This window comes from Streptomyces sp. NPDC059567, from assembly GCF_042735655.1.
Taxonomy (GTDB): Bacteria; Actinomycetota; Actinomycetes; order Streptomycetales; family Streptomycetaceae; genus Streptomyces.
On the sequence record NZ_JBHWBS010000067.1, the window covers coordinates 1 to 41,657 of the forward strand.

General features: G+C 72.4%; 39 protein-coding genes and 1 pseudogene. 8 read left to right on the forward strand and 32 right to left on the reverse strand.

Features of this window, described 5'->3' with window-relative positions; translation table 11 throughout:
- Nucleotides 1-44 precede the first annotated feature (44 nt).
- The 6 genes from der to ACFVZW_RS25480 form a co-directional block, all read right to left on the reverse strand.
- A complete protein-coding gene (gene der / locus ACFVZW_RS25455) occupies nucleotides 45-1,493 on the reverse strand; it encodes a ribosome biogenesis GTPase Der (protein ID WP_352191646.1) in 1,449 nt (482 codons plus the stop codon).
- A 60-nt stretch (nucleotides 1,494-1,553) separates the two neighbouring features.
- Nucleotides 1,554-2,141, reverse strand: coding sequence for a lysophospholipid acyltransferase family protein (locus ACFVZW_RS25460; protein WP_384525540.1), 588 nt, complete (start codon nucleotides 2,139-2,141; stop codon nucleotides 1,554-1,556).
- 53 nt (nucleotides 2,142-2,194) lie between these two features.
- Complete coding sequence (gene cmk / locus ACFVZW_RS25465) at nucleotides 2,195-2,881, reverse strand: (d)CMP kinase (RefSeq protein WP_384525445.1); 687 nt, start codon at nucleotides 2,879-2,881, stop codon at nucleotides 2,195-2,197.
- A gap of 359 nt (nucleotides 2,882-3,240) precedes the next feature.
- Nucleotides 3,241-4,329, reverse strand: a complete 1,089-nt coding sequence (locus ACFVZW_RS25470; protein WP_384525448.1) for a prephenate dehydrogenase — start codon at nucleotides 4,327-4,329, stop codon at nucleotides 3,241-3,243.
- On the reverse strand, nucleotides 4,326-4,463 hold the full coding sequence (locus ACFVZW_RS25475) for a hypothetical protein (RefSeq protein ID WP_384525451.1): 138 nt from the start codon (nucleotides 4,461-4,463) through the stop codon (nucleotides 4,326-4,328). The genes ACFVZW_RS25470 and ACFVZW_RS25475 overlap by 4 nt, the downstream gene beginning before the upstream one ends.
- 129 nt (nucleotides 4,464-4,592) lie before the next feature.
- Complete coding sequence (locus tag ACFVZW_RS25480) at nucleotides 4,593-5,021, reverse strand: YidB family protein (RefSeq protein ID WP_384525454.1); 429 nt, start codon at nucleotides 5,019-5,021, stop codon at nucleotides 4,593-4,595.
- Between the two features lie 113 nt (nucleotides 5,022-5,134).
- Here ACFVZW_RS25480 and ACFVZW_RS25485 point away from each other — a divergent pair, with 113 nt between their 5' ends.
- The 3 genes from ACFVZW_RS25485 to ACFVZW_RS25495 are packed head-to-tail and all read left to right on the forward strand — an operon-like array spanning nucleotide 5,135 to nucleotide 6,699.
- Nucleotides 5,135-5,470 (forward strand): DUF952 domain-containing protein, encoded by a 336-nt coding sequence (locus ACFVZW_RS25485; protein WP_384525457.1) that lies wholly within the window; start codon nucleotides 5,135-5,137, stop codon nucleotides 5,468-5,470.
- A gap of 46 nt (nucleotides 5,471-5,516) precedes the next feature.
- Nucleotides 5,517-5,999 (forward strand): Rieske (2Fe-2S) protein, encoded by a 483-nt coding sequence (locus ACFVZW_RS25490; protein ID WP_384525460.1) that lies wholly within the window; start codon nucleotides 5,517-5,519, stop codon nucleotides 5,997-5,999.
- A gap of 10 nt (nucleotides 6,000-6,009) precedes the next feature.
- The gene (locus ACFVZW_RS25495; RefSeq protein ID WP_384525463.1) at nucleotides 6,010-6,699 is read left to right on the forward strand and encodes a DNA polymerase beta superfamily protein; all 690 of its coding nucleotides are present in this window, start codon (nucleotides 6,010-6,012) and stop codon (nucleotides 6,697-6,699) included.
- Here ACFVZW_RS25495 and ACFVZW_RS25500 read toward each other — a convergent pair.
- The 14 genes from ACFVZW_RS25500 to ACFVZW_RS25565 form a co-directional block, all read right to left on the reverse strand.
- A complete protein-coding gene (locus ACFVZW_RS25500) occupies nucleotides 6,679-7,446 on the reverse strand; it encodes a DNA polymerase beta superfamily protein (protein WP_384525465.1) in 768 nt (255 codons plus the stop codon). The two genes, ACFVZW_RS25495 and ACFVZW_RS25500, sit on opposite strands and share 21 nt — an antisense overlap.
- A gap of 23 nt (nucleotides 7,447-7,469) precedes the next feature.
- Nucleotides 7,470-8,489 (reverse strand): ADP-ribosylglycohydrolase family protein, encoded by a 1,020-nt coding sequence (locus ACFVZW_RS25505; RefSeq protein ID WP_384525468.1) that lies wholly within the window; start codon nucleotides 8,487-8,489, stop codon nucleotides 7,470-7,472.
- Complete coding sequence (locus ACFVZW_RS25510) at nucleotides 8,486-9,235, reverse strand: NUDIX domain-containing protein (protein WP_384525471.1); 750 nt, start codon at nucleotides 9,233-9,235, stop codon at nucleotides 8,486-8,488. The genes ACFVZW_RS25505 and ACFVZW_RS25510 overlap by 4 nt, the downstream gene beginning before the upstream one ends.
- A complete protein-coding gene (locus ACFVZW_RS25515; protein WP_384525473.1) occupies nucleotides 9,232-10,311 on the reverse strand; it encodes an AAA family ATPase in 1,080 nt (359 codons plus the stop codon). Before ACFVZW_RS25515 ends, ACFVZW_RS25510 begins: the two co-directional genes overlap by 4 nt.
- Entirely contained in the window at nucleotides 10,308-10,961 is a 654-nt protein-coding gene (gene pnuC / locus ACFVZW_RS25520) for a nicotinamide riboside transporter PnuC (protein WP_384525476.1), read from the reverse strand. The genes ACFVZW_RS25515 and pnuC overlap by 4 nt, the downstream gene beginning before the upstream one ends.
- Nucleotides 10,962-11,120: 159 nt before the next feature.
- Complete coding sequence (locus ACFVZW_RS25525) at nucleotides 11,121-12,236, reverse strand: pseudouridine synthase (RefSeq protein WP_384525479.1); 1,116 nt, start codon at nucleotides 12,234-12,236, stop codon at nucleotides 11,121-11,123.
- The gene (scpB, locus tag ACFVZW_RS25530; RefSeq protein WP_383560090.1) at nucleotides 12,236-12,844 is read right to left on the reverse strand and encodes an SMC-Scp complex subunit ScpB; all 609 of its coding nucleotides are present in this window, start codon (nucleotides 12,842-12,844) and stop codon (nucleotides 12,236-12,238) included. Before scpB ends, ACFVZW_RS25525 begins: the two co-directional genes overlap by 1 nt.
- Entirely contained in the window at nucleotides 12,841-14,148 is a 1,308-nt protein-coding gene (locus ACFVZW_RS25535) for a segregation/condensation protein A (RefSeq protein ID WP_384525483.1), read from the reverse strand. Before ACFVZW_RS25535 ends, scpB begins: the two co-directional genes overlap by 4 nt.
- Before the next feature lie 45 nt (nucleotides 14,149-14,193).
- A complete protein-coding gene (locus ACFVZW_RS25540; RefSeq protein ID WP_384525487.1) occupies nucleotides 14,194-14,703 on the reverse strand; it encodes a hypothetical protein in 510 nt (169 codons plus the stop codon).
- A complete protein-coding gene (locus ACFVZW_RS25545) occupies nucleotides 14,688-15,731 on the reverse strand; it encodes a ParA family protein (protein ID WP_229818740.1) in 1,044 nt (347 codons plus the stop codon). The genes ACFVZW_RS25540 and ACFVZW_RS25545 overlap by 16 nt, the downstream gene beginning before the upstream one ends.
- 399 nt (nucleotides 15,732-16,130) lie before the next feature.
- Nucleotides 16,131-17,246 carry an alanine dehydrogenase gene (ald, locus tag ACFVZW_RS25550; RefSeq protein ID WP_384525490.1) on the reverse strand — a complete coding sequence of 372 codons (1,116 nt, stop codon included), beginning with the start codon at nucleotides 17,244-17,246 and terminating at the stop codon, nucleotides 16,131-16,133.
- Nucleotides 17,247-17,392: 146 nt separating this feature from the next.
- Nucleotides 17,393-19,402, reverse strand: coding sequence for a tetratricopeptide repeat protein (locus ACFVZW_RS25555; protein ID WP_384525493.1), 2,010 nt, complete (start codon nucleotides 19,400-19,402; stop codon nucleotides 17,393-17,395).
- Between the two features lie 352 nt (nucleotides 19,403-19,754).
- A complete protein-coding gene (locus ACFVZW_RS25560; protein ID WP_384525496.1) occupies nucleotides 19,755-20,381 on the reverse strand; it encodes an NUDIX domain-containing protein in 627 nt (208 codons plus the stop codon).
- 87 nt (nucleotides 20,382-20,468) lie between these two features.
- Nucleotides 20,469-22,118 carry a CTP synthase gene (locus ACFVZW_RS25565; RefSeq protein WP_329122247.1) on the reverse strand — a complete coding sequence of 550 codons (1,650 nt, stop codon included), beginning with the start codon at nucleotides 22,116-22,118 and terminating at the stop codon, nucleotides 20,469-20,471.
- 401 nt (nucleotides 22,119-22,519) lie between these two features.
- Between ACFVZW_RS25565 and ACFVZW_RS25570 the strand changes: the two genes are divergently transcribed.
- From ACFVZW_RS25570 to ACFVZW_RS25580, 3 genes are all read left to right on the forward strand, one after another.
- Nucleotides 22,520-24,322, forward strand: coding sequence for a glycoside hydrolase family 15 protein (locus ACFVZW_RS25570; protein ID WP_329122246.1), 1,803 nt, complete (start codon nucleotides 22,520-22,522; stop codon nucleotides 24,320-24,322).
- A gap of 69 nt (nucleotides 24,323-24,391) precedes the next feature.
- Nucleotides 24,392-25,780: an FAD-binding oxidoreductase gene (locus ACFVZW_RS25575; RefSeq protein ID WP_384525500.1), complete on the forward strand. Its 1,389-nt coding sequence runs from the start codon at nucleotides 24,392-24,394 to the stop codon at nucleotides 25,778-25,780.
- 166 nt (nucleotides 25,781-25,946) lie between these two features.
- Entirely contained in the window at nucleotides 25,947-27,569 is a 1,623-nt protein-coding gene (locus tag ACFVZW_RS25580) for a PucR family transcriptional regulator (protein ID WP_384525503.1), read from the forward strand.
- 23 nt (nucleotides 27,570-27,592) lie between these two features.
- On the opposite strand, the gene ACFVZW_RS25585 is transcribed toward ACFVZW_RS25580, so the two are convergent.
- The 6 genes from ACFVZW_RS25585 to ACFVZW_RS25610 all read right to left on the reverse strand — a co-directional run bounded on the left by ACFVZW_RS25585 (nucleotide 27,593) and on the right by ACFVZW_RS25610 (nucleotide 33,749).
- Nucleotides 27,593-28,678 (reverse strand): glycosyltransferase family 4 protein, encoded by a 1,086-nt coding sequence (locus ACFVZW_RS25585; RefSeq protein WP_384525506.1) that lies wholly within the window; start codon nucleotides 28,676-28,678, stop codon nucleotides 27,593-27,595.
- Between the two features lie 90 nt (nucleotides 28,679-28,768).
- Nucleotides 28,769-29,533, reverse strand: a complete 765-nt coding sequence (locus ACFVZW_RS25590; protein WP_384525509.1) for a hypothetical protein — start codon at nucleotides 29,531-29,533, stop codon at nucleotides 28,769-28,771.
- A 246-nt stretch (nucleotides 29,534-29,779) separates the two neighbouring features.
- Complete coding sequence (gene recN, locus ACFVZW_RS25595; RefSeq protein ID WP_384525542.1) at nucleotides 29,780-31,507, reverse strand: DNA repair protein RecN; 1,728 nt, start codon at nucleotides 31,505-31,507, stop codon at nucleotides 29,780-29,782.
- Nucleotides 31,508-31,643: 136 nt separating this feature from the next.
- Entirely contained in the window at nucleotides 31,644-32,555 is a 912-nt protein-coding gene (locus ACFVZW_RS25600) for an NAD kinase (protein ID WP_384525512.1), read from the reverse strand.
- On the reverse strand, nucleotides 32,552-33,367 hold the full coding sequence (locus ACFVZW_RS25605; RefSeq protein ID WP_384525515.1) for a TlyA family RNA methyltransferase: 816 nt from the start codon (nucleotides 33,365-33,367) through the stop codon (nucleotides 32,552-32,554). Before ACFVZW_RS25605 ends, ACFVZW_RS25600 begins: the two co-directional genes overlap by 4 nt.
- A 7-nt stretch (nucleotides 33,368-33,374) precedes the next feature.
- The gene (locus ACFVZW_RS25610; protein ID WP_384525518.1) at nucleotides 33,375-33,749 is read right to left on the reverse strand and encodes a hypothetical protein; all 375 of its coding nucleotides are present in this window, start codon (nucleotides 33,747-33,749) and stop codon (nucleotides 33,375-33,377) included.
- 42 nt (nucleotides 33,750-33,791) lie between these two features.
- Here ACFVZW_RS25610 and ACFVZW_RS25615 point away from each other — a divergent pair, with 42 nt between their 5' ends.
- Entirely contained in the window at nucleotides 33,792-34,139 is a 348-nt protein-coding gene (locus ACFVZW_RS25615) for an SCP2 sterol-binding domain-containing protein (RefSeq protein ID WP_329122222.1), read from the forward strand.
- On the opposite strand, the gene ACFVZW_RS25620 is transcribed toward ACFVZW_RS25615, so the two are convergent.
- From ACFVZW_RS25620 to ACFVZW_RS25635, 4 genes are all read right to left on the reverse strand, one after another.
- On the reverse strand, nucleotides 34,128-34,988 hold the full coding sequence (locus tag ACFVZW_RS25620; RefSeq protein ID WP_384525521.1) for an ABC transporter ATP-binding protein: 861 nt from the start codon (nucleotides 34,986-34,988) through the stop codon (nucleotides 34,128-34,130). The genes ACFVZW_RS25615 and ACFVZW_RS25620 overlap by 12 nt on opposite strands.
- Nucleotides 34,985-36,019, reverse strand: a complete 1,035-nt coding sequence (locus ACFVZW_RS25625; RefSeq protein WP_384525524.1) for a FecCD family ABC transporter permease — start codon at nucleotides 36,017-36,019, stop codon at nucleotides 34,985-34,987. Before ACFVZW_RS25625 ends, ACFVZW_RS25620 begins: the two co-directional genes overlap by 4 nt.
- Nucleotides 36,016-37,071: an iron chelate uptake ABC transporter family permease subunit gene (locus tag ACFVZW_RS25630; protein WP_384525527.1), complete on the reverse strand. Its 1,056-nt coding sequence runs from the start codon at nucleotides 37,069-37,071 to the stop codon at nucleotides 36,016-36,018. Before ACFVZW_RS25630 ends, ACFVZW_RS25625 begins: the two co-directional genes overlap by 4 nt.
- 74 nt (nucleotides 37,072-37,145) lie before the next feature.
- On the reverse strand, nucleotides 37,146-38,198 hold the full coding sequence (locus ACFVZW_RS25635; RefSeq protein ID WP_384525530.1) for an HAD hydrolase-like protein: 1,053 nt from the start codon (nucleotides 38,196-38,198) through the stop codon (nucleotides 37,146-37,148).
- 95 nt (nucleotides 38,199-38,293) lie between these two features.
- Here ACFVZW_RS25635 and ACFVZW_RS25640 point away from each other — a divergent pair, with 95 nt between their 5' ends.
- Entirely contained in the window at nucleotides 38,294-39,580 is a 1,287-nt protein-coding gene (locus ACFVZW_RS25640) for a DUF1015 domain-containing protein (RefSeq protein ID WP_384525533.1), read from the forward strand.
- A 60-nt stretch (nucleotides 39,581-39,640) separates the two neighbouring features.
- On the opposite strand, the gene ACFVZW_RS25645 is transcribed toward ACFVZW_RS25640, so the two are convergent.
- The gene (locus ACFVZW_RS25645; RefSeq protein ID WP_384525537.1) at nucleotides 39,641-40,390 is read right to left on the reverse strand and encodes a hypothetical protein; all 750 of its coding nucleotides are present in this window, start codon (nucleotides 40,388-40,390) and stop codon (nucleotides 39,641-39,643) included.
- A gap of 198 nt (nucleotides 40,391-40,588) precedes the next feature.
- A pseudogene (locus ACFVZW_RS25650) lies at nucleotides 40,589-41,503 on the reverse strand (hypothetical protein); the annotation flags it as partial.
- Nucleotides 41,504-41,657: the final 154 nt, after the last annotated feature.

The window sequence follows — 41,657 nt, forward strand, 5'->3', positions numbered from 1 at the left end:
GGGCCGGGGCATCGCCCCGGCCCTCCGCCGTACTCACGCCACGACTACTTCTTGCGGCCGCGCTTCTCGCGGACGCGGACGGAGATGTGGATCGGGGTGCCCTCGAAGCCGAACTCCTCGCGCAGCCGGCGCTCGACGAAGCGGCGGTAGCCGGCCTCCAGGAAGCCCGAGGCGAAGAGCACGAACCGGGGCGGCTTGGTGCCCGCCTGCGTACCGAAGAGAATGCGGGGCTGCTTGCCGCCGCGGATCGGGTGCGGGTGGGCGGCGACCAGCTCGCCGAGGAAGGCGTTCAGCCGGCCGGTGGGGACGCGGGTCTCCCAGCCGGCGAGCGCGGTCTCGATCGCCGGGACGAGCTTGTCCATGTGGCGGCCGGTCTTGGCGGACACGTTGACCCGGGGCGCCCAGGAGACCTGCTGCATCTCGGTCTCGATCTCGCGCTCCAGGTAGTAGCGCCGCTCCTCGTCGAGCTCGTCCCACTTGTTGTAGGCGATGACGAGCGCGCGGCCCGACTCGACCGCCATGGTGATGATGCGCTGGTCCTGGACCGAGATGTTGTCGGTGGTGTCGATCAGGACGACCGCGACCTCGGCCTTCTCGACCGCGGCGGCGGTGCGCAGGGAGGCGTAGTAGTCCGCGCCCTCCTGGAGGTGGACCTTCTTGCGGATGCCGGCGGTGTCCACGAACTTCCAGGTCTTGCCACCGAGCTCGATCAGCTCGTCGACCGGGTCGCGGGTGGTGCCCGCCAGCTCGTTGACGACGACACGGTCCTCGTTGGCGACCTTGTTCAGGAGCGAGGACTTGCCGACGTTCGGGCGGCCGATGAGGGCGATGCGGCGCGGGCCGCCGATCGCGTTGCCGAAGGTCTGCGCGGGGGCCTCGGGCAGGGCCTCCAGGACGGCGTCGAGCATGTCGCCCGTACCGCGGCCGTGCAGCGAGGAGACCGGGTAGGGCTCGCCGAGGCCCAGCGACCACAGGGCGGTGGCGTCGGCCTCGCCGGAGGGGCCGTCGACCTTGTTGGCGCAGAGCACGACGGGCTTGCCGGCGCGGCGCAGCAGCTTGACGACGGCCTCGTCGGTGTCGGTGGCGCCGACGGTGGCGTCCACGACGAAGACACAGGCGTCGGCCGCCTCGATGGCGTACTCGGCCTGGGCGGCGACGGAGGCGTCGATGCCGAGGACGTCCTGCTCCCAGCCGCCGGTGTCGACGACCTTGAAGCGGCGGCCGGCCCACTCGGCCTCGTAGGTGACGCGGTCGCGGGTGACGCCGGGCTTGTCCTCGACGACGGCCTCACGGCGGCCGATGATCCGGTTCACCAGGGTCGACTTGCCGACATTGGGGCGGCCGACGACGGCGAGGACGGGGAGCGGGCCGTGCCCTGCCTCCTCGATCGCGCCTTCGACCTCCTCGATGTCGAAGCCCTCTCCCGCGGCGAGCTCCATGAACTCCGCGTACTCGGCGTCGCCAAGTGCCCCGTGGTCGTGCTGGTCGTTCATGAAGTCCGTTCCTTGATCATTCGTGGTCGGTGGGTGCGAACCCACTACTCAGAGTCTCACTCAGCGCCCGGTGAGGCGCCTGGCGTTCTTCAGGTGGGCGGTCAGCCGCTCCTGAATGCGTACGGTGGCGTCGTCCAGCGCCTTGCGGGTGCGCCGGCCGCTGCCGTCGCCGGCCTCGAAGGCGTCGCCGAAGACGACGTCGACGCGGGCGCGCAGCGGGGGCAGCGCCTTGATCAACCGTCCGGGGCGGTCGGAACTTCCCAGGACGGCCACCGGGACGATCGGCGCGCCGCTGCGGACGGCGAAGTAGGCGAGGCCGGCCCGCAGCGAGGCGAAGTCGCCTTCGCCGCGGGTGCCCTCGGGGAAGATCCCGAGGACGCCGCCGTGCTCCAGGACCGCGAGGGCGTTGCCTATGGCGTTCCGGTCCGTGCTGTGGCGGTCCACCTTGAGCTGCCCGATGCCCTCCAGGAAGGGCCCGAGGGGCCCCACGAACGCTTCCTTCTTGATCAGGAAGTGCACGGGACGGGGGGCGGTGCCCATGAGCATGGGGCCGTCGATGTTGTGCGCGTGGTTGACGGCGAGGATGACGGGGCCGGAGGCCGGCACCCGCCACGCGCCGAGGACGCGCGGCTTCCACAGGCCGTACATCAGCCCGATGCCGATGCCGCGCCCGACGGCGGCACCCCGCTCGGAGGGCTGGGTCACTTCGCGGCCGTCCTCTTCTCCTCCACCAGGGTCACGACGCACTCGATGACCTGGTCCAGGGTGAGGTCCGTGGTGTCGACCTCGACGGCGTCGCCGGCCTTGGCGAGCGGGGAGGTCTTACGGCTGGAGTCGGCCGCGTCCCGCTTGACGAGGGCCTGCTGGGTGGCGGCCACGTCGGCGCCCTTGAGCTCGCCGGAGCGGCGGGCCGCGCGGGCCTCGGGGGACGCGGTGAGGAAGATCTTGAGGTCGGCGTCCGGCAGGACCGTGGTGCCGATGTCACGGCCCTCGACCACGATGCCGCCCTCGGCGTTCTTGGCGATGGTCCGCTGGAGCTCGGTGATCAGGGCCCGGACCTCGGGGACGGCGCTGACGGCGCTGACCTTGGAGGTGACCTCTTCGGTACGGATGGGTCCGGCGGCGTCGGCCCCGTCGACGGTGATCGTCGGGCGGGCCGGGTCGGTGCCGGAGACGATGACGGGCTTGGCGGAGGCGTTGGCGACGGCCTCGGCGTCGTTGACGTCGACGCCGTTGCTGATCATCCACCAGGTGATCGCCCGGTACTGCGCGCCGGTGTCCAGGTAGCTCAGCCCCAGCTTGGCGGCAACCGCCTTCGAGGTGCTCGACTTGCCCGTGCCGGAGGGCCCGTCGATGGCGACGATCACGGTTTCCACGGTGGGGAACACCTTCCTGGGGTGAGCGGTGCAGGCCTCGCGGGATGCGGGGGGCCACCACAAGGTTACCGACTGGCGACCACCCGTTCGGCCCCCACCGTCGCGGGCAGCCGATTCCGCGGGCCGGTGACCCCCGGACGGGAGTCCCCTGAAGCCCGCCCGACGGGGCCCGGCCCAGGCGCCGAGGCCGAGCGGCCGGCCCGAGGGGGCGTCCCGAGCGCCGAGCCCGAGCAGCCCGTCCGAGGGGCCCGACTCGTACGCCGAGGCCGAGCGGCCCCTCCGAGGGGCCCGGCCCGCACGATCGGCGCGGCCCGAGCAGCCCGGCCCGCACGACCGGCGCGGCCCGACGGCCGGCGTGTGCGCCTGCGGCGCTAGCTCGTCCTGAGCGCCCAGCCCCGTTCCTTCAGTGCCTCGCCGAGGACCGGCGCCGCCGAGGGGGTCACCATCAGCTGGACCAGACCCGCCTGCTGACCGGTCGCGTGCTCGATGCGGACGTCCTCGACGTTGACGCCCGCCCGGCCCGCGTCCGCGAAGATGCGGGCGAGCTCGCCGGGCTGGTCGCTGATGAGGACGGCGACGGTCTCGTACTGCGCCGGTGCCGCGCCGTGCTTGCCCGGGACCCGGGCGCGCCCCGCGTTGCCGCGGCGCAGGACGTCCTCGACGCCGCTCGTGCCCTCCCGGCGCTTCTCCTCGTCCGTGGACTCGAGGGAGCGGAGCGCCCGGACCGTCTCGTCCAGGTCGGCGGCGACGCCCGCGAGGACGTCCGCGACCGGCCCGGGGTTGGCCGACAGGATCTCGACCCACATGCGCGGGTCGGAGGCGGCGATCCGGGTGACGTCACGGATGCCCTGCCCACACAGCCGTACCGCCGTCTCGTCCGCCTCCTCCAGGCGCGCGGCGACCATCGACGACACCAGCTGCGGGGTGTGGGAGACGAGCGCGACCGCGCGGTCGTGGGCGTCCGCGTCCATGACGACCGGGACGGCGCGGCAGAGCGCGACCAGCTCCAGGGCCAGGTTCAGGACCTCGGTGTCGGTGTCACGGCCGGGCGTGAGGACCCACGGCCGCCCCTCGAAGAGGTCCGCCGTCGCGGCCAGCGGGCCCGAGCGCTCCTTCCCGGACATCGGATGCGTCCCGATGTACGCGGTGAGGTCGAGCCCCAGCTGCTCCAGCTCGCGCTTCGGCCCGCCCTTGACGCTCGCCACGTCCAGGTAGCCGCGCGCGAGGCCGGCCCGCATCGCCTCGGCGAGCGTGGTCGCCACGTGCGCCGGGGGTACGGCGATGATCGCGAGGTCGACGGGGCCCTCGGGCGGGTCGTCCGTACCGGCGCCGAGCGCCGCCGCCGTACGGGCGCTGGCCGGGTCGTGGTCGCGCAGGTGCACGGCGATGCCCCGCCCGGCGAGGGCGAGCGCCGCCGAGGTGCCGATCAGGCCGGTTCCGATGACGAGTGCGGTTCTCACCGGGCGACGTCCTCGCCCGGGGCGGCCGGGGCACCGAGGGAACCCGCGCACGTCGGCCCCTCGACCCGCCCGTACGTGTGTCCGGCCTCGTCCTTCGCCGGCTGGACGGCGCCTCGGACCGCTCGTACCGCCACCTGATGCTCCTTACCCGACCTACGAAACCTTGCGAGAGTGCTCCGATCAGCCTAGTCAGCAGGGCGGACACACCGTCACCGGCGACCACCCTCCGAGACGCGGGGGGCCGCCGGTGCGCCGGGCCGGTGTCAGAGGCTCTGCTTGCGGATGATCTCCTCCAGCGACTCACCGCTCTGCGGCAGCGAGCCGCTCGGGGTGAGCTTGTCCACGACCTGCGGCAGGGACGTGGCGATCTCGTCGGCGGCCTCCTGGGGGCTGACACCGGCGTCCTGCGCGACCTTCTGCAGGGTGTCGTCCGGCAGGGCCTGCGCGATCTCCGGACCGCTGACCGGCTGGTTCTGGCCGGTGCCGACCCAGGACTGCGCCTGGTCGACGAGGCCCGACTTCGTCAGCATGTCCATCAGGCCGCCGAGCGGGTTGCCGCCGTCGGTGCCGCCCTTGCCGGCCATCAGGGCGCCGAGCAGGGAGCCGAGGATGTTGCCGCCGCCGGGGCTCTGCCCGGAGCCGCTGCCTCCGAGGAGGCCCCCGAGAAGACTGCCGAGATCGTTTCCCGCCATCGTGATCGCTCTGCCTTTCATCCGGTACGGAACACGGACAATGTCACGCAAACCAGAACGTGCCGCCACTCGGGGTATCCGGGGTGCGCGGCGGCCGCGATACAACTGTCGGCATGTTGCTGCACGTCGTACCGCTGGACGAATGGTCCGCCGATCCCGAACTCCCCTATGCGCCGCCGTCGCTGGCCTCGGAGGGCTTCGTCCACTGCTCGCCGGACGAGACGGCCGCGCTGACCGTCGCCGACGCGCACTACCGCGGCGTCCACGGCCCGCTCCTGGTCCTCGTCCTGGACGAGTCCCGGCTGAGCGCGGAGATCCGCTGGGAGGGGTCGGAGGACGTGCTCTTCCCGCATGTGTACGGGCCGATCGAGCGGGCGGCCGTCACGGCCGTCCTGGAGGTGCGCCGGGACACGGACGGCCGTGCGAGGGAGCTGACGCCCTGGATCTAGGCGTGTTTGCGGGCCACCGGAGAGATGCGCGACCAAGCTGTACGGCATGAATCCAGAAGCCACGCCCCGCCGTACCGTGCTGCTGGCCGGTGCGGGTTCCGCCGCCGCCCTGGCCACCGGCTGCGGCTCGGACGGAGACGGCGACGCGACCGCCTCGCCGACGCCCCCGGACACCACGGCACCCACCGCGTCGGAGCCCGGGACCGCCTCGCCCACGACGGAGCCGACCTCCGAGCCCGCCGGGGAGGCACTCACCGAGACATCCGACATCCCGGTCGGCGGGGGCACGATCTTCAAGGAGGAGAAGATCGTCGTCACCCAGCCCACGGACGGGGACTTCAAGGCGTTCTCGGCGATCTGCACCCATCAGGGCTGCATCGTCGCCAAGGTCGAGAACGGCACGATCGACTGCGCCTGCCACGGCTCCAAGTTCCGCATCACGGACGGCTCGGTGGCCAACGGCCCGGCCACGCGCCCGCTCCCGGCCGAGGAGATCACCGTGTCGGGGGACTCGATCAGCCTCGCGTAGCGTGTCGCGCATGACTCCGACGGACCTGGTGCGCGACCACACGATCTACTCCTGCGTCATGGGGTCGCGCGCTTTCGGTCTGGACACCGAGGGAAGCGACACCGACCGCCGGGGTGTCTACCTCGCCCCCACCCCGCTCTTCTGGCGCTTCGACAAGCCGCCGGCGCATGTCGAGGGGCCGGGCGAGGAGCAGTTCAGCTGGGAGCTGGAACGCTTCTGCGAGCTGGCCCTGCGCGCCAACCCCAATGTGCTGGAGTGCCTGCACTCCCCCGTGGTCGAGGACATCGACGACACCGGCCGCGAACTGGTCGCGCTGCGCGAGGCGTTCCTCTCCCGTCAGGCGCACCAGACCTTCGTGCGGTACGCGGGCGGGCAGCGCAGGAAGCTCGACGCGGACGTCCGCCAGTACGGCGAGCCGCGCTGGAAGCACGCCATGCATCTGCTGCGTCTGCTGATGAGCTGCCGCGACCTGCTGCGGACCGGCGAGCTGACGATCCACGTCGGAGACGAGCGCGAAAGGCTCCTCGCGGTGAAGCGCGGCGAGGTCCCCTGGCCCGAGGTCGAGTCCTGGATGGCCGCCCTCACGGAGGAGGCCGACAAGGCCTCCTCCACGAGCCCCCTCCCGGTGGCCCCGGACCACGCCCGCGTCCAGGACTTCCTGATCCGCGCCCGCCGCGCCTCAGCGCTGAGCGTGCTCTAGCCGGGTCCGTACGACGAAGTCGTGCAGCACGTCGTGGGCCACCGGGGCGTCCCCGAGCCCCGAGGCGGCCTGCGCCGCGTCCAGGACCCCGTGCAGCGCCTCCACGTCCGCGCGGACGCGCGCCGGGTCCACCTCGGCCGGTCCGTGCTCGGCGGCCGCCTTCGCCGCGATCAGCTCGGGGACGTACACGGGGGCCTCCGCCACCTCCCCCACCAGCGTGGGCAGATGGGCCTGGAGCTCGCCGGACCGCATCAGATGGATGCCGGTGAGCAGCGCCCGGAGGGTGTAGAGCAGCGGCTTCAGCTCCTCCGTCTTCTCGAAGAGGCGCCACTGTGTCGCGGCGAATCCACGGTAGTGATGGGCGTGGTGGGTGGTGAGGACATCCGGCACCAGGGCGATCAGCTCGGCGTGGGCCTCCGAGGTGTGGACCACCAACGGGGAGAGCAGCTGCTCCAGTACATAGCCGTTGCGCCGTAGCATGAGCCGGACGAACTTCCGCAGATCGTGCGTGACGAGGTCCATCTCGACGCCGTCCCGGTCCCACATCCGGGACCGGGTCTCCTCCGGCTCACGCAGCCCTATGAGTCCCTCCACCGGCAGCAGATGGACACCCCGCAGGTCCACGTCCGAGTCACGGGACGGGAATCCGTACAGATGCGCGCCGGAGACGGTGGCGAAGACCAGGGGATCGGGCTGTTCCGCCACGACGGCGGAGAGGTCGACTTCGGGTACGAGAGCTACGGTCATGGCCCAAGCTTCCCAGGGCGTCGTCAGACGTCCCAGAGGGCACCCAGCGCCACCAGCTCACTGCGGTACTCGATCCGCTCCTCCCACTCCTTCGGCCACGCGCCGGCGCCCAGGTGGGCGCCCGCGAACGCGCCCGCGAGGCAGGCGATCGAGTCGGAGTCGCCGCGCGTGCAGGCGGCGCGGCGCAGCGCGGTGACGGGGTCCTCGGGGAAGAGCAGGAAGCAGAGGAGGCCGGTGGCCAGGGCCTCTTCGGCGATCCAGCCGTCGCCCGTGTAGGTGCAGGGGTCGAGCTCCGGGTCCGCCGTGCGCTGGACGCCGTCCAGCTTCTCCAGGACCGCCAGGCACTCGTCCCAGCCGCGCTCGATGAACTGCCGGGCCGACGGGTCCTGGGAGCGGGTCCACAGGTCGCCGAGCCAGGTCTCGCGGTAGACGGAGCGGTTCTCGTAGCCGTACGAGCGCAGGTGGCCCACCAGGCCCGTCGGCTCGACGCCCTGGGCGAGCAGGTACACGGCGCGGGCCGTCAGGTCGGAGGCGGCGAGCGCGGTGGGGTGGCCGTGGGTGAGCGCCGACTGCAACTGGGCGGCGCCGGACCGCTGCTCGTCGCTCAGTCCGGGCACGAGGCCGATGGGCGCGACCCGCATGTTGGCGCCGCAGCCCTTGGAGTGGATCTGGCTGGCGTCCTGCCAGGCACGGTCGCCGTCGAGGAGCGCACAGGCGCGCAGACACGTGTTGCCCGGCGCCCGGTTGTTCTCCGGGGAGTGGTACCAGTCGACGAACTCCTCTCGGACCGGCCGGGCGAGGCGCAGCGGGGCGAGCACGCCCCGGTCCATCGCCGTGCGGATGCCGCGGGCGAAGGCGAGGGTCATCTGCGTGTCGTCGGTGACGTACGCCTTGCCCTGCTTCTCGCCGGGCAGTTCCATCTCCCGCCACGGTCCGAACTTCGCCAGGATCGCCGGCACGTCGTTGAACTCGGTCGGGAAGCCGAGCGCGTCGCCGAGCGCCAGTCCGATCAGGGAGCCGGTGGCGGCCTGCTTGGTGGTCATGGGGTGGATCGTCCTTCCGGTCGCAGCAGTGGCGGGTGCAGGGCCGTGGCCTCGCCCGCCCGGTAGAGAGCGGCCGGTTTCCCCCGTCCGCCGGTGAGGCGTGGTGGTCCTTCGACGGCCTGGACGAATCCGGGCGTGGCGAGGACCTTGCGCCTGAAGTTGGGGCGGTCGAGTTCGACGCCCCAGACCGTCTCGTACACCTGGCGCAGCTCGCCGAGCGTGAACTCGGGCGGGCAGAAGGCGGTGGCGAGACAGGTGTACTCGAGTTTGGCGCCGACCCGTTCGTGCGCGTCGGCGAGGATCCGGTCGTGGTCGAAGGCGAGCGGCCCGTACGTCGTCTGTGTCCCGTACGGCATCCACTGTGCCCGTGCCGCGTCGCCGCCGCCGCGCGGCTCGGGGGCGTCCGGGACGAGGGCGGCGAAGGCGACCGAGACGACCCGCATCCTCGGGTCGCGGTCCGGTTCGCTGTACGTCCGGAGCTGTTCGAGGTGGAGTCCGGAGACGGTGTCCACGGACAGGCCGGTCTCCTCGGCCAGTTCACGGCGCGCCGCGACCTCGGCGGACTCCCTGGGCAGTACGAACCCGCCGGGCAGCGCCCATGCCCCGGCGTACGGCTCCTGGCCGCGCTCGACGAGCAGGACGTACAGCCGGTCCTCGCGGAGGGTGAAGACGGCGAGGTCGACGGTGACGGCGAAGGGCTCGAAGGCGTACCGGTCGTAGCCCTCGGGGGCCTGGGGCGGGGTCATCGGCGCTCCGGAAGGGGGTCGGCGAGGTCCCAGCCCTCGGTGAGCAGCGCGTCCACGGCTGCGACGGCCGCCGCGAGTCGCTCCTCGTGCGGTCCGCTGAGGACGGCGGTCCTGCGGCCCGTGTGGGCGAGCTGGGTGAGGAAGCGGGCGGTCATCCAGGGCCGCAGGTGCTCCCCGTCGCGCAGTCCGTCGTCCTCGAAGTCGACGCCCCGGTGGTCGGTGAGGAGCCAGAGGTGCTGTCGGCCGTGGGCGGCGATCTCGCCGACGGCCGGGCTGGTGGTGCCCATGTACCGCTCGTGCCAGATGGTGGTGGCGAAGGCGTCGGTGTCGCAGAAGAGCACGGGCGATCCGGCGCGTGCGGCCTCCTCCTCCAGCTCGGCCTGGCGCAGCGCGATCAGCGGGAAGTCCTCGGAGTGGAAGGAGACGTCCTCCCAGGTGGCATCGGGGCGCGCGGCGCGCAGTTCGGCGAGCTTGAGTTCGCTGAACTCGCGGCCGTACTCCGGTACGTAGCGGGTGCGGGCCCAGACGCCGCCTCGGTTGCGGTAGTGCTCGGCCAGGGCGCGGGCCATGGTGGTGGTGCCGGTGGACTCGGCGCCGAGGACGACGACGCGGCGGGTGAGCGCGGCCCGTACCGGCGGTTCCAGGTAGTCCCAGCAGCCGACGGGGTCCTTGCGGACGGCGGTGCCGGAGACGGGGAAGAGCGTGCGGTCGGGGTCGACGCAGACGGCTTCGGCGCCGAAGCGGCGGCCGAGTTCCTCGCCGTACGGCTCCGAGGTGAAGACGGCGTCGACCCGTTCGGGCACCGCGGCCCGGAAGACGGCCATGTGGGCGGCCCAGACGTCGGGGTCGTGGAGGTCGACGGGGATGTCGTCGACCGCGCCGACGACCAGGGCGTCGGGGTGGATCTCCCGCATCCAGGCGACCCGTTCGGCGAGCGGCACGGACTCGACGGAGGAGGCGCAGACGAGCACGGTGAGGCGCTCGCAGCGGTCGCGGGCGGTACGGACGAGATGGTGGTGGCCGGCGTGCGGCGGATAGAACTTGCCGAGGACCAGACCGTGTCCGTAGCGCTTCATGCCGCCACCTCCGCGGGAAGGGCGCGCCGCGCCGTGCGGTCACGGCTCCAGCTGCGCAGGCCGAGGACGCAGAGGGTCATGAAGCCGATGTACAGCAGGGAGGTCAGGTACAGCTCCTTGTACGCGTACAGGGGCACGTAGACGATGTCGGCGGCGATCCAGAGCCACCAGGACTCCAGGCGCTTTCGGCACTGGCCGTAGGTCGCCATCAGGGAGAGCGCGGTCGTCAGGGCGTCCCAGAAGGGGACGGTCGAGTCGGTGGCGCGGTCGAGCAGCAGGGTGAGCGCCACGGTCCCCACCACCCCCGCCGTGAGCAGCCATGTCCACTCGGTGCGCGAGGTGCGGCGCACCGGGAGGGTGTCGGAGCCTGGTCCACCCCCGTGGGTCCAGGTCCACCAGCCGTACACGGCGAGGGTGATGAAGACGATCTGGAGGCCGGCGTCCGCGTACAGCCCCGCCTGCGAGAAGAGCAGGATGAAGAAGAGGTTGTTGGCGATGCCTATGGGCCAGTTGGCGAGGTGCTGGCGGGCGACCAGCCAGACGCAGAGCGCACCGCTGCCGAAGCCGAGCACTTCGGTCCAGCTGACCGGGGTGTCGAGAACGGTGAAGAGCGGTTGCTGCAGGGGTTCGAGCACGTTTGCGAGGCTCACGCCCGCCTCCTTAAGAGTCATGATGACTATAAAGCGCGCGGGGCGTCGACCACAAGTACGAACGCGCATGATCGAGTGCTCACATGCGACGCGCACACGAAGAAGCCCGTGACCGCCGTCGGGCGGTCGCGGGCTTCTTCGTGGAGCGGTGGGGCGGGACTACATGCCGACTTCCTTCATCAGCATGCCGACCTCGGTGTTGGTCAGCCGGCGCAGCCAGCCGGACTTCTGGTCACCGAGCCCGATCGGGCCGAAGGCGGTACGCACGAGCTTCTCGACCGGGAAGCCCGCCTCGGCGAGCATCCGGCGCACGATGTGCTTGCGGCCCTCGTGCAGCGTGACCTCGACCAGGTAGTTCTTGCCGATCTGCTCGACGACGCGGAAGTGGTCGGCGCGGGCGTAGCCGTCCTCCAGCTGGATGCCGTCCTTGAGCAGCTTGCCGACCTCGCGGGGAAGCGGGCCGGTGATCGCGGCCAGGTAGGTCTTCTTCACGCCGTACTTCGGGTGCGTGAGGCGGTGGGCCAGCTCACCGTGGTTGGTGAGGAGGATGATGCCCTCGGTCTCGGTGTCGAGGCGGCCGACGTGGAAGAGCCGGGTCTCGCGGTTGGTGACGTAGTCACCGAGGCACTGGCGGCCGTCGGGGTCCTCCATGGTGGAGACGACACCGGCCGGCTTGTTCAGGGCGAAGAAGAGGTACGACTGGGTCGCGACGGTCAGACCGTCGACCTTGATCTCGTCCTTCTCCGGGTCCACGCGCATGCCCTGCTCGAGCACGATCTCGCCGTTGACCTCGACCCGGGCCTGCTCGATCAGCTCTTCGCAGGCACGGCGCGAGCCCATACCGGCGCGGGCGAGCACCTTCTGCAGCCGCTCGCCCTCCTGCTCGGCGCCGGGGAAGGTCTTCGGGGTCTTGACCTGCGGCTTGTTCGCGTACCGCTCCCGGTTGCGCTCCTCGGCGCGGGCGTCGTACTCGCGCGAGCGCGCCGGGGCCGTACGGCCGCCACCGCGCTGCGGCGACTGCTTCGGTCCGCCCTTGGCGCCTCCGCGGGCGGCGGCGCCGCGGCCCTTCTTGGGGCCGTCGGAGGGGGCACCGGAGCCGCCCACGTCGTACTTGCGCTCCTCGGGGCGCGGATTGCGGGGCCGGCCGCCGCCGCTGCCGCCGCCCTGCCGGTCGTCACGGCTGTTGCCGGCGCCCCGGTAATTGCCGCGGCCACCGCTGTTGCCACCACGGCTCCCGCCGTTGTTTCCGCTGTTCCTGCCGCTGCTGCTTCGCATCAAATGTCCGTCGTCTTGTCGTCTGCGTCTTCGCGATCCGGGAGATCCGGATCGAACGACGGGACTCCTTCCAGCGTCTCCGCCTCGATCGCGTCCGCCTCGGGGAGGAAGGGCGCGAGCTCCGGGAGCTCGTCCAGGCCGCGCAGGCCCATCCGCTCCAGGAAGTAGTTCGTCGTCCTGTACAGGATCGCACCTGTTTCGGGTTCCGCGCCCGCCTCCTCCACGAGACCGCGCTGGAGGAGGGTGCGCATGACACCGTCGCAGTTCACTCCGCGGACCGCGGAGACTCGGGATCGGCTGACGGGCTGGCGGTACGCGACGACGGCGAGGGTCTCCAGGGCCGCCTGGGTGAGGCGGGCCTGCTGCCCGTCGAGGACGAACGCCTCGACGGCCGGGGCGAACTCCGCGCGGGTGTAGAAGCGCCAGCCGCCGGCGACGAGACGCAGCTCGAAGCCGCGGCCCTGGGCGGTGTACTCGTCGGCGAGCTCGCGCAGGGCGTCGCCGACCTCGCGCGGGGTCCGCTCCAGGACCTTGGCGAGGTGGGTCTCGGTGGCCGGCTCGTCGACGACCATGAGGACGGCTTCGAGGGCGGGCTTGAGGTCGCTCATGCCTTCTCCTCCACGGGTTGATCGAACTCGTCGGTGACCTGGGTCTCCCGCTCCCCGCCGACCCAGGTGACGGTGAGCTCGCCGAGGGCGTCCTCCTGGTCGAGGGCGACGGCCTTCTCCCGGTAGAGCTCCAGGAGGGCGAGGAAGCGGGCGACGACGGTGAGGGTGTCGTCGGCGCTGTCGGTGAGCTCCCGGAAGCTGACGCTCCCGCGCTCGCGCAGGAGGGCCACGACGATGCCGGCCTGCTCGCGGACGCTGACGAGGGGGGCGTGGATGTGGTCGACGTACACCTGAGGCTTGGCCCTGGGCTGCATGGCGTTCACCGCGAGCTTGGCGAAGCCCTCGGCGCCGATGGAGATGACGACCTCGGGGAGCAGCTCTGCGTGGTGGGCCTCCAGGCCGACGGTCCGGGGGTAGCGCCAGCCCTCGGCTTCCCAGCGGTCCTCGAAGATCGTGGCGATCTGCTTGTACGCGCGGTACTGCAGGAGCCGCGCGAAGAGCAGGTCCCGCGCCTCCAGGAGCGCGAGATCCGCCTCGTCCTCGACCTCGGCGGCGGGCAGCAGCCGGGCGGCCTTGAGATCGAGCAGCGTGGCGGCGACGACGAGGAACTCGGTCGTCTGATCGAGATCCCAGTCGGGCCCCATGGCACGGATGTGCGCCATGAACTCGTCGGTGACCTTGGAGAGGGCGACTTCGGTGACGTCGAGCTTGTGCTTGGAGATGAGCTGGAGGAGCAGATCGAAGGGCCCCTCGAAGTTCGCCAACCGCACGGTGAACCGCCCGTCGCCACCCCCGTCCCTCGGCGGCGTGGCCACGGATTCCGGGGCCGCCGCGGCGGGATCGACGACGGAATCGCCATCACGAGCCGGGGCATCGACCCCGAGGGCACTCGCGGTGTCCGATTCGCCGGCGGACCCGGCAGGGGCCTGCGGGCTCACGCCCGCGGGCGAGGTCGCCACGTCGGCGGTGCCAGGCGCGGGCTGCCGGGCGGTGTCCGCCCCAGGATGGGCCTCAGCAGGGCCCGGGGCGGGCTCCGCGTCCGCCGACGACCGCCGGACGGGCGCCGGCGCGGATTCGGCCGCGGGGGCCGGGGAGGCCGCCGCAAGGCCCGGGGCGGGCTCCGCGTCCGCCGACGACCGCCGGGCGGACGCCGGCGCGGATTCGGCCGCGGGGGCCGGGGAGGCCGCCTGGGCGGTCTCGGGGGTCGGCTGAGGGTCCGAGGGGGTCGGGCGGGGGGTGCCCGGGCCGCGTCCCAGGGCGCGGCGGCGGGCTGGGCGGGACGTTTCGTCGGGCGGCGGGGGCATCGGGGTCCAGGGAGGAGCGGGGGCGCGGCAGCCCGCAGGCTACCGTCAGCGGCCGCGCAGGCGGCGCACGAGGATGCTCGCGTCGCCGCGGGACTCCAGGTCCGCCAGGACCACCGCGACCGCCTCGCGGACGATCCGGCCCCGGTCCACGGCGAGCCCGTGCTCGCCACGGAGCACCAGGCGGGCGTGCTCCAGGTCCATGAGCTCCTCGGCGGAGACGTAGACCGTGATCTTCTCGTCGTGCCGCTCGCGCCCGCTCGGCCGCCGGTTCGGCGACCTGCCGCGGCGGCGCGGCTGCGCGGGCTCCGCCGTGCGGGCCCGGGGCTCCCCCTGCTCCGCGGGCTCCGCCGCCGAGTGCTCGGCGGGAGCGGAGCCCGGGGCGGAGCCGGAAGGAGATGCGGACGCCGGCGCCGAGCCGGATCCCTCCGCCGCCTCCGTGTCGCTCTCGCCCGCCGGAGCCGGTACCCGGCCACGGGGCGAGGAGGACTGCAGCGCCATCCCCCCGGTCGTACGGAACAGTTCGTCGGCGCCGGGCAGACTCACTCGGCGTGACACCGGGCGAGCACCTCCCTGGCGAGCTGACGATAGGCGGCGGCACCCACCGAGTTCGACGCGTACGTCGTGATCGGCTCACCGGCGACCGTGGTCTCCGGGAAGCGCACGGTACGGCCGATGACGGTGTGGTAGACGTGGTCGTCGAAGGCCTCGACCACGCGCGCCAGCACCTCGCGGCTGTGCACCGTACGGGAGTCGTACATCGTGGCGAGGATGCCGTCGAGCTCCAGCTCGGGGTTGAGCCGCTCCTGGACCTTCTCGATCGTCTCGGTCAGCAGCGCCACACCACGGAGCGCGAAGAACTCGCATTCCAGCGGCACGATGACCTTGTGAGCCGCCGTCAGCGCGTTCACGGTCAGCAGACCGAGCGAGGGCTGACAGTCGATCACGATGTAGTCGTAGTCGTTCATCAGCGGCTTCAGGGCGCGCTGCAGCGTCGACTCGCGCGCCACCTCGCTGACCAACTGCACCTCGGCGGCCGAGAGGTCGATGTTGCTCGGCAGCAGGTCCATGTTGGGCACCGCGGTCTTGAGCAGCACCTCGTCCGCCGACATGCCCCGCTCCATGAGCAGGTTGTAGACGGTGAGGTCGAGCTCCATCGGGTTCACACCGAGTCCGACCGACAGGGCTCCCTGCGGGTCGAAGTCGACGAGCAGCACCCGCCGTCCGTACTCCGCGAGCGCGGCACCCAGGTTGATGGTCGACGTGGTCTTGCCGACGCCGCCCTTCTGGTTGCACATCGCGATGATCTTCGCGGGTCCGTGATCGGTCAGCGGACCCGGGATCGGGAAGTACGGCAGGGGCCGTCCGGTCGGGCCGATCCGCTCGCGGCGCTGACGGGCAGCGTCGGGTGCGAGGGTGGCCGCGTACTCCGGGTCGGGCTCGTACTCGGCGTCAGGGTCGTAGAAGTGCCCCTCGGGCACCTCGTCGTAGGCGGCGAAGTGGGTGGACTCTCGGCCACTCTCGTTGCCGGCCGTGGCGTTCACGTGTAGGCCGTCCATCATCTTCATCGTGTGGGCTGTCGTCATGGGCTGATGCGTCGCGTTGGTCGCGAAGGTGCGGACAGCGACGGAGCCGACAGGGATTCCTGGCTGTCCGCCCCCGGGAGTAAATGTCGACTCATTCACAAGTCGTCTTACCTCCTTGGATGTGACCAGGAACATTTATCGATAGGTCAGCGTGGCACCATGCCGACGGTTGGCGACTCTATGGCGTGTCACCGCTCCGCAGCAACACAATCCGCCGGACCCGGCCCGATGTGTCGGCAACCGAACACCCCTCTGTCAAGGGTGCGCAGCCATCCATCCGCACGTTTCAGGGGTGTGCGAAACGGTTAAAGGGTTACGTTCGAGGCGAGTTGAACAAGGCCCCCGAAGTGGCCGGATGTGTGAGGTTGACGGCGCGGGTTGACGCGACGTCTAAGGAGTTCAGCCCAGGAGGCTGGCCAGCTCGACGTGGTCGAGGCCGTGCGCCTCGGCGACCTCCTTGTAAACGACCTTGCCGTCATGGGTGTTGAGGCCCAGGGCGAGCGCGGCGTCGCGGCGCAGCGCCTCGACCCAGCCGTTGTTCGCCAGCGACACGATGTAGGGCAGCGTGGCGTTGGTCAGGGCGTACGTGGAGGTGTTCGGCACCGCGCCCGGCATGTTGGCGACGCAGTAGAAGACCGAGTTGTGGACCTGGAAGGTCGGCTCGGCGTGGGTGGTCGGGTGCGAGTCCTCGAAGCAGCCGCCCTGGTCGATCGCAATGTCGACAAGGACACTTCCGGGCTTCATCTTGGCGACGAGCTCGTTGGTGACCAGCTTCGGGGCCTTGGCGCCCGGGATGAGGACGGCGCCGATGACGAGGTCGGCCTCGACGACGGCCTTCTCCAGCTCGAAGGCGTTGGAGACGATCGTCTTCACCTTGGTGCCGAAGATCTTGTCGGCCTCGCGGAGCTTGTTGATGTCACGGTCGAGCAGGGTCACGTGGAAGCCCATGCCGACGGCGATCTGCGTGGCGTTCCAGCCGGAGACGCCGCCGCCGATGACGACGCACTCGCCGGCGTGGGTGCCGGGGACGCCACCGGGGAGCACGCCGCGGCCGCCGACCGAGCGCATCAGGTGGTAGGCGCCGACCTGCGGGGCCAGGCGGCCCGCGACCTCGGACATCGGGGCGAGCAGCGGGAGCGCGCGGTTGGCGGTCTCGACGGTCTCGTACGCGATGGCGGTGGTGCCGGACTCCAGGAGGGCGTCCGTGCACTCCTTGGAGGCGGCGAGGTGCAGGTAGGTGAAGAGGGTCTGGTCCTTGCGGAGGCGGTGGTACTCCTCCGCGATGGGCTCCTTGACCTTCAGCAGCAGGTCGGCCGTGGCCCAGACCTCGTCCGCGGTCGGCAGGATCTGCGCGCCTGCGGAGACGTACTCCTCGTCCGTGATCGAGGAGCCCACACCGGCGTTCTGCTCGACGAAGACCTGGTGGCCGTTACGGACGAGCTCGTGGACACCGGCGGGGGTGATGGCCACGCGGAACTCGTTGTTCTTGACCTCGCGGGGGATGCCGACCTTCATCGTCGATCACGGTCCTTGAATCAGGGGAAACGGGGGTGCACTGCGATACATACCCGGATGCACTACCGCGCACCGGGACAGACCGCGATCGATCGCGGCGCACCCAGTCTAATGAAGGAGTTCCCCGTGTCTAGCCTTGCAAAGCATTAATCTTCGTTCAAAGCACTGCGGATTTCGTAGGCGGAAGCTCCTGTTCCCTCGTCCGTTCCCTCGTCCGTCCCCAGCAGACGCCCGGCCGCGGACCGGTGCAGCCGGGCGGCAGCGGGGTCGCCGAGCCGGTCGAGGGTGTCCGCCAGCCGGAGCTGGAGCGCGGCCTGGAGCCGTACGTCCTGGGCGCGCCGCGCCCAGTCGACCGCCTCTTCGCAGGTCCGCAGGGAGTCCTCGGGCCGGCCGGCGTACTCCTGGACACGGGCGGCCTCGCTCAACGCCCGCGCGTAGCCGGGCAGATCGGCGAGCCGCCGGTACCCGGCGGCGGCCGCGCGCCAGTTCCGCAGCGCCTCGCCGTAGCGGCCGGCGTAGGTCTGCACCGCGCCGAGCCGCCCGTACAGCCGGGCCTGGTCGGCCCGCTCGTCACGGGCGAGACGCTGGGCGAGCGCGCGGCCGTACCAGTCGCCGGCCCGCTGCCAGTCCCCCAGTTCCTGGTAGGAACCGCCTACGGATTCCATCGCCCGCCCGATCGCGTACGGATCGTTCGCGGCCCTTCCCGCGTCGAGAGCGGCCCGGTAGCGCTCCAGGGCGTCCTGGGTACGGCCGGTCCTGGCGTCCAGATCGGCGAGGTTCAGCAGCGCGGCGGCCCGCTCCCGGTGCAGTCCGCGCCGCTCGGCCACGTCCAGGACCAGCCGGTGCAGGCCGTAGAGCACGGGGGCCGCGGCCTCGGCGCCCCGGTGCGCCGTCTCCGCCCTGACCAGGGCGGCGACGAGCCGGCGGGCCAGGGTGTCGAGCTCGCCGTCGGCGACGGCGAGGCGGGCGGAGGCCAGCAGCACGGGCCTGCGACCGGTCAGCCATGCGGCGGCGGTCTCCACGGTCGGGAACCGCAGGGCGCGGGGCAGCCCGGCGAGCTTCTTGCGTGCCGGTGAGCCCTCGGGCTCGGTGACGGCCCGGCAGGACTGGAGGAGCCGTACGGTCCGCTCCAGCATCCGGGCCCTGGCGAGCTGCACCTCGGCGGGCCGGTCGCGCTCCTCCATCCGAGCGCGCAGGAGGGGGACGAGATGGCCCGGGACCTCGTACTGCCCGTCCCCGCGGTCGGTGACGAGGCCCAGCCCGACGAAGCCCGTCAGCGTGCTCGCGGCCGCCGAGACCGAGCAGCCGGCCAGGGCGGAGGCGGTGTGCGCGTCGGCGCGGCCGAGGGGTGCGAGGGAGAGGAATCGCAGTATCCGGGCGGCCGGCTGGGCCAGCGAGTCGTGGACCAGCTGGAACGCGCGGGCGAGCGGGTCGCCGGAGAGGGCGCGGAGCCGTTTGGCCAGATCGGCGACGGATGCCTTGGGGCGGGCGGCGAGCCAGCCGCCGGCGAGGACGACGGCGGCGGGCTGGCCGCCGCACTCCTCGGCGAGGGTCTCGGCGGCCTGGGGGTCGACCGTCACCCGGACGGATCCGGTGTAGGTGGTGAGCATCTCGATCGCGGACTTGGGGTCGAGGCCGCCGAGGGTGCACGGGCGGACGTCGGGGATCCCGGTCAACGGCCCGCGTGCCACGGCGACGACGAGGGCGTCGGGGTTGTCGGGGATCAGCGGATCGACCTGCTCCGCGTCGACCGCGTCGTCGAGGACGAGGACGGCACGGCGTTCGGCGAGGGCGTCACGGACCAGCTCGGTCAGCTCGTCCTCGGCCGCGCCGGGCGGTTCGTCGATGCCCAGGTCCTGGAGCAGCCCCTGCGCGGCGCGCCCGGTGGGGACCGGGTCGCCGCCGGGCTCGGTCAGCCTGGCGCGGAACACCCCGTCGGGGTAGGCGGCCGCGAGTCCGGTGACGAGTTCCTCGGCGAGCGCGGTCCGCCCGGAGCCGGGACGGCCCGCGATCAGCAGGACGCGTGCGCGGGGGGCCTTGTGGCCGGCGAGGGTGTCGAGTCCGGTCCGTTCGATGTCGGCGCGCAGGGCTTTCAACTCCCGCTGCCGCCCGAAGAAGTTCCGCACCCCGCCCGCTGCCACCGCCTGATCCGTCACGGGCCACGCTCCCGTCCACCTGCGCACGACCGATCCCGCGGGGGTCTCCGCACGGGCGATCCCGAGCGTAGTTCAGGGCACGTGCCTCACCCGGCGGGGCAGCGCGGACAGATCCCCCGATCGGATCAGCAGATGTTCAGACCGGCACCCCGTTGTGAGCGATCGTTCCGCGGGGCGGAACGGGTGGGCACAACGGCAACGGCGCCCTTGCGGGCGCCTCCGTCCCCTGCCCCTGCGTTCACCCCGAGGACCCTGCCCGCGCGGCGGACTCGGTGCACAGGGGCCCATGAGCGGAACGCGCCCGCATGGGCACCGCCCCGTGCGCCCACCCGTCCCGCCGCCCGCCCGAGGGCTACGCCTCGAACGGCCGCGCCGGCCAGGGCGCGTCCGCCGGGCGCAGCGCGTCGACGCCGTCGGCCGCGCGGGCCGCCGTCAGCGAAAGGACGCCGACGACCAGGCAGTTGTTGTGCAGCTCGCCCGCCAGTACGCCTCGTACGAGGTCCGCCAGCGGGACCCGGGCCACCTCCATGTCGGCCTCCTCGTCCGAGACCTCGAAGCGTTCGCCCTCCGCCTCGGACAGGTGGCGCGCCAGGAAGATCCGTACCGCCTCGTCGCAGCCGCCGGGCGTGGTGTAGACGTCGGCCAGGACACGCCAGTCCTCGGCCTTGACGTGCGCCTCCTCGTACAACTCCCGCTGTGCGGCGTGCAGCGGGTTCTCCCCCGGTACGTCGAGGAGTCCGGCCGGGATCTCCCAGAGCTTCTGGCGCACGGGGTGCCGGTACTGCTTGAGCAGCAGCACCCGGTCCTGGTCGTCGAGGGCGAGCACCGCCACCGAGCCGGGGTGGACCTGGTAGTCGCGGCGGGCGACCGTGCCGTCGGGCATGACCACGTCGTCCGTACGGACACTCGTCTTCTTTCCCTGGAACGGGGTCGTCGTCGCGACGACCTGCCACTCCTCCGGGGTGTCCTGCAACTCCATCTGCGTCCTCCCACACACGAGCCACACACGAAAGCCGGGGTACGGGTCCCGACAGGACCCGTACCCCGGCAACGTTAACGCCTTGTACTACTTGCCCGTCTTGCGCTCCACGGCGGCCTTCACCAGGCCGGCGAAGAGCGGGTGCGGACGCGTCGGACGCGAGCGCAGCTCCGGGTGGGCCTGGGTCGCGACCAGGTACGGGTGCACCTCGCGCGGGTACTCGACGTACTCGACGAGCTTGTTGTCAGGGGACGTGCCCGAGAAGACGAGGCCCGCCTTCTTCTCCAGCTCCGCGCGGTAGGCGTTGTTCACCTCGTAGCGGTGGCGGTGGCGCTCCTCGACGTACGGCTGGTCGGCGTAGACCTCGCGGACGATCGAGCCCTCGGCGAGCTTCGCCGGGTAGAGGCCCAGGCGCATCGTTCCGCCCAGGTCGCCGGCGCCCTCGACGTACGCGAGCTGCTCCTCCATCGTCGAGACGACGGGGTGCGCGGTGGCGGCGTCGAACTCGGTGGAGTTGGCCTCCGGGATGTCGGCCAGGTTCCGGGCGGCCTCGATCACGATGCACTGCAGGCCGAGGCAGATGCCGAGCAGCGGCACCTTGTTCTCGCGGGCGTACTGGATCGCGCCGATCTTGCCGTTGACACCGCGGTCGCCGAAGCCGCCGGGGATCAGGATCGCGTCGACGTCACCGAGCTGCTTCGCCGCGCCGGCCGGGGTCTTGCAGTCGTCGGAGGTGACCCACTTGACCTTGACCCGCGCCTTGTTGGCGAAGCCGCCGGCGCGCATGGCCTCGGTGATCGAGAGGTACGCGTCGGGCAGGTCGATGTACTTGCCGACGAGCGCGACGGTGACCTCGTGCTCCGGGTTGTGGACGCGGTCCAGCAGGTCGTCCCAGGTGGACCAGTCCACGTCGCGGAACGGCAGGTCGAGCTTGCGCACGACATAGGCGTCCAGGCCCTCGGTGTGCAGCACCTTGGGGATGTCGTAGATCGACTTGGCGTCGATGGCGGCGACGACGGCGGCCTCGTCCACGTCGCACATCAGCGAGATCTTGCGCTTGATGGCGGTGGGGACCTCGCGGTCGGCGCGCAGCACGATGGCGTCCGGCTGGATACCGATGTTGCGCAGCGCGGCGACGGAGTGCTGCGTCGGCTTGGTCTTCAGCTCGCCGGAGGGGCCGATGTAGGGCAGCAGCGAGATGTGCACGACGAAGACGTTGTCGCGGCCGACCTCGTGACGGACCTGGCGGACGGTCTCCAGGAACGGCAGAGACTCGATGTCGCCGACCGTGCCGCCGACCTCGGTGATGACGACGTCCACGTCGTCGGTCGCCATACGGCGGATCCGGGACTTGATCTCGTTGGTGATGTGCGGGATGACCTGGACGGTGTCGCCGAGGTACTCGCCGCGCCGCTCCTTGGCGATGACCTGCGAGTAGACCTGGCCGGTGGTGACGTTGGCCGAGCCGTCGAGGTCGACGTCGAGGAAGCGCTCGTAGTGGCCGATGTCCAGGTCGGTCTCGGCGCCGTCGTTGGTGACGAACACCTCGCCGTGCTGGAAGGGGTTCATCGTGCCGGGGTCGACGTTCAGGTACGGGTCGAGCTTCTGCATCGTGACCCGCAGGCCCCGCGCCTTGAGGAGCGCACCCAGGCTGGAGGCGGTCAGGCCCTTGCCGAGGGAGGAGGCGACACCCCCGGTGACGAAGATGTGCTTGGTCGTCGTGGTTTTGGGCGGCATCGCCAAGAGGGGGCTCCCGTGGTCGCGTTCTGGAGGTGCGTTCCGGCGTCCCCTCCGGAAGAATCGGGGGGTGCCGTCGCTGCGGTTGCGGGGGCTCGGCTGTCGCCGTTTCCCACCGGTCCACGGGGTACCAGGGTATCAGCGACATCGGGAGACCGCTTCCGGCCACACGGGGCAGTCGGGTGCACACGGACGGCGACAAGCCTCCGCCACCCGGCCGCACCGGGGTGGTCTCGGCGTCAAGCCGTGCTCACCCGATCGGCGCAATGGCGTTACAAGTAAGTGCTGCTCCGCGTCGTATCCTGCTCGGACACTCGCCGCCGATCGTCAACATCAGTTGACCGCCGATCTGTAGCAAGCGCCCTGCGGGGCGGACGTGGCCGTTCGACTGGAGAGAGCACGTGGCCGGGCGCATCGAGGATTACGCACTCATCGGGGACATGCAGACCGCCGCCCTCGTCTGCCGGGACGGCAGTGTCGACTGGCTGTGCCTCCCCCGCTTCGACTCACATGCCGTCTTCGCGGGGCTCCTCGGCACGGAGGAACACGGGTTCTGGCGGGTCGGTCCGGCCGTGCCGAACGGCGCCGCCCCGGCACCCGCCGACCGCCGTCGCTACCGCGGCGACTCGCTCATCCTGGAATCCGAGTGGGACACCCCGCGCGGCACGGTCCGGGTGACCGACTTCATGCCCCCGCGCGACGGCGCGCCGCAGCTGATCCGGATCGTGGAGGGCGTCTCGGGCCGGGTCCAGATGCGCTCCGCGCTGCGGATGCGGTTCAGCTACGGCCGGGTGGTGCCATGGGTCCACAAGGTCGGGGACCGCACGGTCGCCGTCGCGGGTCCCGACTCGGTGTGGCTGGACATGGACGCCGAGACGCACGGCAAGGACCTGACGACGTACTCGGACTTCACCGTCACCCCGGGCGACCGCGTCACCTTCACGATCAGCTGGCAGCCCTCGCACAAGGAGCCGCCCGCCCTGCCGGACCCGGAGGGTTCGCTGGAGGCGACCGTCGACTTCTGGCGGGAGTGGGTCGAGCACTGCACGTACCACGGCCCGTACCGGGAGGCCGTCGTCCGCTCGCTGATCACGCTGAAGGCGCTGACGTACGCGCCGACCGGCGGCATCGTCGCGGCACCGACCACCTCGCTGCCGGAGGAGATCGGCGGCGTACGGAACTGGGACTACCGCTACACCTGGCTGCGCGACGCGGCGATCACCCTGTCGTCGATGCTGCGCACCGGCTACCGCGAGGAGGCCCGCGCCTGGCGGGACTGGCTGCTCCGCGCGGTCGCGGGCGACCCGGAGAACCTGCAGATCATGTACGGGATCGCCGGTGAGCGCGAGCTCGGCGAGGCGGAGCTGGACTGGCTGCCGGGGTACGAGAACTCGGGCCCGGTCCGGGTGGGCAACGGCGCCGCCAACCAGCTCCAGCTGGACGTCTACGGCGAGGTCACCGAGGCGCTGCACCTGGCGCACATGACGGGCCTGTCCCGCAACGACTACGCCTCGCTGCTCCAGCTGAAGCTCATCCGCTACCTGGAGACGCACTGGAACCAGCCCGACGAGGGCATCTGGGAGGTGCGCGGCCCGCGCCGGCACTTCGTGCACTCCAAGGTCATGGCCTGGGTGGCGGTCGACCGCACGATCAAGCTGATCGAGTCCGGGGACGCCGACGGCCCGCTGGAGCGCTGGCGCGAGCTGCGCGACGACATCCACCGGGACGTCTGCGAGAAGGGCTACGACAAGGAGCGGAACACCTTCACGCAGTCGTACGGCTCCAAGGAGCTGGACGCCTCGCTGCTGCTGATTCCGCAGATGGGGTTCCTGCCGCCGGACGACAAGCGGGTCATCGGCACGATCGAGGCGATCCAGCGGGAGCTGTCCACGGAGGACGGCTTCGTGCTGCGCTACCCGACCGCGGGCGAGGAGGCCGGCGTGGACGGCCTGGAGGGCGACGAGGGAGCCTTCCTCGCCTGCTCGTTCTGGCTCGCCGACGACCTGGCGATGATCGGGCGCGTGGACGAGGCCCGCAAGCTCTTCGAGCGGCTGCTGGCGCTCCGCAACGACCTGGGTCTCCTCGCCGAGGAGTGGGACCCGCGGCTGCAGCGGCAGGTGGGCAACTTCCCGCAGGCGTTCAGCCACGTTCCGCTGATCGACACGGCGCTGCGGCTGACGGCGAGCGGCGCGTACGGCGGCTGAGGCGCGGGAAAGGGCGCCCCGGAATACGCTGAGAGAGTCCTGTCCCCCCGAGGAAAGGGGGGCTTCCCCATGGCTCCCCAGCACACCGTCCCGGACAGCGCCCTGACCGGACTCCGCGAGGATCTGGCCGGTGAGGTGTACGTTCCCGGCGATCCGGGATACGACACGGCCCGGACGATCCACAACGGCATGATCGACCGGCGTCCGGCGGTCATCGCCCAGTGCGAGACGGCGGAGGACGTCTCCAACGCGGTCCTCTTCGGCCGGGAGACCGGGCTGCCGATCGCGGTGCGCGGCGGCGGGCACAGCGTCGCCGGGACCTCCGTCGTCGACGACGGTCTCGTGATCGACCTGCGCCGGATGCATGCGGTCGTCGCCGACCCCGAGCACATGACGGTACGCGTCGAGGGCGGCGCGCTCATGAGCCATCTCGACCACGCGTCCCAGCCCTTCCATCTGGCCACCACCGGTGGTCGGGTGTCGACGACCGGGGTCGGCGGCTTCACGCTGGGCGGCGGATCGGGGTGGCTGGAGCGGAAGTTCGGGCTGGCCTGCGACAACCTCCTCGCCGCCGAGCTGATCACCGCCGAGGGCAAGCATGTGCACACGGACGGCGGGGAGAATCCGGAGCTGTTCTGGGCGCTGCACGGCGGCGGCGGGAACTTCGGCGTGGCGACCTCGCTCACCCTGCGGCTGTACGAGCTGCCGGAGATGAGCATCGCGATGCTGTTCTTCATGCCCGAGTCGGCGCCCGAGGTGATCCGTACCTTCCGCGATCTGGCGGCCTCCGCCCCGGACGAGGCGGGCGGCGGGGTCATCTACTTCCCCGCGCCCCCCGAGCCGTTCGTCCCCGAGCATCTCGTCGGCGAGCTGCTCTGCGCCACCCTGTTCACGTACGCCGGTCCGGTCGCCGAGGTCCGCGAGCTCTGCGCACCGCTGTTCGCGCTGAAGCCCGTGATCGAGGTCGTCACGGACATCGGGTACGCGGATCTCCAGTGCATGATCGACGACCCGCCGGGGCTGCGGAACTACTGGTCGGCGGAGTATCTGAGCGAGTTCCCCGACGCGGCCGTGGACCTCTTCTGCGAGCGCGCGCAGAAGATCCCCATGCCCACGGCCACCCAGCACGTGCTCTTCATGATGGGCGGCGCGCTCGCGGCCGGGCCGGCCGACTATCCGATCCCGTGGCGTTCGGCGCCCTGGGCGGTCCACCCGTTCGCGACCTGGGAGGACCCGGCCGACGACGAGCGGACGAGGCAGTGGGTACGGGACGTGCGGGCCGACGCGGAGCCGTGGTCGACCGGAGCCGTGTACCTCAACTTCATCGGCTCCGAGGGCGAGGAGCGGGTCGTCTCGGGCTTCGGCGCCGAGAACTACCGACGGCTCGCGGCGGTCAAGGCCACGTACGACCCCGACAACGTCTTCCGCTTCAACCACAACATCACACCGGCGTCCTGAGCCCTCGGCGGAGAGCATCGTCCGGGGTGACACAGGACACAATCGACATGCGGTCACGCAATTGGCGCGTCGGGTCGACGAGTTGTCGCCCCGGCGGACGAACTGTCCAGTCCCGTGACCGCCGGGTGATGTCGCTCGAACAGGGACGGAGGTAGCGTCCGGCTCCATGGAGAATCAGGGCGGGATCACCGTGCAGCGGGCGCTGGAGCTGCCCGGACTGCGCAGCGGGCTCCCGGAGGTCGTCGCCGGCGCGGACCGGCTGCACCGTACGGTGCGCTGGGTGCATGCGGGCGAGGTCCCGAACATCGCGTCCCTGCTCAAGGGCGGAGAGCTGCTGCTGACCACGGGCCTGGGCCTCGGCACGCGCCCGGCGGAGCAGCGGGCGTTCGTACGGCGCCTCGCCGAGCGGGGCATCGCGGCGCTGGTCGTGGAGCTCGGCCCGCGCTTCTCGCGCCTGCCGGCGACGATCGTGGAGACGGCGCGCTCCGCGGGCCTTCCGCTGGTGCAGCTGCACCGCGAGGTGCCCTTCGTGGCCGTCACGGAGGAGATCCACACCGAGATCGTCAACGGCCACTACGCGCTCCTCCGGCAGGCGGAGGAGGTGCACCGGCAGTGCACCGAGGCGCTGCTCGGCGGGGGCGGGGTGCCGCAGGTCCTGCGCATCCTGGCCGACTTCACCGCGAACCCGGTCTTCCTGGAGACGGCGGACGGACAACTGCTCTACGCGGCGGGCACCGAGTCCGGCCCGGCGGACCCGCTCCAGGTGTGGGACGGGCTGCGGGGCCAGCGGGCGGCGCGGGAGTCGGGCCCGCCGACGGGCGCGGTCCTGGTGGACGTGCCCGGCGGCGGACCGGGCACCGGCTCGGTCCGGGCCCGTCTGGTGCTGCTCGCGGTCTCCGGCCCGCTGTCCGCCGTCCATCGGATGGCGGCGGAGCGGGCGGCCGGGATCCTGGCCGTCGTGCTGATGCAGGCCCGGCAGGAGGAGGAGCTCGCGGCCCGGGGCCGCGGCGACTTCCTGACGGATCTGGCGGAGGGCCGGATCACGGCGGAGGACGCGCCGGCGCAGGCGCGGGTGCTGGGCTTCCGTCCGGGGGACGGTCCGCTGCTGCCCGTGGTGATGCGGCTCGCCTCCGAGCTCTCCCCCTCGGGGAACTGGGCGCTGCTGGCGCGGGCGGTCCTGGAGGAGCTGTCGTCGGTGGGCGTCCCGGTGCTGCTGGGTGTGCGCCCGGTGGAGGGGCGGGTGCCGCTGCTGCTGGGCCTGCGCTCGGAGTCGGAGCGTACGGCGGTGGCCGACCGGGTCGCGGCGGCGCTGCGGGCGGGAGTGGAGCGGGCCGGTCTCGAAAGGGCCGGGGCGCACGCGCCGGTGGTCGTGGTGGGCATCGCGGGCGGCTGGGCCGCGGCGTCGGCGTCCCTGCGGCACGCGGGCGAGACGGCGACGGCGGCGCAGGGCCTCTCGGACCGGCCCTGGTACGACGCCCGGCGCCTGGACATCGACCTGCTGCTGTGGCGTCTGCGGGAGCACCCGGACCTGGCGGCGTTCGTGGACCGCGCGATCGGCCCGTTGCGGGACCACGACCGGACCTCGCGCCCGCCGCTGCTCCCGACCCTGGAGACCTATCTGGCGCACGCGGGCCGCAAGGCGGAGACGGCCCGCGAACTGCATCTGAACCGCCAGACCCTCTACAACCGCCTGGCCCGTATCTCCGAGCTCCTCGGCACGGACCTGGACGACCCGCAGACGGTCCTGGCCTTGTCGCTCGCGCTCCGGGCGAGGCGCCACACCTCGTAGGGCACGGCCGCTGCCGGACCGCCTTAGCGGCGGTCCGACAGTTCGTCGTACACGCTCAGGACGTGCGCGATCGTCTCGTCCTCCGTCGGCCATGTGCCCGCCTGCACCCGCCCCGCGGCCGCCAGGTCCATCCGCCGGTCCACGTCCGCCAACAGCCCCCGCACCGCCTCCGCCAGCGCCGCCGCGTCCCCCCACGGCACCAGCTCCGCCGCGTCCCCGACCAGTTCGGGCACTCCACCGACGGCCGTCGCGACCAGGGGAACACCGAGCCGCAGCGCCTCCTGTGCCAGTGGGGAGCGGGCCTCCCAGCGCGAGGTCAGGACCGCGACGTCCGCCGCGGCCAGCAGCTCCGCCACGTCGTCGCGGCTGCCGATCAGCCGGACCGCGAGCCCCTCGGCCTCGATCCGCCGCTGCATCGCGGCCCGTTCGCGCCCCTCTCCCGCGATGACGAGCAGCGGCTGCGGGTCCAGGTCCCGCCACACCCGCGCCGCGTCCAGCAGCATCCCGTACCCCCGCTCGGGCACCAGCGCGCCGACGGCCATCAGCAACGGCCGGTCCACCGCGCCCAGTTCCGCCCGCGCCTTGCCGTCGTGGAGGCAGACCGGTGCGCGCGAGGCGGGGACCGTGACCGGTGCGAGCCGGGCGTCCCGTGCCCCGCTCCGCCGCGCCCGGTCGACGAGTTCGGAGGAGGTGCCGAGGACGACGGCGGCCGCCCGCGCGGTCCTGCGCTCAAGGAGACGCAGCAGGCCGCCCCGCGCGCCGTCCACATGGCTGCGGGTGTGCCAGGTCGTCACGAGCGAGGGCGTCCGTACCCCACCCGACAGGGCGAGCATCGCCCGCACGGAGGCATGCAGCCCGTGCGCGTGCACGACGTCCGCGCCGATGCAGGCATTGCGGAGCGCCGCGACCGTCGCGGGGTCGTTGCGGCGCGGAACGGGCACGAAGTGCGCGCCGGCGCCGATGAAGTCGTAGGCGCGGTCGAGTTCGGCCGGGGCGCACACGGTCACCCGCACGCCCCTCGCCACGAGCCCCGAGGCAAGTGATCGGACGTGAGCGCTACTGCCCGCGCTGCCGCCGCCCAGCACTTGGACCGTACGGAGCTGTGTCACGCGCCCAAGGATGCCAGCCCGTACGCACGTTCCGGCACCGAAGCCGCCTCGTTCCGGTGTCCGAGCCCTCAACTCGCCGGGCGGTATCACTCACATGGGTGAGCGCGCGAGGTCACTGAGCCTCTCGCCGCACGCCGCCGCGGCGATGAGCCCGGCCGCGTGGACGGCGAGTCCGAACCGCCCGTTCCCGGCGGCGATCGCGCTGCCGACGGCCGCTCCGAGCGCGTGGGCGCCCGTGTCGCCGAGCATCGTGCGCTCACCGAGGTCCTCGGTGAGGACGGCCGCCGCGGCGGCCATCGGCGCGGCGGCGAGCGATCCGCGCAGGAGTCCGGGCGCGCCGAGCCCCAGTACCGTCAACGCGGCGCGACCGGGGGCCACGTCCACGAGGTTGACGAGGTGCGCGGTCCCCGCGATCACCACACCCGCCAGGACCTTGTCGACCGGACGCTCCTTCAGGAGCGCCCCGGCCACGAGTCCGGCCGCGCCGATCCCGAACAGCTTCACGGCGCCGCTGGTGACCTCACCGTGCCGCAGGGCGTCGAGGTGCGCCCGGAAGCCCCTGCGGTGGTCGCCCTTCACATCGTCGTACGCCCCGCAGGCGCCGGCGGCGAGGACGGCGAAGGCCGCGGGTCCTCCCCCGGCCTTCGGCCCGCGGGACCCCGAGCTCGCTGTACTCACCGCGGCCAGCGCGGTCCCGACGGCGGTCGCCGGACCGGCGTACAGATCGACGCTCCGCCCGGCGTGGTTCTCCCGCCGCCACCGCTCGTCGTCCCGACGCCGCAGCCCGGCGTAGAGCGCCCGGCTCACGCCCGCGGCCACGGCGAAGGTCCCGGCCCTTCCCAGCTTCCCGATCATGGGCCCAGCCTAGGGTGGAGGTCGACGACGCCCCGCGCCAGGGGGAACCCACCCCCGTCCGCGCGCCCGCCCGGTTCCTCCGGACACGGCCCCGCTGGGGCGGCGCACCGCCGGCTGGAAGCACGCGGCGCGGATGAACCCGGGCATGGTGCTCGACGGCAGCCGCGCCGGCGCCGCGGGCGGCAGCGGGCCACCCACGGTGTGGCGACCGGCGCCGGGTCCACGACCCGCCCAGCCCCGGACCCGTCAGGCGTCCGCCCGCGCCGTCGCCAGCAGTTCCTCCGCGTGCGCCCGGGCCGTCTCCGAGTCCTCCTGGCCGGCCAGCATCCGCGACAGCTCGCGGACCCGGTCCTCGCCCTCCAGGACGGTGACACCGGACCGGGTCACGGACCCGTCGTTGGTCTTCTCCACCAGCAGCTGCCGGTCGGCGAACGCCGCGACCTGCGGAAGGTGCGTGACGACCACGACCTGCGCCGACTTGGCGAGCTTGGCGAGGCGGCGGCCGATCTCCACGGCCGCCTTGCCGCCGACGCCCGCGTCGACCTCGTCGAAGAGATACGTCGGAACCGGGTCCGTACCCGCGAAGACGACCTCGACGGCCAGCATCACCCGGGACAGCTCACCACCGGACGCGCCCTTCGCGATCGGCCGCGGCGGTGCGCCCGGGTGCGGGGCGAGCAGCAGCTCGACCTCGTCGGCGCCGGACGGCCCGTACGCCACGCTCCGCCCGCCGACCTCGACGCCCGAAGCCTCGTCGACGGACTCCGTCTGCCGGATGTCGAAGGACACGCGCGCGTGGGGCATGGCCAGCGAGGCCAGCTCGGCGGTGACGGCGTCGGCGAACCGGGCCGCCGCCTCCGTACGGGCGTCCGTGAGCGCCTGCGCGAGCGCCGACAGCTCGGTCCGCAGCGCGTCCCGCTCGGCCGTCAGCTCGCCGACCCGGTCGTCGTCGCCCTCCAGCTCGGTGAGCCGGGCCACGCTCTCCTGCGCCCAGGCCAGCACGGCGGCGACGTCCGCGCCGTACTTCCGGGTCAGCTGGGTCAGCGCCGCGCGCCGCTCCTCGACGGCCGCGAGCCGGCGCGGATCCGCGTCCAGGTTGTCGGCGTACCCGGCCAGCTCCCCGGCCACGTCGGCGAGCAGGATGGAGATCTCCCCCATCCGGTCCGCGAGCGCGGCGAGCGCCGGATCGTGCGACCGTACGGCCTCCAGGGCCCGCCCCGCGCCCGCGACCAGGGTCGTCGCGTCGACGGCCTCCGGGTCCTCGGGCTGTCCGGCGAGCGCCGCATGCGCCAGGGCGGCGGCGGAGGCCAGGGCCTCGGCGTGACCGAGCCGCTCCGCCTCCGCGGCAAGCTCGGTGTCCTCGCCCGCCAGCGGCTCGACGGCCTCGATCTCGCCGAGCCCGAAGCGCAGCAGATCGGCCTCCTGGGCCCGTTCCCGCGCGCGTGTGGTGATCTCGTCCAGCTCGGCGACGACGGCCCGCAGCCGCCGGTACGCCTCCCCGTACGCGGCCAGCGGTACGGCGACGGCCTCGCCCGCGTACCGGTCCAGGGCCCCGCGCTGCCGGGCCGGCTTGAGCAGGCCCTGCTGGTCGGTCTGGCCGTGCACGGCGACGAGTTCGTCGGCGAGTTCGGCGAGCAGGCCGACAGGCACGGAGCGCCCACCGAGATGGGCGCGCGAGCGCCCCTCGGCCGAGACCGTCCGGCTGACGAGCAGCGCGCCGTCGTCGAGCTCGGCACCCGCCTCCACCGCCCGTGCGGCGGCTCCCGCGCCCTCGGGCAGCGTGATCCGCCCCTCGACGACGGCCGAGCCGGCGCCGATCCGCACCAGGGCGGGGTCGGCGCGCCCGCCGAGCAGCAGCCCCAGGCTCGTGACGACCATGGTCTTGCCCGCACCGGTCTCACCCGTCACCGCGGTGAAACCGGGCGACAGCTCGACAACAGCGTCGTCGATGACCCCGAGCGACCGTATCCGCATCTCCTCCAACACGGGCTAGACCTTACGAGGTCGAGGCCCGGCTGTGCGACGGCCCCTGCCGGAACCGTGCGAACGCCCAGGTCGGGAATGCGTTTGTCACCCGTGGGGGTGGGGAGTCGGGGGCCGCCCCGGCGCCTCAGTGCGGCGCGCCGCGCCACCCCGACACCGGCAGGGCGAACTTCGCCACCAGACGGTCCGTGAACGAGGCGTGGTGCAGCCGGGCCAGCCGTACGGGCACCTCGCCGCGCCGCACCTCCACCCGTGCCCCGGAAGGGAGTTCCACCGTCCGCCGGCCGTCGCACCACAGCACGCCGTGCGGGGTGTGCGGCTCGACCTCCACCGTGAGCACCGACTCCGGCGTCGTCACCAGCGGCTTCGCGAACAGCGCATGCGCCCCGATCGGGACCATCAGCAACGCCTCGACCTCCGGCCAGATCACCGGTCCGCCCGCCGAGAAGGCGTACGCCGTGGAGCCCGTCGGGGTCGCGCAGATCACGCCGTCGCAGCCGAATCCGGTGACCGGCCGGCCGTCGATCGCTATCACGACCTCCAGCATCCGTTCCGGGGAGACCTTCTGCACGGCGGCCTCGTTCAGGGCCCAGTCCCGGTGCAGTACGTCGCCGTTCTCGTACACGACGACGTCGAGGGTCATCCGCTCCTCGACCTCGTACGCGCGCGTGACGACCCGGTCGACGACCTTGTCGAGGTCGTCGCGCTCGGCCTCCGCGAGGAAGCCGACGCGCCCCAGGTTGACGCCGAGCATCGGCACGCCGGACGCCCGGGACAGCTCCGAGCCGCGCAGCAGCGTCCCGTCACCGCCGAGGACGACGAGCAGCTCGCAGCCCTCGAGGGCGTCGGTACAGGCCTCCGGCACCTTCTCCACGGACGGCGGCAGCGGCAGGTCGGCCGCCTCCGCCTCCAGGACACGGACGCCGATCCCGCTGCGCAGCAGCCCGAGGACGACGAGTTCGGCGCTGCGCACGGCGGCCGGCCGGCCGGTGTGCGCGAGCAGGAAAACGGTGCGCTGTGCTGCTGTCGTTGAGCTCAACGAGGTCCCTCCGCCACGGCGCGGTCGACATCCGCCGGATCCAGCGCGGGCGCCCCTGCCCGCAGCCACAGAAAGTACTCGACGTTGCCGGAGGGCCCCGGCAGCGGGCTCGCCGTCACACCCAGCACCCCGAGCCCGAGCTCGGCGGCCTGGCGCGCCACGTTCCGTACGGTGTCCGCGCGGAGCTCGGGGCTGCGGACGACTCCGCCGGTGCCGAGGCGCTCCTTGCCCACCTCGAACTGCGGCTTGACCATGAGCACGAGGTCCGCGTCGGGGGCGGTGCAGCGCGCGAGGGCGGGCAGCACGAGGCCGAGCGGGATGAAGGAGAGGTCGCCGACGACGAGGTCGACCGGTGTTCCGTCGATCGCTTCGAGCGTCAGCTCACGGACGTTCGTACGGTCCTTCACGGTGACGCGGTCGTCGCTCTGCAGCGACCAGGCGAGCTGGCCGTAGCCGACGTCGACGGCGACGACGTGCGCGGCGCCGGCCCGCAGCAGGACGTCGGTGAAGCCGCCGGTCGACGCTCCCGCGTCCAGCGCCCGCCGGCCCTCGACCTTCAGCCCCCGCGGCACGAACGCGGCGAAGGCGCCGGCCAGCTTGTGGCCTCCGCGCGAGACGTAGTCGGGGTCGGCGTCGTCCTGGGCCACGACGATGGCCGCGGCCGTCTCGACCTGGGTGGCGGGCTTGGTCGCGACCGTCTTGCCGACGCTCACCCGCCCGGCGGCGATCAGCTGGCTGGCGTGCTCGCGCGAGCGGGCGAGCTTGCGGCGTACCAGCTCGGCGTCCAGACGGCGGCGTGCCACTCCTGCCACGTTCGGTTCAGCTCCTGTGGTTGTACGAGGGGGTCGGTCCGGGGCCGGGTGTCGGTCCGGGGCGGTCGGCGTCGAGCGAGGTCAGCTCGGAGCGCAGCCCACGGTGTACATCCTCGTACACCTCCAGGTGTCCGTCCGCCGGGAGGTGGTCCGCGTCGACGAGCCGCTCCAGGAGAGCGTCCACGGCGGGACGCCCGGTCGGGGCGCGCTCCACGCCGAGGGGCGCGGGCGCGGCGGGCTCGTACGCTGCCTCGTCGTCCCCGGCCGGCGTTCCCTGCTCGTCCGGGCCCGGACGCACGTCGAGGCCCGGACGCCCGTCCGTCCCGGCGCCCGGCGTCCCGTCCGACCCCGCGGCCGGCGTCCCATCCGTCACGTCGCTCATGCCCCGACGCTATCGCGAAGCCCTGGGGTACGGTCGATCACAATGGCGACGATCACGGAGTGCCGTAGCGCACTCGACAAACTTTCGGACAATCTCTCGCGCGCGGACGGCGAGGTGCGCAGCGCCGCCGCGCTCGACCGCACCCTGAGCTGCCACATCACGGACCTGGACACCACGTTCACCGGCCGTCTCGCGGACGGCCGGATCGAGGTCCGGGACACGGTGGCGGGCCCGCCGCCCGCCAAGGCGCAGATCCGGCTGGCGATGACCGGCGACGACCTGGTGGCGATGGTGAACGGCGAACTGAACTTCGCGAAGGCCTGGGCCTCCGGCCGGGTCAGGCTGGAGGCCGGCTTCCGCGATCTGCTCCGGCTGCGCTCACTTCTTTAGCGCGGGCTCCTGCTTCTCGGCCCGGGCCTTCCGCCCGGCGGGCACCACCAGCGGCGTCCCCGTCTCGGGGTCGTCGATGACCTGGCAGCGCAGCCCGAAGACCCGCTCCACCAGCTCGGCGGTGACGACCTCGGCCGGCGGGCCCTGCGCGACCACCTCGCCGCCGCGGACGGCGATGAGGTGGGTGGCGTACCGGGCGGCGTGATTGAGGTCGTGCAGGACGGCGACCAGGGTGCGGCCCTGGTTCTCGTGCAGCTCGGCGCACAGGTCGAGGACGTCGATCTGGTGCTGGATGTCGAGGAAGGTCGTGGGCTCGTCGAGCAGCAGCAGCGGGGTCTGCTGGGCGAGCGCCATCGCGATCCAGACCCGCTGGCGCTGGCCGCCGGACAGCTCGTCGACGTACCGCTCCGCCAGCTCGGCGACGCCCGTCGCGGCCATCGACTCCTGGACGATCCGCTCGTCCTCCGGCGACCACTGGCGCAGCAGCCCCTGGTGCGGGTAGCGGCCGCGGGCCACCAGGTCGGCGACCGTGATGCCGTCGGGGGCGATGGAGGACTGGGGCAGCAGGCCGAGCGTCTTGGCGACCTTCTTCGCGGGCATGGTGTGGATGGTCTGCCCGTCGAGGAGTACCCGCCCCTGGGACGGCTTGAGCATCCGGGACAGGGCGCGCAGAAGGGTCGACTTGCCGCAGGCGTTGGGACCGACGATGACCGTGAAGGAGTTGTCGGGGATCGCCACGGACAGGTCGCGGGCGATGATCCGCTGGTCGTAGGCGAGGGTGACCGACTCCGCGCTGAGCCGCTGGGTCTGACCGTCCATGGAGGTGCTCCTGAGATCCTTCGCGTTCATATCCGTCCCGCCTTGCGTTCGTTGACCAGCAGCCACAGCAGATAGCAGCCGCCGAGCACGCCGGTGATGACGCCGACGGGCAGCTGCCGCTCGCCGAAGGCGTTGGTCGCGATCCAGTCGGCGATCAGCAGCAGCGCCGAGCCCATGAGGGCGGAGGCCGCGAGGTTGGGGCCGGGCGAGCGGGTGAGCCTGCGGGCCAGTTGGGGCGCGCTGAGCGAGACGAAGACGATGGGGCCTGCGGCGGCGGTCGCGACGGCGACGAGCACCACGGCGGAGCCCATCAGCACGATGCGGGTCCGCTCGACGTTCACACCCAGGGCGTACGCGGCGTCGTCGCCCATCTCCAGCATCCGCAGCGCCCGTCCGTGCCCCAGGACCAGCGGGACGAGGACGCAGCTGACGGCGAACAACGGCCAGAACTGCGCCCAGTCGCGCCCGTCGAGCGAGCCGGTCATCCAGACCGTGGCGCGGGTCGCGTCGACCAGGTTGGCCTTGGTGATGAGGTAGTGGATGACGGCGGTGAGCATGGCGGCCGCGCCGATGCCGACGAGGACGAGCCGGTAGCCGTGGATCCCGCGCTTCCAGGCGAGCAGGTAGATCGCGACGCCGGTGATCAGGGCGCCGACGACGGCCCCGCCGCTGGCGGCCATGGCGCTGCCCTGGGAGAGCACGATGACGCCGAGCGCGCCGACGGTCGCGCCCTGGCCGAAGCCGATGACGTCCGGACTGCCGAGCGGGTTGCGGGAGATGGACTGGAAGACGGCTCCGCCGATGCCCAGCGCGGCACCGACGAGGACGGCGACGAGGACGCGCGGCAGCCGCAGGTCCATGACCGCGAACTCCTGGACGGCGGTGCCGTTGCCGAGGAGGGTCGCGACGACGTCGCCGGGGGCGATCGGGAAGTCGCCGCTGCCGATGAGCACGACGGCGGCCGCGAGGGTGAGGGCGAGCAGCCCGGCCATGGAGAGGGCGGCGCGGGGTGCGTAGCGCAGGGAGAGCCCGTCACCGGTCCGTAGCGTCTTGGTGGTCACAGCTGGGCCATCCTCTTGCGGCGGACGAGGCGGATGAAGACGGGTCCGCCGATCAGCGCGGTGACGATGCCGACCTGGAGCTCCGCGGGGCGGGCGACGAGCCGGCCGATCACATCGGAGCCGAGGAGAAGGACGGGCGAGAGGACGGCGGCGTAGGGGAGGATCCAGCGCATGTCGGGGCCGGTGATGGCCCGTACGAGATACGGGACCATCAGCCCGAGGAACACGATCGGCCCGCATGCGGCGGTCGCCGCGCCGCACATCAGCGTGACGGCCGCCATGGCGATCACGCGGGTGCGGTTGATGTCGGCGCCGAGAGCGCGGGCGGTGTCGTCGCCCATCTCCATGGCGTTGAGGGGCCGGGCGATGAGCAGGGCGAGCACCACGCCGACGAGGATGAACGGTGCCACCCTCCGCACGGTGTCCATGTCGGCGGAGGCGAGCGAGCCGACGGTCCAGAAGCGCAGCCGGTCCAGGGCGGCGGAGTTCAGGAGCTGGACGGCGTTGACGTAGCCGTAGAGCGCGGCGGTGGCGGCGGTTCCGGCGAGCGCGAGGCGTACGGGGGTGGAGCTGCGGCTGCCACCGAGGACGTACACGACGACGGAGACGACGGCGGCGCCGGCGAACGCGAACCAGATGTAGTCGCTGACGTCCGTGACCCCGAGGAACGCGATCGCGGAGACGACGGCCGCGGCAGCGCCTGCGTTGACGCCGAGCAGGCCGGGTTCGGCGAGCGGGTTACGGGTGAGGCCCTGCATCACGGCCCCGGAGAGGCCGAGGGCGACGCCGACGAGCAGCCCGAGGAGCGTGCGGGGGACGCGTACGTCATGGATGATGACGTCGTTTCCGACACCGGTGTTCTGGAACAGCCCGTGCCACACATCGCCGAGCGGCACCGGTTTGGCGCCGATCATGACGCTCAGGACACAGACCAGCAGCAGGACTCCGACGGCCACGGCCAGACCGACGGCGCGCACGGAATTCCGGCGCGTCGGCGTCTGGTCAGGGCCGGTCGGATCCGCGCTCGCTCGGGAGGGACTCTCGACCAACACGGCAGTTAGGTTAGCCTACCCTGCTATCGACGTTCGATCCCTGTTCGCAGGTCAGGCCCCTGGTGCGGGGCCCGTCACAGCCCCAACCGCTCCAGCGCCTTGCCCGCGTCCAAGCCGCACGTCCCCGCCCCGGCCTCCGTCCACGCCGCCGCGCACAGCGCCCGCACCCCGTCCAGAGCGGGCCCCTCACCGTCCAGGACGAGCTCGCCACCGCGCGCCTCGGCCGACCAGCCACCGCAGACATAGCCGCCGTGCACCCCGACCACATCCGGCTGCCCGGTCAGCAACCCCCGCAGATCCGCGTCCACATAGGTCGGCCGGTGCTCCGGCACCGCCGCGAGCAGCTGCGGCAGATCCGTCACCCCGGTCAGCACCAGCAGCGAGTCGACACCCCCGTTGAACGCGCCCTCGATGTCCGTGTCCAGCCGGTCCCCGACCACCAGCGGCCGCTCCGCCCCCGTCCGCAGCACCGTCTCACGGTGCATCGGCGGCAGCGGCTTCCCCGCGACCTTCGGCTCCACGACACCGCCCGTGGCGATCCGTACGACCTCCACCGCCGCCCCGTTCCCCGGCCCGATCCCCCGCGCCCCCGGAATCGTCAGGTCCGTGTTCGAGGCGTACCACGGCACCCCGCGCGCCACCGCGTAGCTCGCCTCCGCGAACCGCCCCCACGGCAACTCCGGCCCCCCGTACCCCTGCACCACAGCGGCCAGACCGTCCTCGTCGGCCGACTCCACCGGCACCAGACCCCGCTCCCGCAGCGCCACCCGGAGACCTTCCCCACCGATCACCAACACCCGCGACCCGGCGGGCACTTCATCGGCGATCAGCCGCGCCACCGCCTGCGCGGACGTGATGACGTCCCCCGCCTCCGCCGGCACCCCCAGTTCGGTCAGATGCGCGGCCACCGCGTCCGGCGTCCGCAGCGCGTTGTTGGTGACGTACGCGAGATGCATCCCGCCGGCCCGCGCCACGCCCAGCGCCTCCACCGCATACGGGATCGCCTCCCCGCCCGCGTACACCACACCGTCCAGATCGAGCAGTGCCGTGTCGTACGCCTCGCTCAGCGCCCGCTCGCTCCCACCCGGCCGAAACCTGCCCTGCCGACCCCGGACGCCGTCACCCATGACCTCGTACTCCTCTTACACCAAAACGAAACGATCACGTCACTCCCCGTCTCCCCCGATCATCGCTCATCGCCACCCCCACTTACGATTGCGTAATGAACACCTCAGGTCCCGCGGCCGACGACGTCCGCGCCGACGGTCTGCACATGGTCCCGTTCCGAGGACTGCGCTATGTCCCCGAACGGGTCGGCAGCCTGGCCGCCGTGACCTCCCCGCCGTACGACGTCGTCGTACGGCCCGACGGACTGCACCACCTCGAGTCCGCCGACCCCCACAACATCGTCCGGCTGATCCTGCCGCAGGCGATCACCGCCGGCACCCGCCACCGCAAGGCCGCCGTCACCCTCGACCGCTGGCTCGCCGACGGCGTCCTCGCCCCCGACCCCGAGCCCGCGCTCTACGTGTACGAGCAGAGCGGCGACGGCATCCTGCAGCGCGGCATCATCGGCGCCCTGGAACTCTCCACCCCCGCCGAAGGCATCGTGCTCCCCCACGAGGACGTCATGCCGCACGTGGTCGAGGACCGCGCCGCGCTGATGCGCACCACGGCCGCCAATCTGGAGCCGCTCCTCCTCACCTACCGCGGCGAGGGCGACGGAGCCGCCGAGGTCATCGAGCGCACCGTCCGGCGCGAGCCCCTGCTCGCCACGACCACCGAGGACGGCTTCAGCCATCGCCTCTGGGCGGTGACCGACCCCACGGAGCTCGCGGTGGTCTCCGCCTCCCTCGCGGAGCACCAGGCGCTGATCGCCGACGGCCACCACCGCTGGGCGACGTACCTGCGGCTGCGCGAGGAACACACACAGCCCAGCCCGTGGAACTACGGCCTCGTCCTCCTCATCGACACGGCCCGCTACCCCCTCCGGGTCCGCGCCATCCACCGCCTCCTCAACCGCCTCCCCGTCGCGGACGCCCTCGCGGCCCTCGGCGACGGCTTCCGCGTCCGCCGTGTCGAGGGCCCCCTGTCGGCGGCCATGGAGTCCCTGGAGTCCGCCACGGCCGACGGCAACGCCTTCGTCCTGGCCGGCGACGGCGCCTTCCACCTTCTCGACCGACCCGACCCGGCGCTGCTCGCCCGTACGATCCGCGCGGACCGCCCCGAGGCGTGGCGCACGCTGGACGCCACGGTCCTGCACTCCACGCTCCTCGACCATGTCTGGCACATCCCGGACGCCCCCGAGGAGATCAGCTACATCCACGACACCGAGGCCGCCGTCGCCCAGGCCGAACGCCGGGGCGGCACGGCGGTGCTCATGCATCCGGTACGGGAGGACGTCGTACGGGACCTGGCCCGGCAGGGAGTCACCATGCCCCGCAAGTCGACCTCCTTCGGCCCGAAGCCGGCCACGGGCCTGGTCCTCAGAAGCCTGGCGCTGGACTGAGCGCACGAAAAAGGGCGGCACCCCCGGAGGGGTGCCGCCCTTTCACGCACTCACACGACGTCAGGCCTTGAGGTCCGTGTCGTCGTCCTCGTTCTCGTCGTCCTCGTCAGCCTCGTCGCCGAGGTCGTCGGCCGCGTCGGCCTCGTCGTCGGCGTCGGTCTCCACGACGTCATCGGACTCGTCGTCCAGCTCGTCGATGGCGTCGACGAACTCGACGCCGTCGAGCTCCGCGAGCCGGTCGGAGGCGTCGGTGGCCCCGTCCTTGTCCGACTCCACCGTCTTGGCGAACCACTCACGGGCCTCGGACTCGCGCCCGGCCGCGAGCAGCGCGTCGGCGTAGGCGTACCGCAGGCGGGCGGTCCACGGGTGGACGGCGGTGGACGCGAGCTCGGGGCTCTGCAGGGTCACGATGGCGGCGTCGAGCTGCTCCATGTCCCGGCGGGCGCCGGCGGCGACGAGCCGCATCTCGACCTGCCCGGCCTTGTCCAGCTTCTGCACCTCGGGCTCACCGGCCATGGCGAGGGCCCGCTCGGGCCGGCCCATGCCGCGCTCGCAGTCGGCCATCACGGGCCACAGCTCGACACCACCGGTCATCCGCCGCGCGGCCCGGAACTCGGCCAGCGCCTCGGAGTACTTCTGCGTCGCGTACGCGGCGAAGCCGGCGGCCTCGCGGACGGCGGCGACACGGGAGGCGAGCCGGAGGGCGATACGGGAGTACGCGTACGCCTGCTCGGGGTCCTCGTCGATCAGGTTGGCGACCATCACGAGGTTGCGCGCCACGTCCTCGGCGAGCCCCTTGGGCAGGCTCATGAGCTCCTGGCGCACGTCCTGGTCGATCTCCTCGCCCGTGACGTCGTCCGGGATCGGCAGACGCTTGATGGGCGCGCGGTCCGGCCGGTCGCGGTCGCGGTCGTCCCGACGGCCGTAGCCACCCCGGTCGTCGCGACCGCGGTACCCGCCCCGGCTGTCGTCGCGCCGGTCGTCACGGCGGAAGCCACCACCGCGGCTGTCGTCGCGACGGGGTCCACGGGGACGGTCGTCACGGCGGTCGTCACGGGGACGATCGTCACGGCGGAAGCCGCCACCACGGTTGTCGTCACGACGGTCGTCGCGCGGACGCTCGTCGCGACGCTCATCACGGCGGAACGACGGCCGCTCGTCACGACGCTCATCACGGCGGAACGACGGCCGCTCATCACGCCGGTCGTCCCGACGGAACGACGGACGGTCGTCACGGCGGAAGCCACCGCCACCACCACGGTTGTCGTCACGGCGGTCATCACGCGGACGGTCGTCACGGCGGAACGAGGGACGGTCGTCACGGCGGTCGTCGCGGGGACGGTCGTCCCGACGGAAACCGCCGCCACGGGTGTCATCACGGCGGTCATCGCGACGGAAGCCACCGCCACCACCACGGTTGTCGTCGCGACGGTCGTCCCGACGGAAGCCACCGCCACGGTTGTCGCCACCGCGGTTGTCATCGCGACGGAAACCGCCACCGCTGCCGCCACCGCGGTTGTCGTCACGACGGTCGTCGCGGCGGAACGAGGGACGGTCACCGCCGCGGTCGTCACGGCGGAAACCGCCGCCACCGCCGCCACGGGTGTCATCACGGCGGTCATCGCGACGGAAGCCACCGCCACCGCCACGGTTGTCGTCACGGCGGAAGCCACCGCCGCGGTTGTCATCACGACGGTCGTCACGCGGACGGTCGTCGCGGCGGAAGCCGCCGCCACTGCCGGCTCCGCGGTTGTCGTCACGACGGTCGTCCCGACGGAACCCGCCGCCACCACGGTTGTCGTCACGGCGCGGCCCACGGAAGCCGCCCCGCTCGCCACCGTCCCTACGACGCGGCTCGCGCTCCGGACGATCGTCGGGAGAGTTGGTGGACATCGGCGTGACTCCTGTCTTCGGGTACTGCAGTCATTCTCGCGCAGTCGGCACCCCGACGCGCTTCGAAAAGTTCATGGAAAAACAAAAGGACCCTTGGTCCCAGCGTGAACGCTGGGACCAAGGGTCCTGAAAGATTGTTCGGCGGCGTCCTACTCTCCCACAGGGTGCAGTCTGCAGTACCATC

Excerpts from the sequence above, each read along its gene's own strand:
- ACFVZW_RS25565 (WP_329122247.1), bottom strand. The coding sequence starts at position 22,118 with ATGCCGCCCAAAACCACGACGACCAAGCACATCTTCGTCACCGGGGGT.
- ACFVZW_RS25620 (WP_384525521.1), bottom strand. The coding sequence starts at position 34,988 with ATGAACGCGAAGGATCTCAGGAGCACCTCCATGGACGGTCAGACCCAG.
- ACFVZW_RS25575 (WP_384525500.1), top strand. The coding sequence starts at position 24,392 with ATGGCTCCCCAGCACACCGTCCCGGACAGCGCCCTGACCGGACTCCGC.
- ald (WP_384525490.1), bottom strand. The coding sequence starts at position 17,246 with ATGAAGGTCGGCATCCCCCGCGAGGTCAAGAACAACGAGTTCCGCGTG.
- ACFVZW_RS25635 (WP_384525530.1), bottom strand. The coding sequence starts at position 38,198 with ATGGGTGACGGCGTCCGGGGTCGGCAGGGCAGGTTTCGGCCGGGTGGG.
- scpB (WP_383560090.1), bottom strand. The coding sequence starts at position 12,844 with ATGAGCGACCTCAAGCCCGCCCTCGAAGCCGTCCTCATGGTCGTCGAC.
- ACFVZW_RS25640 (WP_384525533.1), top strand. The coding sequence starts at position 38,294 with ATGAACACCTCAGGTCCCGCGGCCGACGACGTCCGCGCCGACGGTCTG.
- ACFVZW_RS25535 (WP_384525483.1), bottom strand. The coding sequence starts at position 14,148 with ATGCCCCCGCCGCCCGACGAAACGTCCCGCCCAGCCCGCCGCCGCGCC.
- ACFVZW_RS25510 (WP_384525471.1), bottom strand. The coding sequence starts at position 9,235 with ATGACCCCGCCCCAGGCCCCCGAGGGCTACGACCGGTACGCCTTCGAG.
- der (WP_352191646.1), bottom strand. The coding sequence starts at position 1,493 with ATGAACGACCAGCACGACCACGGGGCACTTGGCGACGCCGAGTACGCG.
- ACFVZW_RS25485 (WP_384525457.1), top strand. The coding sequence starts at position 5,135 with ATGTTGCTGCACGTCGTACCGCTGGACGAATGGTCCGCCGATCCCGAA.
- ACFVZW_RS25525 (WP_384525479.1), bottom strand. The coding sequence starts at position 12,236 with ATGCGAAGCAGCAGCGGCAGGAACAGCGGAAACAACGGCGGGAGCCGT.
- ACFVZW_RS25490 (WP_384525460.1), top strand. The coding sequence starts at position 5,517 with ATGAATCCAGAAGCCACGCCCCGCCGTACCGTGCTGCTGGCCGGTGCG.
- ACFVZW_RS25460 (WP_384525540.1), bottom strand. The coding sequence starts at position 2,141 with ATGTACGGCCTGTGGAAGCCGCGCGTCCTCGGCGCGTGGCGGGTGCCG.
- ACFVZW_RS25505 (WP_384525468.1), bottom strand. The coding sequence starts at position 8,489 with ATGACCACCAAGCAGGCCGCCACCGGCTCCCTGATCGGACTGGCGCTC.
- ACFVZW_RS25560 (WP_384525496.1), bottom strand. The coding sequence starts at position 20,381 with ATGGAGTTGCAGGACACCCCGGAGGAGTGGCAGGTCGTCGCGACGACG.
- ACFVZW_RS25500 (WP_384525465.1), bottom strand. The coding sequence starts at position 7,446 with ATGACCGTAGCTCTCGTACCCGAAGTCGACCTCTCCGCCGTCGTGGCG.
- ACFVZW_RS25515 (WP_384525473.1), bottom strand. The coding sequence starts at position 10,311 with ATGAAGCGCTACGGACACGGTCTGGTCCTCGGCAAGTTCTATCCGCCG.
- ACFVZW_RS25580 (WP_384525503.1), top strand. The coding sequence starts at position 25,947 with ATGGAGAATCAGGGCGGGATCACCGTGCAGCGGGCGCTGGAGCTGCCC.
- ACFVZW_RS25590 (WP_384525509.1), bottom strand. The coding sequence starts at position 29,533 with ATGATCGGGAAGCTGGGAAGGGCCGGGACCTTCGCCGTGGCCGCGGGC.
- ACFVZW_RS25610 (WP_384525518.1), bottom strand. The coding sequence starts at position 33,749 with ATGAGCGACGTGACGGATGGGACGCCGGCCGCGGGGTCGGACGGGACG.
- ACFVZW_RS25545 (WP_229818740.1), bottom strand. The coding sequence starts at position 15,731 with ATGACGACAGCCCACACGATGAAGATGATGGACGGCCTACACGTGAAC.
- ACFVZW_RS25480 (WP_384525454.1), bottom strand. The coding sequence starts at position 5,021 with ATGGCGGGAAACGATCTCGGCAGTCTTCTCGGGGGCCTCCTCGGAGGC.
- recN (WP_384525542.1), bottom strand. The coding sequence starts at position 31,507 with ATGCGGATACGGTCGCTCGGGGTCATCGACGACGCTGTTGTCGAGCTG.
- ACFVZW_RS25645 (WP_384525537.1), bottom strand. The coding sequence starts at position 40,390 with ATGAGCCTGCCCAAGGGGCTCGCCGAGGACGTGGCGCGCAACCTCGTG.
- ACFVZW_RS25495 (WP_384525463.1), top strand. The coding sequence starts at position 6,010 with ATGACTCCGACGGACCTGGTGCGCGACCACACGATCTACTCCTGCGTC.
- ACFVZW_RS25615 (WP_329122222.1), top strand. The coding sequence starts at position 33,792 with ATGGCGACGATCACGGAGTGCCGTAGCGCACTCGACAAACTTTCGGAC.